This is a genomic window from Streptomyces sp. NPDC000941 (genome assembly GCF_053599555.1).
Genome location: NZ_JBSFMM010000096.1, coordinates 1 through 42,293, shown reverse-complemented (window position 1 = coordinate 42,293; position 42,293 = coordinate 1). Strand labels below are relative to the sequence as shown.

Genomic DNA, 42,293 nt, shown 5'->3' with positions numbered 1-42,293 from the left:
AACACCTCTTTTGTTCCTTGGTTTCAGGTTTTAATTCGTGTGGTAATACGTTATACTTAACTCGCCCCCGATATGGGCCGCGCGCTGCTGCTGGCCTTCAAACGAGGGTATTTGGACATCCCCTACTGCTTACATCCGGACAACAGAGGAGACACGCGCAGCTTCATCGACGGCGACGGCCGGTTGCGCTGGGAGTCCACCGGCGCCCTGCCGCTCGGCGGCTCCCCGCGGCGGGGTGGTGGCGGGCGGTTCACTTCGGCAGACCTTCTCAAGGACCTCTCTTATATGCGCCGGAAATTCGACGATCCCATGGCTGTCGATTTGGTGTGAACTCCCCGCACGGCGACAGGTTCAGCCTCGGCCGACGTTCGCTCCTTCGGCGGGAGGGGCGGTGCTCTGCCGTACGACGAGCTGGGGAGTGGGGGCCTGGACGGGGCGGGGTTGGGGTCGTTCGGCCATGACGCGGAGCAGTTCGGTGGCCGTGAGCGTGCCGAGTGCGAAGGTGTCGCGGGTGAGCGCGGTGAGGGTGGGGCGCGCCATGGTGGTGAGGACGGAGTCGTCGAAGGACACGACGGACACCTCGTCGGGCACGGGGATGCCCATCTCGGTGGCCACGCCGAGTCCGGCGACCGCCATCACGTCGTTGTCGTAGACGACCGCCGTGTAGCGCGGCCGCGCTTCGAGCAGCCGGCGGGTCGCCGACGCGCCCTGGGCGTCGGAGTAGTCGGTGGCGATGGACGTCACGTCGACGCCGGCCGAGTCGCGTACTTCGTCGATCGCCCGCAGCCGGCGCTGGGTGTGCTGGTAGGACACGGTGCCGCTGACGTGACCGATGCGCCGGTGTCCGAGGCCGACCAGATGGTCCAGGATGCTGACCGTCGCGGCGTGGTCGTCCACCCAGACGCTGGTCAGCGGCATGGGGTTGCCGTGGCTTCCCAGCACCACCGCGGGGATGCCGAGATCGGCGACGAGTTGTGGCCGTACGTCGTCGACCGCGAGGTCGAGCAGGACGAGCCCGTCGACGCGGTTCTCGGCCGCCCAGCGCCGATAGACCGCGATCTGGGTCTCGGTGTCCTCGACGATGAGCAACTGGGTGGCGATCCCTCGGTTGGACAGACAGGACTGCAGCCCGGAGAGGAACTGGGCGAAGAACGGCTCGACGCCCAACGTGCGTGCGGGACGGGCGATGACGATGCCGACCACGTCGTTGGTCGCGCCCTTGAGTGCCCGAGCGGCCAGGTGCGGGCGCCAGTTGAGTTCATCCGCGACATCGAGGATGCGCTTGCGGGTCGCATCGCTCAGCCCGGGGCGCCCGTTGACCGCGATGGACACGGCGGCGACGGAGACGCCCGCGAGCCGTGCGATGTCGGTGCTGCGCAGTCGGGGCGGCGGCTCCCCGGCGGGCGTGCGTCCGGGGGAGCCCGAGTCCGCCTCCGCTCCTGACGAGGCGTTCTTCTTCGGTGACATCGATCCTCCATCGTGGCGCACATGGACTTTACACAAACGTGACAACGCGCTGCGGTGACCGCCGAACTGAAACGTATTAATCTGCGGCCACTCGCGCTACTACTAAAACGTATTAGATGGCCTGTCGCTCCTCCTCCGCGGAGAGAACCACGCATGCACAATCACTTCAGCAGGACACTCGAGCGGCTCGACCGCGTGCGCCGGGAGCGCATCCTTCCCCAGGTCCACCGCCGTCTGGGGGGCGTTGAGGTCGAGGCATGGGCGGTCGGGGACGACGCCGAGCCGGTGAGCCCCCGTCATGCGCTCGGGCTGGCACCGGAACCCCAGCGCGACCGTCCCGACTACCGCCCCTTCGCCCTGGGCGACCCCTGGGGGCCGGCGTGGTCCACGACCTGGTTCCGTATCCGCGGCGAGGTCCAGCCCCAGACGTCCGGAGCGATCGACCTCGTGCTCGATCTAGGCTGGTTCGACCACTCCGTCGGCGGTCACTGCGAGGGCCTGGTCTTCACGCCGGACGGCACCATCGTCAAGGGGCTGCACCCGCGGCAGACGGCGATCCGGCTCAACGAAGGTCCCGGGCTGCTCGACTCCGACGGCCGCTTCGAGCTGTACGTGGAGGCCGCGGCGAACCCGCTCCTGTTGGGGCTGCCGCCCTTCGTCGTCACCGAGCACGGTGAGAAGGGCGCACAGGAGCCGTTCGAGCAGTTCCGGTTGCGGCGTGCGGAGACCGCCGTGTTCTCGCCGGAGGTGTACGCGCTCCTGTCCGACCTGGACGTGCTCGGCGGCCTGGCCGCCGAACTCACCGAGGACGAGCCGCGCCACTGGCGGCTGCTCCGCGGAATCGAGCACGCTCTGGACGTTTACGACGAGGCGGACGCAGAAGGCAGCGCCCGCCGGGCACGCGCCGTCCTCGCCCCGCTCCTGGCCGCGCCCGCACACTCCTCCGCCCACCGCATCACCGCGGTGGGACATGCGCATATGGACTCGGCATGGCTGTGGCCGCTGCGTGAGACCGTGCGGAAACTCGCCAGGACCGTCTCCAACGCCCTCGCCCTGCTGGACGCCCATCCCGATCTCGTCTACACCATGTCGGCGGCGCAGCACTTCGCCTGGCTCGAAGAGCACTACCCCGAACTCTTCGCACGGGTACGGGACCATGTCGAGCGCGGACGGCTGGTGCCGGTCGGCGGGATGTGGGTGGAGCCGGACGGCGTCATACCCACCGGCGAGTCGCTGGTGCGCCAACTGACCTACGGAAAGCGCTACTTTCTCGACCGCTTCGGCATCGAGGCGCGGGAGGTGTGGCTGCCGGACTCCTTCGGCTACTCGGGCGCACTGCCGCAGTTGGCGCGCCGGGCCGGGGCCCGCTGGTTCCTGACCCAGAAGATCTCCTGGAACGACACCACGACCTTCCCGCACCACTCCTTCTGGTGGGAGGGCATCGACGGCACCCGGATCTTCACCCACTTCCCACCCGCCGAGACCTATGCCGCCGAGGTCACCGCCCGCGAACTGCGCCACGCGGTCACCACCTTCAAGGACAAGGCGATCGCCTCCCACTCGCTGCTGCCCTACGGCTATGGCGACGGCGGGGGCGGCCCCACCCGGGAGATGGCAGAACGGCTGCGCCGCTTCGCCGACCTGGAAGGTGCGCCACGCGTGGTGTCCCGGACTCCAGCGGAGTTCTTCGAGGACGCCGAGACGGAGCTGCGCGAGGTCGAGTCGGCCGCGCCGCCGCTGGCACCCGTCCACCGCGGCGAGCTGTACCTGGAGCTGCACCGGGGCACCCTGACCTCCCAGGTGGCGATGAAACGGCACAACCGGGCCTGTGAATCGCTGCTCCGGGCGGCCGAGTATCTGAGCGCGGCGGCCACGGTGCTGCGCGGGGCGCCCTATCCGAAGGATCGCCTCGACGAGATCTGGCGCGGTGTACTCCTGCACCAGTTCCACGACATCCTGCCGGGCACCTCGATCAGCTGGGTGCACCGCGAGGCCCGCGACACCTACCGGGCGACCGAAGCCCGCCTGCACGAGCTCATCGACGAGGCGGCCAAGGCCCTGGGCACCGCGACAGACGGAAGGACGCACGGGCAGACGGCAGAGTTGCTTCCTCCGTTCGTATCGTCACGCACCGCCGACGCCGAGAGCGAGCCGGACCCCGTCCGGATCGCCGACGGGGAAGCCGGTGCGACCGTCCTGGACGACGGCCTGCTGCGGGTCGTCATCGACGCCGACGGCCACCTCACCTCGCTCGTCGACCTGCGCGGCGGCCGTGAGGTGGTGCCGCCCGGCGAGCGCGCGGGCGTACTGCAGCTGTTCCGCGACGAGCCGGTGCGGTGGGACGCATGGGATGTGGACCGGCACGCCCTGCGGCACTTCCAGGTGGTCGACGACGTCACCAGCCGTACGGTGGTCCAGGACGGGCCCGACGCCGGCGTCGAGGTCGTCCGGCGGTTCGGCGCGTCGACGGTCACGCTGACGATGTGGCTGAGGGCGGGCACCGGACGGTACGAGACGGAGTGCGAGGTCGACTGGCAGGAGCGTGAGCGTTTGCTCAAGGTCGCTCTGCCGGTCCACGTCATGGCACGTACGGCCCGGTACGAGACGCAGTACGGCTACGTCGAGCGGCCGCTCCTGGTGAACACCGGGGCTGAGGACGCGATGTTCGAGGCCGCCATGCACCGGTACATCCAGGTGGCCGACGGCGCCTTTGGGCTGGCGATCCTCAACGACACCATGTACGGCGCCGACGCCCGCGCCGACCACGACTCCACCGTCGTCCGGCTGTCGCTGCTGCGCGGCAGCCGCTTCCCCGATCCGGACGCCGATGTGGGCCGCCACCACTTCCGCTGGGCGCTGCTTCCCGGTGCGGATGTGCCCGCCGCGGTGGAGGCCGCGTCCTTGTTCAACGCGCCCGACATCGCGGCGCTCCCACCACGGGAACCCCTGGTGGCCATCGAGCCGCTGACGGGCCACGCCATCGTCGACTGGGTCAAACTCGCCGACGACGGCTCCGGCGACCTCGTCGTACGGGTCTACGAGACGCAGGGCGCCCGGGCGCGCGCCCTGCTCCGACCCTGTGCCGGGCTCGCCGCGGACGCCGTCGTATGGGAGACCGACCTGCTGGAACGCGGACTCCCGACCGAAGAAGCCGCCGGAGAAGCCGTCGCGGACGCCGCCAAGGACCACCTGTCCACGGCCCTGCCCCGGACCTCGGCCGGCGCGCGCCGTCCCGCCGACGGCGCGGCCCTGGAACTCGGCCCCTTCCAGGTGGCGACCCTGCGCATCGCCCCCTGATCCGAAGGCGCCATCACACACCCCATGTGAGGAGAAGACGAATGAAGTCAGCGGGAAGACGGGCCGCGCTCACCGCGGGACTGGCCCTCGGTTCGTTGCTGCTGTCCGCCTGTGTCACGGGCGGCGGCGGTGGCGGCGACGACACCTCGGCGAAGGCACCGGACGGAAAGGTGTCCGGCAAGATCACCTTCCAGACCTGGAATCTGAAGAACGACAAGTTCACCTCGTACTTCAACGGCCTCATCGCCGCGTTCGAGAAGGCCCACCCGGGCACCGACATCAAGTGGGTGGACCAGCCCGCCGAGGGCTACCAGGACAAGCTGTCCGCCGACGCCGCGGCCAACTCCCTCCCCGATGTGGTCGACATGGGGCCGGAGGCCGCCTACACCCTGGCGCAGGCGGGCGTCCTGCTCGACCTGGGCAAGGCCGACCCCAAGGCCAAGGGCAAGTATCTGGACAAGGCGTGGGAGGCCATGACCTTCGACGGCCTGGGCGGTGGTACGTACGGCTACCCGTGGTACCTGAACACCGGTCCGTCCTTCTTCAACAAGGCCCTGTTCAAGAAGTGCGGGCTGAACCCCGACAAGCTGCCCGCCACCTACGCCGAGCTGTTCGACCAGGCGGAGACCATGGCGAAGAAGTGCTCGGACACGATGATGATCGCCAGGATGCCGGCCATCGAGACCTTCGGCGAGTACGGCGTGCCGCTCATGGACGAGCGCGGTGAGAAGTTCACCTACAACGACGCCAAGGGCGTGGAGTACGTCGAGCGGTTCCGCAAGCTGTACGCCAAGAAGGGGATGGACGAGGAGGCGCTGAACAACCTGCAGACCAAGGAGGTCGAGGAGTTCAAGGCGGGCCGCCTGGCCTATCTGCCCGGCAGCTCGTACACGCTGGACGATCTGAAGGCCACCGCGCCCGAGGTCTACAAGAACCTGGGCATCGGGCCCCGGATCAACAACAGCGCGCCCAACATGTACATCGAGTCCCTGGTCGTCAACGCCAGCAGCAAGAACCAGTCCCTGGCGCTCGCCTTCGCCAAGTACGTGACGGACTCGACCAACCAGCTTGCCTTCGCCAAGAAGGCGTCGGTCTTCCCCTCGTCGGCCGGGACGCTGGACGACGCGTACTTCACCAAGGACGACGGGGACCCGGCCACCAAGGTGCGGCTGGAGAGCACCGCCCAGGTGAAGAAAGCCGTCGTGTGGTGGCCGCCGGCGTTCTCCGGGTCGGCCGACAGCCAGACGCTGCGCGAGCAGATAGCGCAGGCGCTGCTGGGCAAGAAGTCGGTGAAGAAGGCGCTGGACGACTCCGTCAAGTACTCCAACGAGCGCCTGGACGCCAACAAGTGACCACCGAAGCCCGGCCTGGGACCTCCCTCAAGCGAGGCGGCGGTCGCCCGTCTCGCCGAGGGGGGAACGTCCTGGCCACGCACCGCTGGTTCCTGACCCCGTGGCTGTTTCTGCTGCCCGGGCTGACCGTCATCGTGCTCATGGTCATGGTGCCGTTCGCGAACACTCTGGGGCTGGCCTTCACGGACTCGACCCTGCTGCGGCAGGGGAGTTACGTCGGCTGGGAGAACTTCCACCGGATGTTCGCCGACGAGCGCTTCACCACCGCCCTGCTGAACTCCACGCTCTACACCGTGTGCGTGGTGCCCTGCATGGTGGTCCTCCCGCTCATCCTCGCCACGCTGGTGAGCGGCGCGGGACGGCTTTCGGGTTTCTTCCGCACCACGATGTATCTGCCCGTCGTCATGTCGCCCGTGGTCGTCGGGCTGATCTGGACGAACATGCTCGACAAGCGGGGTCTGGTCAACGCGCTGTTCGACACGCTCCACCTGGTCGCCGAGCCCGTACCGTTCCTCAGCGACCGGTGGCTGCTGCTCTTCAGCGCGATGTTCGTCACTGTATGGACCGGCCTGGGCTACTACATGGTCATCTACCTCGCGGCCCTGGCCAATATCGACCAGAGCCTGTACGACGCGGCGGCGATGGACGGCGCCGGTGTGGTGCGCACCTTCCTCAACGTCACGGTCCCCGGGGTGCGTTCGACGATGACGCTCATCGCCGTGCTGTCCTCCGTGGCGGCCTTCCGGGTGTTCGGCGAGATCTACGTCCTCACCGGCGGCACCGGGGGAGTGGGCGGCGGCGATCTGACCATGACCATGCTGATCCAGCGGGAAGGCACCGGGCTGCAGGCGCGCACCGGGTACGCGGGCGCGATCAGTCTCTTCATGTTCGTCGTCCTCGGCGCGCTGCTGCTCGTACAACTCGCCGTGCAGCGCAGGCAGAGGAGTTCCTGATGGCTCAGCTCTCTTCCCGCTCGCGCACCACGGCCACCCGGCGGCGCAGGGCCCGGCCGGGCTCCGTGGCGCGCTATCTCATCCTCGTACTCATGGCCGTGCTCCTCGCCGGACCGCTGGTGTGGCAGCTCTCGCTGTCCCTCAAAGGCTCCGGTGAACCGCTGTACACCCGGCCGCCCGCGGTGATCCCCGAACACCCCACGCTCGATCACTTCGCCACGGTGCTCGACCGCGTACCCGTGCCGCGCTATCTGCTGAACTCGCTGGCGGTGGCGGCCATGGCCGTGGTTGGCAACGTTGTCGGCGCCACCTGCGCCGGCTACGCCCTGGGCAAGCTGCGGTTCCGCGGCAGGGGCCTGGCCACCGCGGTCGTCGTGGCCGCCCTGCTGGTCCCGTCCGAGACCGTGCTGATCGCCCAGTTCCTCACGATCAGGACCGCCGGGCTGGTGAACACGCTGTTCGGGGTCGCCCTGCCGACCCTGGTGGCGGCGCTGAACGTACTGCTCATGCGCAACGCGTTCCGCAACCTTCCCGCGGAGTTCGAAGAGGCCGCCATCGTCGATGGCGCCAACGCCTGGCAGCGGTTCATCCGGGTATCCGTGCCGCAGGTCAAGGGCGTGATCACGGTGGTGGCGATCTTCGCCTTCGTCGGCTCGTGGAACGACTTCCTCTGGCCCCTGATCGTCCTGTCGGACGAACAGAACTACACCCTCACCGTCGGCCTGAACCGGCTGCGCGGCACCTTCTACGACGATCCGCGCCTGATCGCGGCCGGCACCATCATCGCCCTGCTTCCCATCGTGGCGTTCTTCGCCGCCTTGCAGCGCTACTTCTTCCGCGGGCTGGAAGCCGGCGGCCTGAAAGGTTGACATGCTGAGGTTTGGAGTCAACTACACGCCTTCCCAGGACTGGTTCTACTCCTGGCTGGCCCCGGACCGGGAGGCCACCCGCCGCGATATGAAGGCCCTGGCCGGCCTGGGCATCGACCACGTACGCATCCTGCCGCTGTGGCCCGTGGTGCAGCCGAACCGGACCCTGATCCGCCGCCGCGCCCTCCAGGACATCCGCGAGGTCGTGGAGATCGCCGGCGACGCCGGACTCGATGCCAGTGTCGATGTCCTCCAAGGACATCTGTCCGGCTTCGACTTCGTGCCGAGCTGGCTGGCGAACTGGCATCAGCGCAGCATGTTCAGCGACCCCGACGCCATCGCCGCCCAGGCCCTGCTGGTCGAGGCCTTCGACGAGCAGCTGCACGATCTGCCCAACTTCCTCGGGCTGACCCTGGGCAACGAGGTCAACCAGTTCACCTCGGCGGTGCACCCCAACCGGATGCCCGCCACCACCCCCCAGGTGACGTCCTGGCTCGACGCCCTGCACGGCACCGGGCCGCGCGACCCCCGCCACTTTCGGCTCAACGCCGAATACGACGCCGTCTGGTACGCCGACGGCCACCCCTTCGTCCCGGCCCACTCCAGCCGGTACGGCCAGATGAGCGTCGTGCATTCGTGGATCTTCAACGGTACGGCGCAGGGCTACGGAGCCATGTCCCATGAGAGCGTCCATCACGCCGCCTACCTCATCGAGCTCTCCCGCGCCTTCGCCACCGACCCCGCCCGCCCGGTGTGGCTCCAGGAGGTCGGAGCCCCGCTGAACCACCTCACCGAGGACCAGGCGCCCGATTTCTGCGAACGGACGGTACGGACCGCGGCCGACAGCGAGGCGCTGTGGGGGATCACCTGGTGGTGCTCGCACGATGTGTCACGCCGACTCGGGGACTTCCCCGATCTCGAGCACAGCCTCGGTCTGATCGACGCCGATGGCGCGGTGAAGCCGATCGGACGGCGCTTCGCCGCGCTCGCCGACGAGCTCCGCGACCGACCCCGCCCCTCGCCTCGGCGTGAGGCCGTCGTGATTCCGGTCGACGACCAGGACGTCCCCGTATCCCGCGCCGAACTCGCCCCGGGCGGCGGCGTGTTCGAGACCTGGATGGACCGTGCCCGCGCCGGAACGCGCCCCGCCCTGGCCACAGCCACATCCGCCGCCGACCCGGACGCGCTGAGCGCCCGCGGCATCGAATCCCTCATCCACGCCGAACCGACCGGGCGCACCTTCTACAGCTCGGTCAGCGATGCGGAAGTCCTCAACCGAGCACACACTCAGGCCGGATCACACTAGGGAAAGCGAGGAAAGCTATATGGCACGACAAGGCAACACCAGACGACGGGCCTCGGTCCGTGCACGCACCGGTGCCCTGGCAGCGGCACTGGCCCTGACCCTGGGCGCGGGCACCGCCGTGGCCAGTGACACCCTCCCCTGGCCGGGGGAGAGCGCCGTCGGCGCCAACCAGCCCTACCAGCACGGCTACTCCTCCACCGACCTGCTGCGCTGGAACCCCGCCGACGACACCGACGCCGAGCTGCTGCGCGCCAAGGTGCCGCTGCAGACCCGGATAGCCCCCGATGCCACCACCCAGCGCAACCCGGCGCTGCCCGCCGACACCCAACAGCTCACCCTCGCGGGCGACTACGGCAACGCCTTCTTCGAGAGCCACCCGTACACCAACGAGTTCAGCCAGTACCTCTTCAACTACTGGCAGTACTCCGATGTGTACGCGTCCTGGCACGGCATGCCCACCGAGGGCGTGCCCGTGAACTACTACGACCCCAACCTCGACTGGAAGGAGAAGTGGTTCGAGTTCGGGGCGGTCAACCTGCCCAACCCCGGCTACACCAACGCCGCCCACGCGAACGGCGTGCGGTCGCTGGGCTGCATCTTCTTCTCCCCGAACGACCGCGGCGACCAGACGTACTCCGAACTGCTCGTCCGGGACGCCGCCGGCAACTTCCCCGCCGCCGCGAAGCTCGTCGAGGTCGCCAAGTACTACGGCTTCGACGGCTACTTCTTCAACCAGGAGGACGCGGTCGCCGCGGCCGACATCCCCACCTTCAAGCGCTTCCTCAAGCAGCTGCGCGCCGGCGGCCTGTATGTGCAGTGGTACGACTCCATCGACAACACCAGCGGCAGGGTCTCGTACCAGAACGAGTTCAACGCGGTCAACGCCCCGTTCGTCCGGGACAAGGCCGAGGGCGATGTGTCCGACTCGGTCTTCCTCAACTACTGGTGGGACAAGTCCAAGCTCACCCGGTCGAAGAGCTACGCGGAGAGCCTGGGCCTCAACTCCCGTAAGAGCGTCTTCGCCGGCGTAGAGGCGGGCATGTACCAGTTCGACCAGCCGTACAACCTCGACAACAACCTCGGCACCGACGGCGCGCCCATGAACGCCATCGCCACGCTCGGTGCCGACTTCGTCTCCTCCGACTACGCGAACAAGACCGACGACAAGGCCCAGTCGGCGGTCTTCGACCGGGAACGCCGCTGGTGGACCGGCTCGTCCCAGGGGTCCACCACGCCTGAGGGCAGTTGGAAGGGCATCTCGAAGTACGTCGCCGAGCGCTCGGTCATCAAGGGCAGCACCTTCGCGACCTCGTTCAACACCGGACACGGCCTGTCGACCTGGAGCGACGGCAAGCTCTCCAACGACGCCGAGTGGGGCAACATCAACCTCCAGGACATCCCGGTGACCTGGCAGTGGTGGATCGACGCCGCGAGCTCGCCGCTCAAGGCCGACTTCGACTACGGCCCGAAGTACACGCCCGCCGGCCGCTTCTCGTACCAGAAGATCGGGGCGTACAACGGGGGCAGCTCGCTGGTGCTCAGCGGCAGGCTCGACAGTGACAACACCGTACGTCTCTACAAGTCCGACCTGAGCGTCAAGGCGGGGTCGTCCCTCTCCCTGACGTACAACAAGCCCTCGGCGGACGACGACTCGCAGCTCCGGCTCGCGCTGGTGCTGGCCTCCGATCCGAGCAAGGTGGTGCAGGTGCCGCTGTCCGGCTCCGGTAAGCGCACCGAGGGCTGGACCACCGTGTCCGCCGACCTGTCGAAGTACGCCGGTGAGCACATCGCCTCGCTGGGCCTCGTCGTCGCCGCCGGGGCACAGCCGATCGAGAACTACCAGGTCAACCTGGGGGCCCTGGCCCTGCACGACGGCGTCGACCGCACCCCGGCCAAGCCCGAGAAGCTGCGCATCGACCAGTTGCTGCCGGGCAGCGACGAGCTGTTCCTGTCCTGGCAGCGAAGCGACTACGACACGGTCCGCCGCTACGACGTCTATCTCGACGACACCTACCTCGGTGGCATCTACGACGACGTCTACTACGTCAAGCGGTTCACCGCCACCTCAGGGACGATCAAGCTCGTCGCGGTCGGCCCGGACGGATCCCGGAGCAAACCCGCGACCGTGCCCTTCGATCTGTCCTCGGCCCCGGCCGACCTGACCGCCAAGGCAGGCTCCGACGGGACGCTGAAGGCGACATGGTCCCCGAGGCAGACCGGTCAGCCACTCACGCTGGAGGTCCGCAGCCTCGACACCGCCAACCCCTTCACCAAGAAGGTCACGGTGACCGGTCAGCAGACGAGCGCGACCCTGACCGGCGTACCCGTCAACGGGGACGAATATCTCCTCACCGCGAAGACCGAGAACGGCACGGCCACAGGTGTACGCGGCACCTTCGCCGACACCGAGATCAGCCCCTACCCCGCCACCGCCGTCAAGATCTCGGGCAACACCTTCACCTTCTCCCGCCCGACACTTGCCGACTGGCACACCTTGACCGTGCTGGAGGACGGGCAGGCCAAGTCGTTCGCCACGACGTACGGGTCGGGCAACAAGCCGTATATCGTCCGCGGCCGCACCACCCGCCCGGCGATGACGGTGACCATGACCGGCTCCACCAGCAAGGTCGTCGCCGTGCTGGAGGACTACGCCGGGAACAAGGTGACGACGGTGCTGCGCGGCAACTAGAGCGCGTAGCGGGAAACGCGAAAGGCGGCCTGCCCGCGCTTGGACGATCGGGACTCGCGCGGGCAGGCCGAGGACGCCGCGCCCACCGGCAACGCCTGGAGCTGATCCGGCGTGGCGGGGTCGGTTACGCCGGCTGATTGGTCGGGAGGTCGGCGATCGGCGCGCTCACGGCTGTAGGGACGGCGGCCATGAGATCCGCCGTATCGATCTCGATGCTGCTGTCGGGCCGGCCGCTGCCGCAGTGCACCCGCCCCAGCCCGCTTATGGTCTCGTCGAACACCACCGCCGCGGCGCGGTCCGCGGACACGGGGCAGACCCCGCCGGGCCGCATCCCCGCCCGCGCCAGCCGGTCGGCCCCGGCCGGGGACAGATCGGCGCGGCGGATCCCGGCCGCGCGGGCCAGCGCGCCGTACCGCAGCCGCGCGTGGCCGGGCAGCGCCGCCAGCAGGAGTTGGTCCTCGGGGGTGACGAAGGCGAGGGTCTTGACGGTCTGCTCCAGCGGAACGCCCAGCGCGGCGCACGCCTCCAGGGAGCCGAGCGCGTCGGGGTGTTCATGCAGCCGGAAGGGCGCGCCGAGCGCCGTAAGGATGTCCAAGGGGCCGATGGGGGAGGGGTCGTTCATCTCGCCGAGATTACCGTGCGTGGAAAGTCGCGGGTTCTCATTGCGGGACGTCATTGCGGGATGTCATCGCGGGAGGTTCAGCCGCTGACGACCGGCTCACCTGTACGTATACTCCCTGGACTTCCCGCCTCCTTCGCCCCGGAGCTGACAGCGTGACGAACGTGCACCACCCCTCGCCGGTCGACGGCCCATCGTCTCTCACCGGCTGCCCGGCGCACCCCGGCGCCGTACGGATGCACACCGAGGAGCTTCAGGCCGACCCGGCGGAGCTCTACCGGCGGTTGCGCCGGGACCATGGCGCGGTGGCGCCGATCCTGCTCGACGGCGACATCCCCGCCTGGCTTGTGCTCGGCTACCGGGAGTTGCACCGTGTCACCTCCGATCCCACGCTCTTCGCCCGTGACTCGCGCCGCTGGCACGCATGGGAGTACATCCCGGCCGACTGGCCGCTGATGCCGTTCGTCGGCTACCGGCCGACCATGCTGTTCGCCGAGGGCGCCGAGCACGAGCGGCGGGCCGAGGTGATGTTCGACGCGCTGGCGTCGGTGGACCAGTTCGAGTTGCGCGCCGAGTCCGAGCGCGTGGCCGACGAGCTGATCGACGCCTTCGCGGGCAGTGGCCGCGCCGAGCTGGTGGCCGACTACGCGAGCCAGGTGCCGATTCGGGTGGTGACCCGGCTGTTCGGCCTGGCCCCGGACACGGCGGTGGCCATCCAGCGCGACACGGTCGAGATGGTCAGCGCCAACGAGGGCAGCGTGGCCGCGTACCAGCGGGTGCACAACCGTATGGTGACGCTGATGGCCGAGGTGCGGAGCGACCCCGGTATGCCTGGCATCCCGGCGCAGATGGCGGCGCACCGGGCGGCGCTCACCGACGAGGAGATCGTCAACGATCTGATCGGCACGGTGTACGCCAGCCATCAGAGCACGACCGACTGGATCGGCAACGCGCTGGGGCTGATGCTGACGGACGAGCGGTTCGCGGTCACCATGGCCGGTGGGCGGCGCAGCATCGGCCAGGCGCTGAACGAGGTGCTGTGGGAGAACACCCCGGTTCCCGCCTTCATCGGGCGCTGGGCGGCCGGGGACACCACTCTCGGCGGACAGCCCATCAAGAAGGGCGACTGCCTGGTCCTGGGCCTCGCGGCGGCCAACGCGGATCCGAGCGTACGGCCGGATTTCCGGGCCGGCGCGGCGGGCAACCAGGCCCATATGTCGTTCAGCCACGGTGAGCACAGCTGCCCGGTGCCGGCCCGGGAGCTGGCCGAGGTGATCGCCATGACGGCGATCGAGGTGCTGCTCGACCGGCTGCCGGATGTGGTGCTGGCCGTGGCGCCCGAGGAGCTGGTGTGGCGGTCCTCCATCTGGTTGCGGGGCATCGCGGCCCTCCCGGTGGAGTTCACCCCCGCTCTGGGCTGACCCGGGTTCTGGGCTGACCCGGGCTCCGGGGCGGCGGGGCTTCGGGCACACCTTCTTCGAAGGTGTCCGTGAAGGCCCCGCCCCCAGGCGCTTTCGAGATTTCGAACGCTATTCGCAATACCGTAAGTTGGTGCTAGCTTCGTGTTGTCATGTACTGGTTCATCGAGGAGGTGTTCGGTGGATAGTCGCAAGATGACGCGCCGTGCGGTGCTGACCGCGACGGCGGGGATGGCAGCGTTGGGCTCCGGGGTGTTGACGGGGGTCGCCGAGGCGGCGACGGGGGCGACGGCGCGCTCGGCCGCCGCCCCGCCGTCCAAGACCGTGCGAGTGTTCTGGCTCAAGCCCACGGATGTGGCACTCGACCAGCGGTACCCCGATGGCATCACCAATGTGATGAAGGAGGCACAGCGCTACTACCGCCAGGAACTCGGCAAGACCTTCACGCTGAACAACCCGGCGGTCGAGGTGGTCAACGGCGACCACAACCGGGCCTGGTACGAGAACACGCGGAACGGCGACGACCCGTACTGGTGGGTCGTCTTCAACATGCAGCAGGAACTGATGCGCAAGCTGGCTCTCAACGCCCCGGACTCGCGCTGGCTGTGCGTCGGCGAGATCAGCGCCGAGCAGCAGGGCGTCTCCGGTGGCGGCGGTGGCGGCGGCTGGGTGATCCTCAGCGGTCACGACGCCGACGGTGCCGCCGGTACCAACGGCAATATGAACCGGTGGTACGGCGGCATGGTGCACGAGCTGGGCCACGGCTTCGGGCTGCCCGACTCCACGTCCACCGACGGAACACCGATGTCCGCGTCGTTCTACGACTACCCGAACTGTCACTTCAGCCAGTCCCAGAAGAACGGGATCCTGAACGGCCCGTACGGCAGTTTCCTGTCCTGAGCCACCGCTGACCGGGAGCCGCTCACGCCGGTCGGCGGTCAGCCGGCCGGCGTCTGCTCCCGCTCCTTCCGCGGCTGCCGCGGGTTCGCCTCCTCCCGCAGGCCGAGGCGGGAGTGCAGCCGCCGGAGCCGCGGCGGTGCCCACCAGGTGGCCCCGCCGCCCAGCCGCATCGCGGCGGGGAGCAGCACACCGCGGATGAGCGTCGCGTCCATCAGGACCGCGAGCGGCAGCCCGACACCGTACGCCTTCACCAGGGAGATGTCCGACGCCGTGAACCCGAGGAAGACGATCGAGATGGCCACCGCGGCGGCGGTCACGATCCGCCCCGTGTGCTCCAGAGCGTGGGTCACGGCCTTCGTCGGGGAGCCCGTCAGCTCGTACTCCTCCCGCATACGGGACAGCAGAAACACCTGGTAGTCCATGGCCAGACCGAAGGCGAGGCCGAAGAGGATCACCGGGATCGTCGCCGCGATATTGCCGGTCGCGGTGAAACCGCCGAACAGCCCCGCCAGATGGCCGTCCTGGAACACCCACACCAGCGCGCCGAACGTCGCCGTCAGACTGAGCAGGCTGAGCACCACGGCCAGGAAGGGCAGCAGAACGCTCCCGGTGACCAGGAACAGCAGCACCAGCATCGCGAGCAGCAGCGTGCCCAGCGCGTACGGCAGCCACTCCACCAGAGCGGACGCCGCGTCCTCGTTGGTGGCCGCCATGCCGCCCACCAGGACCTCGAACGGCGCCTCGCTGTCCCTGATCTCGCCGACGATATGCCCGGCCTCGTCCGGGCTGTCCGACGCCGGCAGCACCGAGAAGTAGACGGCGCCCTTGCCGGCGAAGCCCTGTGACTGCTGGTCAGCGGGGGTGACGAGGTCGCCTTCCGCGTAGCTTCCGGTGGAGGTGCGCACCGCGGCGACACCGGGCAGCGATGACAACCGCTTCGCGTACCCCTCGACGGCCTTCTCGTCCGATCCGCCCTCGGGTGCGATCACCACCAGCGCGTTCTGCCCGCTGCCGACGAAGTCCTCCTTGACGGCGGTGGCGACCCGGCGCGCGGACGACGACTCCGACATCACGCGCTCGTCCGGCATACCGATGTTGATGCCGAGGAACGGTGCGCCGAGCAGCAGCAGAAAGAGCGTGACCGCCGTGGCGATCGGCAGGGGACGCCGCATCACCAGCGTCGCCAGGCGGTGCCAGAACCCGTTCGCGGCGGCACTGTTGCCCTCCGCGGCCCCGACGGCGCGCTCCTTGCGGCCGATGACCCGGCCGCGCTCGATCCGGTCACCCAGCATGGCGAGCACCGAGGGGAGCACGAGCAGCGCGGCCGCACCGGACAGCACCGCGGTCAGCGCGCCCGCGTAGCCCATGGACCGTACGGCCAGCAGCGGGAACCACACCATGGAGCTGGAGGCCACCGCGACCGTGAGCGTCGAGAAGAGCACCGTCCGTCCGGCCGAGGTCATCGTCGCCCGCAGCGCCTCCTCGGTCTGCTTCCCGGAGGCCAGTTCCTCCCGGTAGCGGTTGACGAAGAGCAGGCTGTAGTCGATCGCGAGCCCCAGACCCAGCAGGGTCACGACGCTCGCGGAGAGGGATCCGACGGCCGTCACCTCCGCCAGGAGCCACATCAGCCCCATGGAGAGCATCATCGCGACGATGGCGACGATCAGCGGAAGGGCGGCGGCCATCAGACTTCCGAAGACGAAGACCAGCACGACCAGGGTGAGGGGGATGGCGATGATCTCGCCGGTCTGGGCGTCCTTCTGGCCCTGCTCCAGAAACTCGGCCTGGAACTTCGTATTGCCGCCGAACGTCACGTCGAGACCGGCTCGTTCGCCCTCGTAGGCATCGGCCAGCTCGGCCACGCGCTTCTGCGCCGTGGAGTCGTCGCCGGTCACCGTGCCGGTGATCAGGGCCGCATCGCCGTTTCTGCTCTTCATCCGGGGCGGTTTGCCCGCCGTCCAATAAGAGGTGACGTTCTCGACCCCGGGCTCCTCGCTCAGCTCCTGGGTGAGCTCGCCGGCCGCGGTCCGGGCGGCGGGATCGTCCACGCTGCCGTCGACGGTGACGAGCACGGTGAGGTTGGGCTGGCCTTGGCCGAACGTGTCGGAGAGCATCTTGACGGCGTGTCCGGACTCCGAGTGCGGGTCGTCGAACCCGCCCGCGGCCAATTTGCTGAAGAGGGTCGTACTCGCGATTCCTCCGGCCACGGCGAGTACGAGACTCACCACAAGAACCGCCACTCGGCGCCGTATGACCAGTCTGGCCAGCCTGTCAAGCATTTTCCTGTCCCTTTCGAAGTGCGGCATCTGATGCATCACCGACTTCTCGACGGACCGGGGTGCCTCGGATGTGACATCGCGGTGGGGCCCTGGGGGCCTTCGGCCGTGCCTCAAGGGCCTGCCCGGCGGGGGCCGCCGGGGTAGAGTGCCGTGCCCTCGCGCATTTTCAGCCGTAACTGACGCCGGTTTACGTTGACCCGGAAATCCATGTATGGCAGAACTATGTCAGTTTGAAGTGACGGGGACTGAAAACGGACTATGGACCACCGCTCACCGGAGGAATAAAGTGGCGCACGTCACAGTGACTGCTTTCTCCGGTGCAGGCTAAGCTGCCTCCGTCGAGGCATCCCTTTCCATGCGAGTCCACCGACTGTCGACGCGAAGAAAATCACGGAACAGCGCGATTCCTGTTTTCCTTCCCCGAGCCAGGGCCGCCATGCGCGCCGCCCGGCCATCGACGAACTGGATTTCCCCCATGCCCACAGGGATCATCAGCATCGGATCTCATATACCCGATCACGTGGTCGGAAACGACCAGATAGCCGAATGGGCCGGCGTATCGGAGGAATGGATCCACGAACGCACGGGAATTCTCGAGAGACGTTATGCGAGCACCGGCACGGCCACCTCGGATCTCGCGGTGCACGCGGTGCGGCAGATCTTCTCCGAATGCGACGGCGCCGCGGAGCTGATCGACGCTCTGATACTGGCCACCTGTACGCCCGATGTGCCCCAGCCGGCGACGGCCGCCATCGTGCAGCACAAACTCGGGCTCCGCGTCATGCCGGCCTTCGATGTCAACGCGGTATGCAGTGGCTTCCTGTACGGCATGGCCGTCGCCGACGGTCTGCGGTCGGCGTCGCCGGATACCGAACATGTGCTGGTGGTGGGCGCCGATATGTTCTCCACCATCATGGACCGCACCGACCGGAGCACCGTGAGCCTCTTCGGCGACGGCGCCGGAGCCGTGCTGCTCGGCCCCGTACCGGAGGGCTACGGACTGCTGGCCATGCGGACCATCAGCGATGGCGCCCTCCACCATCTCGTCGGCGTGCCGGCCGGCGGCACGGCTCTGCCGCTCGATCGGGCCGCGCTCCAATCCGGGCAGAATTTCCTGAAGATGGACGGGCGTGCGATCCGGCAGTATGTGCACACGACGCTGCCCAAGATCGTGGACCAGGTCCTGGACGACGCCGGTCTTGACCTGGGAGGAATTGACCGGTTCATCTTCCATCAGGCGAACCCCCGCCTGTTGGAGTCCTTCGCCGATATGACGGGAATCGACCGTAAGCGTATGCCGCTCACCGCTCCCCACCTGGGGAACACCGCGGGCGCCTCCATTCCCGTCACCCTGTGCGCGGCAGACCGGGACCGGCCCCTGGAGCGAGGGGAAAACCTCCTGCTGGCCTCCATCGGCGGCGGTATGAACGCCGCCGCGGCACTGGTGCGCTGGTACTAGTCCGCCCTCGCCACAGGTCCTTCGCGTTCTTTCGTCCGCGGTCCCTCTCATTCCTTCGCTCGACCGGTAGCCGGCCCTCAACGTCTCACCCGGAGATCGTGACAATGAATTCATCCGAGCCGCCCTTCCCTTTGACGCGATATCAGCTGGACATCTGGGTCTCCGCCGCACAGTCCGAGGAATCACCGCAGTACAATGTCTCATTTCACGAGAAGCTCACCGGGGATGTGAATCTCGGTGTCCTCCGCCAGTGTGCCGAGCGGGCCCTGCGGTGTCATGACGCTCTGCGCCTGCGATTCGACGACCAGGACGGGACACCCCGTCAGTGGGTCGAACCCCAGCCGCCCGCTGTGGAAACGACCGACCTGTCACGGGAAAGCGATCCGGCGGAGGCATGCCGCCGCTGGGTGCGCGCATTCCAGCAGTGCCCGATGCCGCTGCGCGATCAGCCCATGGTCCGGGTGGCGATCCTGGTGGAGGGCCCCCGCGTGACGCACCTCCAACTGGTCGCGCACCACCTGGTGATGGACGGCTGGTCGCTCACCAAGGTGAGCGCCCGGATTCTCGACGATTACGCGTCGAGGGTGGCGGGCGGAGCCGTCGCGGAGAGCGGCGCGCCGTCGTACCGCTCGTTCTCCGCGCGGGATGCCGCCTACCAGGGATCCGGAGAGAACACCGCGGACCTGGAGGCCCGCCGCTCCGCCCTCGTCGGCGCGGTCCCCGCGCTGTTCCCCAGGAAGCCGGCGAGCGCCCCCCGCGCGGGCGCGCGCCACTCCTTCACCCTGGACCGTTCCTGGGCGGAACGCGTCCGCAGGGCCCAACTGCCGCTGTTTCCCTATGTCGCCACCATGCTGGGCGCGTATCTGACGCGAGTGCATCGCACTGAGGAGATGATCCTGGGCGTTCCGGTCCTGAACCGGCCGGATGAATTCATGGACACCGTCGGGCATTTCGCGAACACGCTGCCCCTGCTTCTGCCCGCCCACGACGGGAAGCCGCTGCGCGACATCGTCAACCGGACGCGGAGCGCCACCCGTGCCCTGCGCCGACACGAGCGGGTCGCACTGGGGGACGTCGTACGCGCGTTACCCGGACTCCACGGCAGCAACCGGCAGTTGTTCGATGTGACGTTGTCCTATGTCCGGGCCGGACGCCCGGACCCCGGCCCGGGCATCGACCTCGAGACGTGGATGGAATCGCCCTGCCATGAGCAGGATGCCCTCTCGGTGGTGGTGCTCGACTTCGACAACGCGCAGGAGATCCGCTTCGACCTGGACTATGCCACGGATGTCTTCGACGACGACTTCCCCATCGAGGCGATGGCCGGGCACCTGAAGTGTCTGCTGGAGGAGGGCGTGGACCTGGCGGACGGGCCGGTGTCCGCGGTGCCGATGCTCCCGGCCTCGGAGCGGGAAGAGCTGATCCGGCGCGGCCGGGGTGACCGCGTCGCGTATCCGCGGGACGCCACCCTCTCGGGGCTCTTCGAGCGCCAGGTCGCCCGCGGTCCGGAGCGGATCGCCGTGCTGGGTCCCGGCCCGGACGACGCCCTGACCTACGCCGAACTCGACGCACGGGCCAACCAGGTCGCCCGGGCGCTGCGAGCGGACGGCGTGGGCCCGGGCGACCGGGTCGCCGTCTCGCTGGAGCGCGGCCCCGACCTGCTCATCGCGCTGATGGGCGTGGGCAAGGCGGGCGGCGCCTATGTCCCGGTGGACCCGGGATATCCGCGCGAGCGCATCCGCTTCCTGCTCGACGACAGCCGTCCGGCCGCCGTGCTGGTGTCGGACGAGCGCATGCCGGAGAGCGCGGTGGCGGCGGGCGTGCCCGTGCACCGCGTCGCGGATCTGCTGCACGGCGACGACTCCCCGCTCGATCGGGCGGCCGACGGCTCGGACCTCGCGTATGTGATCTACACCTCCGGCTCCACCGGCAAGCCCAAGGGCGTCCAGGTCCGGCACCACTCGGTGGTCAACCGGCTGGCCTGGATGCAGCGCGCGTACCCGATCGGCGAGGGCGACGTCCTGCTGCAGAAGACACCCGTGTCCTTCGACGTGTCCGTGTGGGAGCTGTTCTGGTGGGCGGTCGAGGGAGCGAGCGTGGCCCTGCTGCCGCCCGGCGGTGAGAAGGACCCCCGGGTGCTCGGCCGGACCATCCACGACCGGCGCGTCACCGTCGCGCACTTCGTACCGTCCATGCTCGGCGCCTTCCTCGACGCCGCGGAGCAGACCCCGGACCTGCGCGACCGGACGGAGCCGCTGCGCCGTGTCTTCTGCAGCGGAGAGGCGCTGCCGGCCGCCCGCGTCGACCGGTTCAACCGGCTCTTCCATGGCGGGAAGCGCGCCACGCCGGACCTGGTGAACCTGTACGGCCCGACCGAGGCGACCGTCGATGTGACCTTCCACGACTGCCCCGGGGACCCCGGCCGCCCCGTCGGCCGCGTGCCCATCGGACGGCCGATCGACAACACCTGTCTGTACGTGGTCGGGGAGGACGGGCAGCCGCAGCCCACAGGTGTCCCGGGCGAGCTGTGGATCGGCGGCGCCGGGGTGGCCGCGGGATATCTGAACCGGCCCGACCTGACGGCGGAGCGGTTCATCGCCGACCCGTTCACCGGTGAAGGCCGTCTGTACCGCACCGGTGACCTCGTACGGTGGCTCGCCGACGGCTCCCTCGAATACCTCGGCCGCCTCGACGACCAGGTGAAGATCCGCGGGAACCGGGTGGAGCCGGGCGAGGTCGGCAGGGCCCTGATCGCTGTGCCCGGCATCCGGGACGCGCTGGTCGTGGACCGCACCGACGATGAACGGGGTGTCCACCTGGTCGGCTACTACGTCGCCGACGACGAGATCGACGCCACCGACGTACGGCGCCAACTTGCCGATGAATTACCGGAGTTCATGATCCCGGCACTGCTGATGCGGCTCGACCGCATTCCGCTGACCCCCAACGGCAAGGCGGACCGCCGGGCGCTGCCGGAACCGGTGGCCCGCGGCGGCGCACCGGCCACACGCCCGCTCTCCCCCGCGGAACAGATCCTGGCGGACGTATGGTCCGAGGTCCTGCGGTGCGGTCCGGTGGGCGCCGAGGACGACTACTACGCGCTCGGCGGCGACTCGCTGCAGATGCTGCGGGTCCGCGCCCTGGCCGAGCAGCGTGGTCTGCGCTTCCCACTGGCCGATCTCGTACGGCACTCCACCGTCGCCCGCCTGGCCGCGCGGGCCGTCCTCGACGCAACCCCCTCCGCCCCCTTGGAGGAACCGAGCCCCTTCGACACCGTCTCCGGTATCGACCGGGCGCGGCTCGGCGCGGTCTCGGACGCCTATCCGCTCACCCGGATGCAGCTCGGCCTGATCTACCACAGCCGTCAGCGCCGGGGATCGTCCCTGTACAAGGACGTGTTCCGCTATACGCTGCGCTGCGACTGGGACGAGGGACACTTCCGCGCGGCCTTCGGCGGGCTCGTACGGCGCCATCCGGCGCTACGCACCGGCTTCGGCCTGGCCGGGTTCACCGAACCGCTGCAGCTGGTGCACCCGGCGACGGACGATGGCTTCGACGGCCTCGACATCGTCGATCTGCGGTCCCGTGACGCCGACGACGCGGAAGCGGAGGTGGCGCGGCATATCGAAGAGCGCCGCCACCACGAGTATCCCATCGATACCGCCACCGCCACCGCCCCGCTGTACGCGCTGCGCGTCCACGTCCGCCGCAGCGCGATCGACCTGGTCCTGAGCTTCCACCACGCCCTGTTCGACGGGGCGAGCGTCGCCAACCTCATGGGCGAACTGCTGCGTGACTACGGGCATGCCCTGGGCCTGCACCCGACCCCGGCGCCCGAGGTCCGCCTGCCCTCGCCCGCCGCACACCTGCTGGCCGAACGCCGGGCCCTGGCGTCGGAGGCCGACCGCCGGTACTGGCGCAAGGAGCTCGCCGGAGGCGAACCCACCGCGCTCGGCTCGTACCGCCCGCACCAGCCGCCGTCGGCCGCGGGCGTACGCGGATCGCACCGCTTCGATCTGCCGGCCCGGCTCGGCGACGACGTACGGGCCTTCGCCCGCGCTCAGGCGCTGCCGGTGAAGTCGGTGCTGTTCGCGGCCCACTGCATGACCCTGCGGCTGCTGTCCGGGCGTGACGACATCATGACCGGTCTCATCGCACACGGCCGCCCGGAACACCCGCATGCCGAGCGCATGGTCGGACTGTTCCTCAACACCCTGCCCATGAGGGTGAACACGGCCCAGGGCAGCTGGCTGGACGCGGTACGGGAGGCGTTCGGGCGCGAGCAGAGCGCGTATCCCCACCGCCACTACCCGATCAGCGCCATCCAGGAGGCGCACGGCGGCGGTCCGCTGTTCGAGACGGTGTTCAACTACGTACGGTTCCAGCAGCTCACGGACGCGCTCCGGGAGCCGGGGCTGGAGCTGACGGAGCTGCGCACCGTCGAGGAGACCAACTTCTCGCTACTGGTCAACGCCGTGACGGACCCCGTCGACCAGAGCATCTGGCTGCGTATCGACAACGACGGACAGACGGTCACCCGGGACCAGGTCGGTGTGTTCGCCGACTACTACACCCGGGTCCTGGGCCGTATGGTCCACCACCCCCTGGAGCAGCCCGGCTGGGACTTCCTCACCGCCGTGCCACGGCCACTCCCCGCCGTCGGCACGGACGCGCCACCGAGCGTGGTGGACGGGTTCGCGCACCAGGCCGTACGCACCCCGGACGCCCTCGCCCTGGCAACCAAGGACGAAGAGTGGACCTACGCACGGCTCGACCGGACGACCGAGGCCGTGGCCCGCAACCTGCTCGCCCTGGGGGTGCGCCCCGGCGATGTCGTCGGTGTCGCGGCCGACCGGTCGCCCGAGGTGATCGCGGCCATCCTGGGCATCATGCGGGCCGGAGCGGCGGTCATGCCCCTGGACACCGGATACCCCGCCACCCGGCTCTCCTACATGATCGAAGCGGCGGATCCCCGCCATATCGTCACCACCGGCCGGCACGACGCCCTCCTCGGCCGCGCCTCGCGGATCGTACGGTTCGAGGAGATCGCCGAACCGCCCACCGGGGACACCTCCGCCCCGCCGCTCCCGGCGATCGCCCTGGACGGCACCGCGTGTGTCCTGTTCACCTCGGGCTCCACCGGGCGGCCCAAGGGGGTCGACATCCCTCATCGCACCCTGGCCACCCTCGTCTCCTGGCAGAACCGCGCCCCGAGCGCCGCGAAGGGCATCACCCTGCAGTACGCGCCGCTGAGCTTCGATGTCTCCCTCCAGGAGATCTTCTCCACTCTGTGCGCGGGCGGCACCCTCCGCCTGGTGCCGGAGGAGATCCGCAGGGACATGCCGGCCCTGGTGCGCCTGTTGCACCGGGAACGGGTCGAGCGCGTCTTCGTCCCCTCCATCGCCCTCCAGCAACTGGCCCTGGCCGCCGAGGCGCTGGGTCTCACCCCGGCCGCGCTGCGCGTCATCGTCTCCAGCGGCGAACAGCTGAGGATCACCGACGAGGTCCGCCGGCTGTGCTCGGCCCTGCCCGGGATGGTGCTGGAGAACCAGTACGGCCCCACCGAGACCCATGTGGTCACCCGCCACACCCTGACCGGACCGCCGGCCGACTTCCCGGACCTCCCCCCGGTGGGGACCGCCGTCGACGGCGCCCAGGTGGTCGTGGTGGACCCGCGGCTGCGTCCCGTGCCGCCCGGGGTGACGGGCGAGCTGTATCTCGGCGGCGCCACGGTCGCACGGGGATATCTGGGCCGCGACGATCTGACCAAGGAACGCTTCGTCACGCTGCCCGGCAGGTCCGGCCGCTTCTACCGCTCCGGCGACCTCGGCTTCGCCCTGCCGGGCGGCGACATCGTATGCACCGGCCGCGCCGACACCCAGGTCAAGGTCCGCGGATTCCGGGTCGAGACGGCCGAGGTGGAGCTGGCGATCCGCGACCTCGTCCCCCGCCACCCCGGTATCGCGGAGGCCGCCGTCGTCGCCCACAACCGCCCCGGCACGGACACGGTCCTGGTGGCGTTCCTCACCGGCGATCCGGCCACGGTGGACACCGGTGCGCTCCGCGGCCGGTTGCGCGAAACGCTCCCCGACTACATGGTCCCGTCCTACGTCCAGTGGCTCCCCGCCATGCCGTCCACCCCCAGCGGGAAACGCGATGACGCCGCCCTGCGGGCCATCCCCCTCGAAGCGCCGGCCGACCACGACACCACCCCGCCGCGCACTCCGCTCGAGAAGGCCCTCGCCGAAATCCTCGCCGACCTGCTGCAGCTGCCCGAAGTCGGCATCCACGACTCCATGTTCGACCTCGGCGGCACCTCACTGACCGCGATGCGGCTGATCGCCACCCTGGAACAGCGCTTCGGCACCGTCATCCCGCTGTCGGAGTTCATCGCCGCGCCCACCGTGGCCGCCATGGCCGACCGGCTGGGATCCGGCGCGGCGACACCGGCCCGCTTCGACCCGATCGTGCCGCTCAACCCGTCGGGTGGCCGGACCCCGCTCTTCATGGTCCACCCCATGGGCGGCAATGTGCTGTGCTTCCTGCCCTTCGCCAAACACCTCGACCCCGACCAGCCGCTGTACGCCCTCCAGGCGGCCGGCGCCGACCCCGGCACCGAACCGCTGGACACCATTCCGGACATGGCACGCAGCTACGTCGGCGCGGTCAAACGGATCCAGCCCGAAGGCCCGTACAAGATCAGCGGCTACTCCTTCGGCGGGTTCGTCGCCTTCGAAATGGCCCTGCAACTCCGCGCGCAGGGCGAGCAGGCGGACGTGCTGATCCTGGACACGGTCACCCTCAACCCCCGACTGCGCGAGCTGTACACCGACGACGCGCTGCTCGGCTGGTTCTTCTGGGAACTGCTCTGGCCCGTACGCGGCGGAGCCTCGCCCCTGGAGGAGATACCCGAGCACACCACCTCGCTCGACGAGAAGTTCGCACATATCGCACGGTGCGCCGTCGACCTGGGTGTGCTGCCCGCCGACAGCTCGGGGACCGTCATCCGGCGTCTGTTCCGCCTCTACCGGGCGAACTGGCTGGCCACGCTGGACTACCGGCCGGGCACCAACGACCAGGACGTCATCCTGCTGCGGGCCGACGAACCGCTCCCCGCAATCCTCGAAGCCATGCACGGCGCCGCGGGCAGCCTGCACTACGAACCCACCAACGGCTGGCAGCGGGTGACCACCGGCCGTATCCAGGTCATCGGCATACCCGGCGATCACCTCTCCATCATGGAGGAGCCCGGCGTCGCCCATGTGGCCAAGACCATGGCCGACATCCTGCACCCCGCAACCCATCTCCGAAGGGAAAACCGAGTTCTATGACATCCCACCGGCCCAAAGCAGTGGTCATCGGGGCAGGGATCGGCGGTCTCACGCTGGCCGCCGCGCTGCGCCAGGTCGACTTCGACGTCGAGGTGTACGAGCGCGCCACCGAACTGAAAGCCGCCGGCTCCGGCCTCGGCGTGCTGAGCAACGGCGGCGCCGCGCTGGAAGCCCTCGGCCTCGACATCGGCCTCGAAAAGCGTGGGCAGGTACTCCAGCGCTTCGGCATCAACGACGCCGAGGGCAACCACATCACCTGGTTTCCCATCCCGGAGCTGAGCGAAGAACTGGGGCTGCCGCCCACCGTGGTCATCAGCCGCAGCGCCTTGCAGCAGGGCCTGTTGGAAGCGGTGGGGGACACCCCCATCACCCTCGGCGCCGCCGCCGTCGGCTACGAGACCCGGCGGGACGGGGCGACCGTGCGCTTCGCCGACGGCAGCGAGGCCCACGGTGACATCGTCATCGGGGCCGACGGGATCAACTCCGCCATCCGCCGCCAGATCACCGGCCCGGAACCGGTGCGGGAGGCCGGATATGTGTGCTGGCTCGCCATCGTCCCGTTCAGCCACCCGAACTTCGAGACCGGCTCGGTCCTCCACTACTGGGGAAGCGGGCAGCGCTTCGGCCTGCTGGACGTGGGACACGGACAGACCTACTGGTTCGGCACCAAGAACATGTCCGTCGAACGGGCCGCCGACTGGCAGGGCACGAAGGAGGAGATCGTCCAGGCGTACGAAGGCTGGGCGGACGAGGTCCAGGCGGCCATCCGGGTGACCCCCGAAAAGGACATCATCGCCATCCCCGCCCGCGACCGCGACTTCCTGGAGCAGTGGGGCGACGGCCGCGTCACCCTCCTCGGAGACGCCGCGCACCCCATGCTCACCAGCCTCGCCCAGGGGGCCGGGATGGCCATCGAGGACGCCGTCGTCCTGGCCGGGACACTGGCCCGGGCCGGCGATCTGACCGCAGGACTGCGCAGCTACGAGGACCAGCGCCGCGAGCGCAACCGGGCCATGGTCCTCGGCTCCCGCGCGCTGAGCGAACAGGAGCAACTGGAGGACCCGGGGCAGCGGCACGAACGGGACGAGCAACTGCGCGCGACGACCTACGCGGCCTTCGCCGAGCAGCAGCGGGACGTCCTCACGTTCCCCGGGATCCACGCCTGACACCGCGACTGCCGTGACGGGCCACAGCGCACACCGCTGTGGCCCCGTGGCCCTCGGCCGATACCGTGACCGGCATGGACTTCTCTCTGCAACAGCTCCGTGGTTTCGTCGCCGTCGCAGAGGAACAGCACTTCGGCCGCGCCGCGGCACGGCTCAACATGACCCAGCCGCCGCTGACCCGCCAGATCCAGGCGCTGGAGCGAAGCCTGGGCGTCGTGCTGTTCGAGCGCACCGGCCGGGGCACCCGTCTCACCGCGGCGGGCCAGGCCCTTCTCGACCACTGCCGCCGGGTCCTGGCCCTGCTGGACGCCGCCCCGGTCGCCGCCCGCCACGCCGCCGAGGGCCGTACGGGGACCCTGCGGCTGGCCTTCACCGCGATCGGGGCGTACGCGATACTCGCCGACGTCCTCGACCTGGTGAACCGCCACCTCCCCGATGTCTCCGTGGAACTGACGGAACTCGTCAGCCCGGACCAGTTCGCGGCGCTGGCCGATCTGGAGATCGACATGGGCCTCGTCCGGCCGCCGATCCCCGACCAGTACCAGTCGGTCCTGGTGCACTCCGAGGACCTGGTGCTCGCCGTCCCCGCCGACCATGCGCTGGCCCGCGCCGAGGACCCCGTCGCCCTCGCGGACGTCGCCGACGACTACATCGGCTACACCCCCGAGGGCTCCCGGTATCTGCACGACATCTGCGCCGCCATGATCGGCGTGGACCGCTACGCGGTCAGCCAGCTGACCTCACAGGTGCCGACCATGCTGGCGCTGGTGCGGGCGGGGCTCGGCTGTGCGCTGATACCGCGCTCCATCATGACGATGGGGGTGCACGGCGTCCGGTACCGGGAGCTCGCCCCGGCCGACGCCCACTCCGTGACCCTGCACGCCTGTTGGAGCCCGGACAGCCCGAACCCCGCCCTGCACCGACTGGCCGCCGCCCTCACCCGCGAGCCACGGCTCGGGGTGTCCTGAACTCACAGACCGTCAACTCGCAGCCCCGTCAGCTCACAGTCCGTCGGCCACCATGGCGACGACGATCTGGACATGGCGGTCGGCGGCCGTGTTCGAGAACTCGTTCTCGTAGTTCAGACCGTAGGGCCAGAAGTGTCCGCCACCGGTGGACAGCGTGGCACCCGAACCGTCGAATCGCTTGACGAGCGCCGTGGCCTGCGCACCGCGCCAGGTGCCACTGCCGCCGAGAGAGGACCAGCCCGAGCTGGTGCCCACGCCGATGGTGTGGGCGATCTCGTGCAGAGCGGTCCGCTCGGTCATATAGGCGCGTTGGCCGAAGCGGATGGTTCCGTTGATGTTTCCGTCGGCGGTGGGCACACCGGGGTCGTAGCGCACCGTGATGTTCTTGCCCAGGTCGCTGAGGTTGTTGTACCGGGCCACCGCGGCGTTCATGGCCGCCGTGATGAGGTTGTAGGCCGTCTGCTGGTCCGGGGTGGGGTTGCCGGCCCGTTCGAGCGTCCAGGTGATGGTGGCCGCTGCAACCTGCTCCTGGGCCGCCGCAGGGGCCGCCGGTGCGGCCTGCGCGACACCCGGCCCGGCCAGCGCGGCGGCCACCAGCGCGGCGACGGCCGTCTTGTTGCGCCACGTACTCATGAGGGGTCCTCCTGTGGGGGGTGATGTGGGGGGTTGGGGGTGGGGCGGGGTGGGGTACGTCAGTGCCTCAGGTCCGCCCCGACCGCGGCCGCGACGACGCTGTCCCGTTCGGCGCGGCTGAACAGCCCCTCGGACAGCCAGGTGTCGGCGAGAGTGCGTACCGCCTGGACAAAGCTGCCGGAGGTGGCGAAGGGGGCCTGCGCCCAGAGCACGTCCAGGAAGGTGAGACCGTTGCCGCGGGCGCGGTTCGGTACGCGCGAGTCGGTCGCGCCGAACACGATGGTGGGCTCCGAGCGCTTGAAGTAGGCGTGGTAGGGCGCCACGTCCCCGACATAGAACGGTGCGAGGGTCAGGCCGTGCGTGGTGAAGTACATCGGCCGGCCCCCGGGCTTGATCGCATCGGCCAGATCGCCCCGGAGCGTGAAGTCCTTGTAGAAGGAGAACACTCGGAACTGCGTCTCCTGGCTCTGGGCGGTCAGCAGCACCGGACCGTAGAACACCGACTGGACAGCGGGGTCGTCCAGGGCCCGTTCGATGCGCAGGCTGTAGGGGGCGGAGATCCGGACCCGGTCGCCGGGCCGCCAGTCCCTGCTCAGGGAGAGATAGCTGCCGGGCTCCGCCGCGACCCGCTGCCGGACTCCGTTGACCGTGACGGTGAAGCCCGCCGTGGCCCAGGCCGGAACGCGGAGTTTCAGGTCGAGCTGCCCACTGCCCTCGCGGAACGTCAGCGTACGGACGCCCTCGGCCGGGAAGTCGCTCGTCTGCTCGATCACGAAGCCCCGCTCCGGCCACCGCAGCGTCGAAGCGAGGTACAGGTTGACGTACAGCGCGTTGCCGTCGGCTGAGCGGAAGTACACCGAGTCCTGGTACTTGGTGTGGTTCTCCATCCCGGTGCCGCCGCAGCAGGTGCCGGTGTTGTCGAACTCGCGCCGCACCCCCGGGCCCATCCCGACGAAATAGGTGACCTGCGGGCTGTCCGTGGCGGCGGCGTCGCGGCGGGAGGCGAGGATGTGGTTGGTCAGGCCCCGCTCGTAGTAGTCCATATAGGCGGGGTCCTGCTGGTGGAAGAACAACTGCCGCGTCAGCTTGAGCATGTTGTACGTGGCACAGGTCTCGGCGTTCTTGTCGTCCAGAGTGGCCGCGATGGCGCCACGGGCGCGGAACATCTCACCCTCGCCCGTGCCGCCCAGGCTGTACATCCGGGAGCCGGTGACCATGCCCCAGAAGTTGTCGGCCGCGGCGGAGTACTCCTGCTTCGCGGTGTGGTCGAACAGCCGCAGATAGCCGGTGAACTGCGGGATGTGCTGGTTGGCGTGCCGGCCTTCGAGGATGTCGCGGTTCTCGGCGCACGCCTTCAGCAGGGCGGTGTTGTCGAAACAGCGGGCGGCCGCGAGGTGTTCCGCCCGGCCGGTGAGGGCGTACAGGTCGGCCAGCACCTCGTTCATCCCGCCGTACTCACCGGCGATATAGATGGACCACATGCGCTCCAGCTGGGCCGCCGGCAGATGGCCGAGCCGGCTGTGCACCCAGTCGCCCATCCCCGAGGCGATCTCCAGGGCCTGCTGGTTGCCGCCCAGGGTGTGCGCGTCGAGCAGACCGCGCATGATCTTGTGGCAGGTGTAGTACGGCGCCCAGATGGTCGGGTACGTCGTATAGCTCTCCAGCAGGATGAACTGGGTCTCCGGGTACGCCGCCAGAAAGCCGGGGTGGCTGGGTTTCGGCGAGCCGTGGTCGGCCAGGGCCTTCTGGCACTCGCCGAGCGCGCCGACCAGATAGTCCAGCTTGGTCTTGAGCGCGGCCTCCCTGGTGTCGGCGTACGCCTGGGCGATGAGGGTGAGGAAGTGGCCGCCGTAGTGGCCGCGCAGATTTCCGTCGGCGGTCTCCCAGCCGCCCGGCGGCCGGGCGCCGCGGGTGTCGAGTCCGGCGTTGGCCCGGAACACGGCCAGGATGCGGTCGGCCGGATAGGACCTGGCGTAGCCGAGCATCAGATCGCGCTTACGGCGGAAGACACCGTCGCCGAGGGTCACCCCGTCCAGCGGGAAGGGGCGTACCGACCAGGTGTCCGGGACGGGCAACGGCCCGGCTGTGACCCGGGACGAAGCCGCGGCGGCCTGCGCTGTTGGAACGGTGGTCGCGAGCGGGGCAGCGGCCGCGGCCCCGGCGGCGAGTCTCAGCGCGTGACGGCGGGACGGGGGGTGGGACATGCTCGTGACTCCGATCGTCGGTCGGCGGGCAGGGCAGGGGGTTACGAAGGGGCGGTGGTGTCCGATTCCGCCGTCGGCAGCCACACCCGCATCGTCGAGGGCCCGCGGTTGGCCCAGGAGCGGTACGGCACCAGGACGATCTCCGCGCGCTCGGGCGCGGGCGGGGGAGTGGTGGCGGGGCGGTCGAGCGGTGTGTACGGCCATGGTTCGGCGCTGTCTTCGGCGTGTCCGGCCAGCTCTCCGGCCACGATGACGGTGCCGTCCGCGTCGGATCCGTCTTTCGGCTCGACGGACGGATCCACGCGTACGGCGTCGGCCTCGTGCCCGTCCGGCAGGTCCACCGACTCGGCGCAGTACACCAGCGGCCCCCGCTGGACGGCCACCGTGCCGCGTACCGCGTCGACGCGCGGGTCGGCGCCGATCCAGCGCGGCGCCACGGGCAGTTCGAGCCGTACCTCGTCGCCGGGCCGGAAGTGGCGGCTGACCGCGGCGGTGCCCGTGGGGACGGAGCGGCGTGTCCCGTCCGGCTCGACCAGCCACGCGGCGGCGCCCCGCGCCCACCCGGGGACGCGCAACGACAGGGTCCACGGGCGGTCCGGGGACCGGTCGACCCGTACGGTCACGGCCCCGCCCGACGGGTAGTCGGTACGGATCCGCAGCGCGACGGCATGGCCTCCAGCGAGGGATGTGGTGATCTCCGCGTCGGCGTACTGGTGCAGCTGCACACCGTCGTCGTCCGCCGTCGCGAGGTAGGCGGGCAGTTGGGCCAGGGTCCGCGCCACGTTGGTCGGGCAGCAGGACACCGCGAACCAGGGGGCGCGCAGGCTCGACTCGGCGCGCGGGCTGTCCACTTCCGTGGCGGGTACGGTGCCGCGGCGGCGCCGGTGCAGGGTGTTGGCGTAGAAGAAGGCGCGGCCGTCCTCGGACGGGGAGGTGGCGACCACGTTGAACAGGGTCCGCTCCGCCAGATCGGCGAACCGCGGCTCGCCGGTGGCCAGCAGCAGCCGCCAGCTGAGCATCACGGAGGCGACACCGGCACAGGTCTCCGAGTAGGCGCGGTCGGGCGGCAGCACGAAGTCGTCGCCGAAGGACTCGTCCCGGTGGTGCGAGCCCATGCCGCCCGTCAGATAGGTACGCCGGGCGACCGTGGCTTCCCACTGCCGTACGACCGCGGCCAGCAGGGCGTCGTCCCCGGTCTCCACGGCCACGTCGACGGCGCCGGCCGCGAGGTAGAGCGCGCGGACGGCGTGTCCGCGCAGCACTGTGGCCTGGCGGATGGGCAGGTCGTCCTGGTAGTAGGCGCGGCCGAACTCGGTGTCGGCGAGGGTGCGGTGGCCGCGGCGGTCGATGAACAGCGCCGCCTGGTCGAGGTAGCGCTGCTCTCCCGTGAGCCTGGCCAGTTCCACCAGGGCCGGTTCGATCTCCGGATGGCCGCAGACGCCCTCGATACCGCCCGGGCCGAAGGTGGCACAGACATGGTCGGCGGCCCGCCGGGCGATCTTCGTCAGCTCGCCCTCGCCCCGGGCCCTGGCCTGGGCCACGCCGGCCTGGATCAAGTGGCCGTAGCAGTACAGCTCATGGCCCCATTCGAGATCGCTGTACCGGGGCTGCTGCCCGGGGCGGCCGAAGGCGGTGTTCAGATAGCCGTCCGGTTCCTGGGCGGGCGCGATGGACTCGGTGAGCTCGGCGATCTGTGCGTCGAGCGAACTGTCGGTGCCGTGCCCGGCGGTCTCCCAGGCCATGGCTTCGAGCAGTTTGTAGACGTCGGAGTCGGCGAATTCACGGCCGCGCCGGTCCCGTGCGATCCGGCCCTCGACGGCGGCCCGGAAGTTGCCGATCCAGCCGACGCGGGCCATCCAGTCGCGGCAGTGGCCGAGTGTGGCGGTCGCGTTGATCTCCCGGCGCCGGGCCCAGAAGCCTCCGGTGATCCTGACCTCGTCGAGCCCGAGCGGCCGCAGCCGGCCCCGGGTCGGCGCCACCGGCAGGACGAGTGACCGCGCCATGTTCTCCCTCACCAGTTCATGCCTTCGGTACGTCCCTTCGGTTGTCCGTCTCCGCAAGGTTGTCCGTTTGCTCGGTCCGGCGCCTCAGCCCTTGAGCGCGCCCGACATGAACCCCCGTACGTAGTGCCGTTGCAGCAGCAGGAAGAGCAGGAGGCAGGGCACGGCGAGGACCACCACACCCGCCTCGGTGGCGCCGTAGTCGACGGCGCCCATGCTCTGCTGCCGCAGATTCGCGACGGCGAGCGGCAGGGGCGCCTTCTCGCTGTCCGAGATGAGGATCAGTGGCGCGATGAAGTCGTTCCAGGCCGCGAGGAAGGCGAAGAGCCCCACGGTGATCAGCCCCGGTCGCACCGCCGGGAGCAGCACCCGGCGCAGCGCGCCCGCCGTGCCGCAGCCGTCGACGAGCGCCGACTCCTCCAGTTCGCGGGGCACCGCCTCGAAGGAGATGCGCATCATGAAGGTGGCGAAGGGCAGTTGGAACATGGCAAGCACCAGGCTCAGCCCGAGCAGCGAGTTCTGCAGTTCGAGCCTGCCGAGCAGTACGTAGAGCGGGATGAGGAGCGTGGCGTACGGGACCATGAGAATGGCCAGCGTCAGCAGGAACAGCAGGTTCTTGCCCGGGAAGTCGAAGCGGGCGAAGGCGTAGCCGCCGAGCAGCGACACCGCGAGGGTCAGGGCGACGGTGAGCGCCGAGACGATCGTGCTGTTGAGGAGGTACCGCCACAGGCCCGCGTCGTAGTCGAGCAGCGTCCGGTAGTTGCCGAGGCCGTAGCCGGACTCCTGCGCGGTGCCCGGCTGTCCGCTGACCGACGCCCAGGCGTTCCACAGCAGGGGGAAGAGGAAGATGACGGCCAGTCCTCCGGCGAGGACGTAATGGGGCGTCCGGCCGAGGGCGCGGGTGAGCACCGTGGTGTCCCTTCTCATGAGGTGGGTGTCATGACTCGTCGGCGCGGCGCAGACCGCGGAACTGGGCGGCGTTGAACAGGAGCAGTGCGGCCAGCACGATGATCGAGAGGGCCGCCGCGGTGCCGAGGTTCATCCGCTGGAAGGCCTCGCGGTAGATCAGCTGCACCACGGTGACCGTGCTGTTGTCCGGTCCGCCCTTGGTGAGGATGAAGAACTGGTCGAACGCGAGCAGCGAACCGGTGACGCAGAGCAGCAGGGACAGCGCGAGGGACGGCCGCAGCAGCGGCAGGGTGATACCGCGGAAGATCTGGCCCCGGCTCGCACCGTCCATCCGCGCCGCCTCGTACACCTCGTGGGGGATGCGCTGGAGGCCGACGAGGAGGATCAGCATGTAGAAACCGGCGAACTTCCAGACGATGAGGAAGACCGTCGACAGCAGGGCGGAGGTCGGCGAGCCGAGGAAGGACACCGGTCCGTCGGCGATGCCGAAGGTTTCCAGGATGTCGCTCAGCGGTCCGGTGGTGGGGCTGTACAGGCCCCAGAACAGCAGGGACGCGGAGGCCAGGCCCAGGGCGCTGGGCAGGAAGTAGACGGTACGGAAGAAGCCCGCCCCGGGGCGGGACTCCTGCACCAGCAGGGCGAGGAGGAGGGCAAGGCCGAGGAGGACGACCGTGACGATCACGGTGTAGAGGAGGGTGAAGCGGACCGCGGGCCAGAACAGGGTGGAGTCGGTGACGTCGGTGTAGTTCTCGGGGGCGTTGCCGCCCCGGTCTCCCGCGAGCAGCGGCCAGTCGTGGAGCGACATCTGCCCGACGAGCAGCAGGGGCAGTACGAAGAAGACCGCGACGAACACGGCCGTGGGTGCCGCGTAACCGAGCCCCTGGACCTTCCGGGACCGCCACCACCGGGGTGCGGACGGTCGGGGGCGGCGGGCCGGGCGCGCCGGGCGCGCCGACCGGGCTCGGTGCTCCGCGGCCGTGCGGTCGGGCGCCTTCACCTGCATGGCTCTCCTCTGCCGGGTGATGGGAGGGGTGATGCCGCGAACGTGGGGTGCGAGGTGTCGGGCCTTGCGAGGGCCCGAGTGCGGCTCAGTCGGTCAGCGAGGCGTTGACCGCCTTGTTGTCCTTCTCCACGGACCCTCCGTCGCCGAAGACGGCATGGCGCATCAGGGTGAGCCACGGCCCGTTGGGGTCGTTGAAGGTCTGGCCGAACTTGAGCGCGTACGGGGTGCGGCCGTCCGCCACCAGCCGGTTGATGGTCACCAGCCGGGGGTCCGCGTCGGAGTACTTGTTGGAGGCGAGGTCGGTCCGCGCCACCACGTCCTTGTGCGCGGCGACCACGTCGACCTGAGCCTTGTCGCCGAGCGACCAGGCGAGGAAGTTCCATGCCTGGTCCGCCGACTTGCTGGTGGCGGAGATGCCGATGGCGTCACCGCCGACGAAGGTGGACTTGCCGCCATCGGGTCCGGGGATGGGCGCCACCCCGAGGTCGAGCCCCTTGGGCATCAGCCCCAGGGTGGTCGACGGCATGGGCATCACGCCGACCTTGCCCTTGGGGAAGACACCGGTCCAGGTCGTGCCCGTCTCCTCGCGCGCACCGGGGGCCACGATGTCGTCCTTCACCCAGCCGCGGTAGGTCTGGTAGACCTTCTTCGCGGTGTCGGAGGACAGCTGTGCCTCGGTCCCGTCCTTGTTCAGCACGTCTTCCCCCGCGGCCCAGATGGACGGCCACCAGGTGAACACGCCGCAGCCACCGCAGTTGCCGCCGAAGAAGGTGCCGTTGACGTCTCCGCCGAGCGCGTCCACGGCCCGCGCCTGCCGGTCCCATTCGCGCAGGCTGGTGGGCGGCTTCTCGGGGTCCAGCTTGGCCCGCCGGTAGAGCTCCTTGTTGTAGAAGAGCACCGACAGGTCGAGCGTGTGCGGTACGACGTACTTCTTGCCCTCGTACGTACCGGCCTTGATATGCGACTGGGCCAGGTTCTTGGCGTAGGGCAGGGCGTCGATGCGCCCGGTGAGGTCGGCGAAGAGCCCGCTGGAGGTGTAGTTGGGTACGAACACCACGTCCGAGGCGAACAGATCGGGCAGATCGCGGGAGCCGGCGGCCGCCCCGACCTTGGCCTGGTAGTCGTCGGTGGGGATGACGGTGAGCTCGATCTTGTTCTTGTGGCTCGCGTTGTACGCCTTGACCAGCGCCTCGCTCTGCGGCCGGGTCGCCGCGCGCGTCCACATCGTCAGCTTGGTGCCGTCGTCGAGACCCTTGACGCCCCCCGCTCCGCTCCCTCCGCCGCCCGAACCGCTGTCCGATCCGCAGGCCGTGACCATGCTCGCGGCGGCGAGCAGTGCGAGCGCAATGGTGGCGAGTCGGCGTATGCGTCCACGTGGTCCGGCCGTGCTCCCCATGACGATCTCCCTTGTGTGACGGCGGGCCGTGGGCAGGCCGAACCGGAGGGGACGATGGCTGTGGTGGCACTGAACTCTGCGACGGAAAAGAACCGAAAAGGCTTTCCGAGAAAGTAGGACCGAGCTCATGACTCGTCAATCCCCTTGTAGAGAATGGCCGTGGGAGAGTCATCGAAACCTCGGAAACGCCACGAGTACGCCCCGACCTGAAACAAGTCACGTACGGTTTTTACCCGTGATGTGCCACGCTCGACGGCCCGGCACGCGACGCGAGACAGGAGTACCACCCATGACCCAGGCCACCGGCCCCTCTCGTTCGCATCCCGTCACCCTCAGCGACGTCGCCCGGCTGGCCGGGGTGTCCATCGCCACCGCGTCCAAGGCCCTCAACGGCCGCAGCCAGGTGCGCGCGGAGACCAGGCAGCGGGTGATCGAAGCGGCCGAGCGGCTGTCGTTCCGGCCCAATCAGCTGGCCCGCGGCCTGCTCGCCGGGCGTACGGGCACCGTCGGTCTGCTCACCAGCGACCTGGAGGGCCGCTTCTCCATCCCGATACTGATGGGCGCCGAGGACGCCTTCGGAGCCGGCGAGGTCGCGGTGTTCCTCTGCGACGCCCGCGGTGACGCGATCCGCGAGCAGCACCATGTCCGCGCGCTGCTCGGCCGCCGCGTCGACGGACTCATCGTGGTGGGCAGCCGCACCGACCCCCGGCCGTCCCTGGGCCGTGAACTGCCGGTCCCCGTCGTCTACGCGTACGCCCCGTCGGAGGATCCGGAGGATCTGTCCATCGTGCCCGACAGCGTCGGCGCCGGCCGGATCGCCGTCGACCATCTGCTGGCCTGCGGGCGTACCCGGATCGCGCATATCACCGGCGATCCCGGCTACCTCGCGGCACAGGAGCGGGCCGAGGGCGCCCGAGCGGCGCTCGCCGACGCCGGTCTCGCCCTCGTCGGCGAGGTGCGGTTCGGGGCGTGGTCGGAGGGGTGGGGGCGGGCAGCCACCGCGATGCTGCTCGACCGGCACCCGGATGTGGACGCCGTGCTGTGCGGCAGCGATCAGATCGCCCGCGGCGTCATGGACGTACTGCGCGAGCGCGGCCACCGGGTGCCCGAGGACGTGGCGGTCATGGGCTTCGACAATTGGCAGGTCCTGACCTCCGCTTCGCGCCCGCCGCTGACCAGTGTCGACCTGAATCTGGAGCAGGTCGGGCGCGCGGCGGCGCGCGCGCTGTTCAGCGCGATCGCCGGGGGACGGCGGTCGGGGGTCGAGACGCTGCCCTGCCGCTTGGTGATCAGGGGGTCCACGGCACCGCTGTCCTGAGGCGTGACGCTACTTCTGTTGACAGTGGCGTGGCACGCGCTTACCTTGCGACTTTGCGAAAACCTTTTAGGTCTGTTTCACGCACGACCCCGGTACGCCTGATCGAACCCCGTCCGCCGGGGCTCCCGGGAGTCCTCGTCGGAGAACGTCAGCACCATCGCGAGCAAACGCCTGCTGTCAACGGACAGGGAGCCCCCGATGAGAAGACGCACGATGACGGCTCCGCACGGGGCCGCCGCCATGGACCACACGCACCACCACCACACCGCACTGGCCCTGCCATGAAGCGCCTCCTCGTCGCCCTGGCGCTGATCATCGCCAGTGTCTGTTCCGCGACCACCCCGGCCGCCGCGGACCAGACCATCGGGTTTCCGACCTTCAGCGGACCCGCCGTCCCGGCCCCGCCCGTCGCCTACACAACAGGCGACATGATGCGGTCCATCTACGACGCGGAGAGCTCGGGAACCGACTTCTGGATGGACCGCCTGCTGGCCCGCAGCGGCAACGACCCGGCCGGATCCTGGCTGATGAGCCGTGGCCGCGCGGTCTTCATGAAGACCCACGACCCCGCGGTGCTCGGTTTCGGTGGCCATGTCGCCTACTGGGAGAGCATCAGCGACAAGAACGCCTACAGCATCGCGATCTCTCCGGGCACCTTCACCGAACAGGTCTCCCAGCGCAAGCAGATGCCCAGCCACTGGAAGAGCGTGCACACCAGCGGCTCGATCACGGTCGACCAGACGAAGTTCATCACCGACAACAACGTCGCCGTGACCAATCTGTCGATCAAGAACAACGGCTCCAGCTCCACCACGCTGCAACTGCGGGCGACCTCCCCGTACGCCACCTCGGGCACCGGCAGCGAGCTGACCGGCCAGGTCAACGCCTACAACAACCTCACCACCATCCGCCCGCGGCTGACCGGCGACGGCTTCACCGCCAACAGTGGCGGGCTGAACCGGTCCGTGACGATCGCGGCCGGGGCCACCGTGACCGCCAAGGTCGTGATGGGCTTCATCACCGACGAGATCCCCGACTCCCTCACGGAGTACAACACGTACGCCGGCTACTCCAACGCCACCGCCTTCGCCACCCACGTCAAGGCGTACAACCTGTGGTGGGCGCAGAACGTGCCGTACATCGACGTACCCGAACCCGCGATCAAGAAGAACATCTACTACCGCTGGTGGCTGATGCGCTTCAACAGCCTCGACGCCAACATCCCCGGGCAGACCTTCCAGTTCCCGAGCTCGACCGAAGGCGTCCTCGGCTACAACAACGCGATCGCGCTCACCCAGCCCATGCACATCGACGACCTCAAGTATCTGCGCAACCCGATGTACGCCTACGGGGACTGGCTCAACGTCGGCCAGGTGTCCAAGGGCGGCCGCTTCCTCGACAACCCTGGCGACCCGGAGAACTGGTCCAACAGCTACACCCAGTACATCGCCGAGGCGGCGTGGAAGAGCTACCAGATCCACGGCGGCCAGCCGGCCATCGCCGGCAACCTCGCGCACTACGCGGAAGGCGACGTCAAGGGCCAGCTCGCCTACTACGACCACGACAACAACAAGCTCATCGAATACGACTGGGGCGCCCTGACCGGCAACGACGCGGACGCGGTCTCCTTCCACTGGAAGCCCGGCAACATGGACCGCGCCGAATCCGCGTACCAGTACAGCGGTGCGATGGCCGCGGCACAGGCCTACGACGCGATCGGCAACACGGCCAAGGCCACCGAGATGCGTACGCTGGCGAACCAGATCAAGGACGCCATCGTCAACGTGTTGTGGAACCCGAGCCGGCAGCTGTTCGAGCACCGGCTCAAGTCGACCAACGAATGGGTGCCCTGGAAGGAAATCAACAACTACTACCCGTTCTCGGTCGGAGCCGTCCCCAACACCTCGACGTACAAGCAGGCACTGCGGCTGTTCAACGACCCGGCCCAGTACCCCGTCTTCCCCTTCTACACGGCCAACCAGGTCGACAAGAAGGCGGCCGCCGACGCCGGGAACCCGGGCTCCAACAACTTCTCCACCATCAACTCCACCGTGCAGTTCCGGCTCTACTCCTCGGTACTGCGCAACTACTCCAACTCCTGGATGACCGCCACCGACTACAAGAAGCTCCTCTACTGGAACACCTGGGCGCAGTACGTCGGCGGCAACACCCAGTGGCCCGACGCCAACGAGTTCTGGGCCGACTGGAACGGCAGCGGGATCGACTACCGCTCCTGGATCCACCACAACATCCTGGGCAGCAGCAACTGGACGGTGATCGAGGACGTCGCCGGTCTGCGGCCGCGTAACGACGCCAAGGTCGAGGTGTCCCCGATCAACATCGGCTGGGACCACTTCGCCGTCAACAACCTCCGCTACCGCAACGCCGACCTGTCCATCGTCTGGGACGACCCGGCCGACGGAGTGGCGCGCTACCCGGGTGTCCCCGAGGGCTACTCGATCTTCATCAACGGCAACCGGGTCGCCACCGTCAGCACCCTTGTGCCCTTCACCTGGGACCCGGCCACCGGCGAGGTGACGACGAGTGGCACGGTCACGTACCACACCGCCGTCCCCGGACTGCAGGCCCCCAACCAGGTCGTGCAGAACAGCTCCCGGCTCGTCGACATGTTCGCCAAGGCCGGTGTCGACCTGACCGCCGACTCCACCAACCTGGCCTCCGGGGCGACCGTGTCCGCCTCCTACACCGGGTCCGGCAGCAATGTCTCCGGCGCGGTCGACGGCTACCCCACCAATGAGCCGTTCTGGGGCGCCGGTGGCTCGCCCAACAGCCAGGACTGGTACGAGCTGAACTTCGGCACCAGCCGAACACTCAACGAGGTGCGGCTGCACTTCAAGGACAGCCGCCCGGCCGGCGCCACCTACCGGGCCCCGTCCGCGTACACCATCCAGTACTACAACGGCAGTTCCTGGGTGGACGCGCCCGGCCAGACCAAGACACCGGCCGCGCCGCAGGCCAACTACAACGTGGTGCGGTTCCCCTCGCTCAACGCCCAGCGCATCCGGGTCCTGGCCACCAACGCCTCCGGCGCCAAGACCGGCCTCACCGAGGTCAAGGTCTACAACCGGAGTGGTTCCGGCGTCCGCCCACCGATGAAGGATGTGCACCAGTGACTCGAGCCAGATGTCTGTCCGCGCTCACCGGCGTGTTCACCATGGCGGTCGCCCTCCTGGTGGCGCCGTCCGCGTCCGGCGCCGGTACCGCCGCGGCCGCCGCCTCCTTCACCTCGACGGGGGTGAACCAGAACGGCGGCAACTGCCTGGACGTCCCGGGCTCCTCGACGACCAGCGGGACCCAGCTGCGGGCCAACACGTGCAACGCCGGCGGGAGCCAGTCCTTCGGCTTCACCCCGGTCGCGGGGACGACCGACACCTACACCATCAGCACACCCGCCTCCGGGCAGTGTGTCGATGTCTACGGCGGGTCCGCGGAGGACAACGCCACGATCATCCAGTGGTCCTGCCACGGTGAGACCAACCAGCAGTGGCGGCTGGTCCCGGTGTCGGTCGGCGGAGCAGACAAGACCTTCAACCTCGTCTCCGTCGCCTCCGGCAAGTGCGTCGCGCCGAGCGGCGGCTCGACGGCCTCCGACACCGGCCTGGTGCAGCTGGCGTGCTCCACCACGAACGGCAGGGTGTGGCGGCTGCCGGGCTTCACCGGCGGCGGCACGAGCGCGGGCACCTTCACCAACCCGCTCTCCCAGCACGGCCCCGACCCGTGGCTCACCTACCACGACGGGTACTACTACCTCGCCACCACCACCTGGAACTCCACGATCACCATGCGCAAGGCCAAGACCCTGGGGGGCCTTGCCACCGCCAACGACCAGGTGATCTTCAACCTCACCCGGCCCAACGGGGCCGGCACCATGTGGGCCCCGGAGTTCCATTTGCTGGACGGCCCGAACGGAAAGCGCTGGTACTTCTACTACACGGCCGGACGGGAGCCGTACGACCTGGGCACCCAGCGGATCCATGTGCTCGAAAGCGCCGGTACGGACCCGATGGGGCCGTACACCTTCAAGGCCGATCTGCTCGACCCGACCCAGGACAACACCTGGGAGCTGGACCCGAGCATCCTGCAGCTGAACGGCAAGCTCTACCTCCTCGGCACGTACTACAACGGCTCGCAGCCGATGTTCATCCGGCCGCTGTCGAACCCGTGGACCGCCAGTGGCACCCGCCATCTGCTGTCCACCCCCACCTACAGCTGGGAGACGGTGGGCGGCGCGGTCAACGAGGGTGGCGAGGTCCTGCAGCGCAACGGCAAGACCTTCATCATCTACTCCGCCAGCCACTGCTCCACGCCCGACTACAAGCTGGGGATGCTCACCTACAACGGTGGCGACCCGCTCAACTCCTCCTCCTGGGTCAAGTCGCCGAACCCGGTCTTCCAACGGTCCAACGCCAACGGCGTATACGGCCCCGGCCACAACGGCTTCTTCAAGTCGCCCGACGGGACCGAGGACTGGATGGTCTACCACGCCAACAGCTCCGCCGGCGGTGGCTGTGACATGAACCGCAGCACCCGAGCACAGAAGTTCACCTGGAACGCGGACGGCACACCGAACTTCGGCACCCCGGTGGCCACCGGCGTTCCGCTGACCGCACCGTCAGGGGAGTAGCCGGACGAGACGCACCCTCAGCGTCAGCGGGCCATCGCCGCGATGGCCCCCAGAACCCCGCGGTCAGGGCGCTAAAGAGGTGGAAGGTCGGGGAAGAGGGAACGGCCCCGCG

At 69.2% G+C, this 42,293-nt stretch carries 25 protein-coding genes; 16 read left to right on the top strand and 9 right to left on the bottom strand.

The features are described from left to right. Window positions 1–72: 72 nt before the first annotated feature. Window positions 73–330, top strand: coding sequence for a hypothetical protein (locus tag ACWDSL_RS28205; RefSeq protein WP_450490030.1), 258 nt, complete (start codon window positions 73–75; stop codon window positions 328–330). A gap of 21 nt (window positions 331–351) precedes the next feature. On the opposite strand, the gene ACWDSL_RS28200 is transcribed toward ACWDSL_RS28205, so the two are convergent. Then, window positions 352–1,467, bottom strand: a complete 1,116-nt coding sequence (locus ACWDSL_RS28200; RefSeq protein ID WP_450490028.1) for a LacI family DNA-binding transcriptional regulator — start codon at window positions 1,465–1,467, stop codon at window positions 352–354. Window positions 1,468–1,620: 153 nt separating this feature from the next. Here ACWDSL_RS28200 and ACWDSL_RS28195 point away from each other — a divergent pair, with 153 nt between their 5' ends. Genes ACWDSL_RS28195 through ACWDSL_RS28170 form a run of 6 tightly spaced genes read left to right on the top strand, consistent with a single transcriptional unit; the run spans window position 1,621 to window position 11,933 of the window. After that, a complete protein-coding gene (locus ACWDSL_RS28195; protein ID WP_450490026.1) occupies window positions 1,621–4,764 on the top strand; it encodes an alpha-mannosidase in 3,144 nt (1,047 codons plus the stop codon). Window positions 4,765–4,805: 41 nt separating this feature from the next. Then, the gene (locus ACWDSL_RS28190) at window positions 4,806–6,116 is read left to right on the top strand and encodes an extracellular solute-binding protein (protein ID WP_450490024.1); all 1,311 of its coding nucleotides are present in this window, start codon (window positions 4,806–4,808) and stop codon (window positions 6,114–6,116) included. Further along, window positions 6,113–7,069: a carbohydrate ABC transporter permease gene (locus ACWDSL_RS28185; protein ID WP_450490022.1), complete on the top strand. Its 957-nt coding sequence runs from the start codon at window positions 6,113–6,115 to the stop codon at window positions 7,067–7,069. The genes ACWDSL_RS28190 and ACWDSL_RS28185 overlap by 4 nt, the downstream gene beginning before the upstream one ends. Then, the gene (locus ACWDSL_RS28180; protein WP_450490020.1) at window positions 7,069–7,938 is read left to right on the top strand and encodes a carbohydrate ABC transporter permease; all 870 of its coding nucleotides are present in this window, start codon (window positions 7,069–7,071) and stop codon (window positions 7,936–7,938) included. The genes ACWDSL_RS28185 and ACWDSL_RS28180 overlap by 1 nt, the downstream gene beginning before the upstream one ends. Before the next feature lies 1 nt (window position 7,939). Next, window positions 7,940–9,244, top strand: a complete 1,305-nt coding sequence (locus ACWDSL_RS28175) for a glycoside hydrolase 5 family protein (RefSeq protein WP_450490018.1) — start codon at window positions 7,940–7,942, stop codon at window positions 9,242–9,244. Between the two features lie 19 nt (window positions 9,245–9,263). Continuing rightward, a complete protein-coding gene (locus tag ACWDSL_RS28170; RefSeq protein ID WP_450490016.1) occupies window positions 9,264–11,933 on the top strand; it encodes an endo-beta-N-acetylglucosaminidase in 2,670 nt (889 codons plus the stop codon). Window positions 11,934–12,057: 124 nt separating this feature from the next. Here the strand turns inward: ACWDSL_RS28170 and ACWDSL_RS28165 are convergent, their stop codons facing one another. Next, window positions 12,058–12,555 carry an aminoacyl-tRNA deacylase gene (locus ACWDSL_RS28165; protein ID WP_179285531.1) on the bottom strand — a complete coding sequence of 166 codons (498 nt, stop codon included), beginning with the start codon at window positions 12,553–12,555 and terminating at the stop codon, window positions 12,058–12,060. A 152-nt stretch (window positions 12,556–12,707) separates the two neighbouring features. Here ACWDSL_RS28165 and ACWDSL_RS28160 point away from each other — a divergent pair, with 152 nt between their 5' ends. Together ACWDSL_RS28160 and ACWDSL_RS28155 are read left to right on the top strand one after the other, a co-directional pair. After that, window positions 12,708–13,973, top strand: a complete 1,266-nt coding sequence (locus ACWDSL_RS28160; protein WP_450490014.1) for a cytochrome P450 — start codon at window positions 12,708–12,710, stop codon at window positions 13,971–13,973. A 177-nt stretch (window positions 13,974–14,150) separates the two neighbouring features. After that, on the top strand, window positions 14,151–14,870 hold the full coding sequence (locus ACWDSL_RS28155) for a hypothetical protein (protein ID WP_450490012.1): 720 nt from the start codon (window positions 14,151–14,153) through the stop codon (window positions 14,868–14,870). Between the two features lie 38 nt (window positions 14,871–14,908). Here ACWDSL_RS28155 and ACWDSL_RS28150 read toward each other — a convergent pair whose 3' ends face one another. Beyond that, on the bottom strand, window positions 14,909–17,149 hold the full coding sequence (locus ACWDSL_RS28150) for an MMPL family transporter (protein WP_450490010.1): 2,241 nt from the start codon (window positions 17,147–17,149) through the stop codon (window positions 14,909–14,911). Between the two features lie 436 nt (window positions 17,150–17,585). On the opposite strand from ACWDSL_RS28150, the gene ACWDSL_RS28145 reads away from it, so the two are divergent. The 4 genes from ACWDSL_RS28145 to ACWDSL_RS28130 all read left to right on the top strand — a co-directional run bounded on the left by ACWDSL_RS28145 (window position 17,586) and on the right by ACWDSL_RS28130 (window position 28,073). Then, complete coding sequence (locus ACWDSL_RS28145) at window positions 17,586–18,608, top strand: 3-oxoacyl-ACP synthase III family protein (RefSeq protein WP_450490008.1); 1,023 nt, start codon at window positions 17,586–17,588, stop codon at window positions 18,606–18,608. 104 nt (window positions 18,609–18,712) lie between these two features. Then, window positions 18,713–25,939 (top strand): amino acid adenylation domain-containing protein, encoded by a 7,227-nt coding sequence (locus ACWDSL_RS28140; RefSeq protein ID WP_450490006.1) that lies wholly within the window; start codon window positions 18,713–18,715, stop codon window positions 25,937–25,939. Next, entirely contained in the window at window positions 25,936–27,105 is a 1,170-nt protein-coding gene (locus ACWDSL_RS28135; RefSeq protein ID WP_450490004.1) for an FAD-dependent monooxygenase, read from the top strand. Before ACWDSL_RS28140 ends, ACWDSL_RS28135 begins: the two co-directional genes overlap by 4 nt. Window positions 27,106–27,179: 74 nt before the next feature. Beyond that, window positions 27,180–28,073 carry a LysR family transcriptional regulator gene (locus ACWDSL_RS28130; protein WP_398533926.1) on the top strand — a complete coding sequence of 298 codons (894 nt, stop codon included), beginning with the start codon at window positions 27,180–27,182 and terminating at the stop codon, window positions 28,071–28,073. Window positions 28,074–28,106: 33 nt separating this feature from the next. On the opposite strand, the gene ACWDSL_RS28125 is transcribed toward ACWDSL_RS28130, so the two are convergent. The 6 genes from ACWDSL_RS28125 to ACWDSL_RS28100 all read right to left on the bottom strand — a co-directional run bounded on the left by ACWDSL_RS28125 (window position 28,107) and on the right by ACWDSL_RS28100 (window position 36,218). After that, window positions 28,107–28,706 carry a hypothetical protein gene (locus ACWDSL_RS28125; RefSeq protein WP_450490001.1) on the bottom strand — a complete coding sequence of 200 codons (600 nt, stop codon included), beginning with the start codon at window positions 28,704–28,706 and terminating at the stop codon, window positions 28,107–28,109. A 59-nt stretch (window positions 28,707–28,765) separates the two neighbouring features. Then, the gene (locus tag ACWDSL_RS28120) at window positions 28,766–30,910 is read right to left on the bottom strand and encodes a glycoside hydrolase family 127 protein (protein ID WP_450489999.1); all 2,145 of its coding nucleotides are present in this window, start codon (window positions 30,908–30,910) and stop codon (window positions 28,766–28,768) included. A 41-nt stretch (window positions 30,911–30,951) separates the two neighbouring features. After that, window positions 30,952–32,913: a glycoside hydrolase family 127 protein gene (locus ACWDSL_RS28115; RefSeq protein ID WP_450489997.1), complete on the bottom strand. Its 1,962-nt coding sequence runs from the start codon at window positions 32,911–32,913 to the stop codon at window positions 30,952–30,954. Window positions 32,914–32,997: 84 nt separating this feature from the next. Next, window positions 32,998–33,819, bottom strand: a complete 822-nt coding sequence (locus ACWDSL_RS28110) for a carbohydrate ABC transporter permease (RefSeq protein WP_089511951.1) — start codon at window positions 33,817–33,819, stop codon at window positions 32,998–33,000. A gap of 28 nt (window positions 33,820–33,847) precedes the next feature. Beyond that, window positions 33,848–34,822 (bottom strand): carbohydrate ABC transporter permease, encoded by a 975-nt coding sequence (locus ACWDSL_RS28105; RefSeq protein WP_450489995.1) that lies wholly within the window; start codon window positions 34,820–34,822, stop codon window positions 33,848–33,850. Between the two features lie 85 nt (window positions 34,823–34,907). Next, the gene (locus ACWDSL_RS28100; protein WP_450489993.1) at window positions 34,908–36,218 is read right to left on the bottom strand and encodes an ABC transporter substrate-binding protein; all 1,311 of its coding nucleotides are present in this window, start codon (window positions 36,216–36,218) and stop codon (window positions 34,908–34,910) included. Window positions 36,219–36,507: 289 nt separating this feature from the next. On the opposite strand from ACWDSL_RS28100, the gene ACWDSL_RS28095 reads away from it, so the two are divergent. The 3 genes from ACWDSL_RS28095 to ACWDSL_RS28085 all read left to right on the top strand — a co-directional run bounded on the left by ACWDSL_RS28095 (window position 36,508) and on the right by ACWDSL_RS28085 (window position 42,181). Then, the gene (locus ACWDSL_RS28095) at window positions 36,508–37,536 is read left to right on the top strand and encodes a LacI family DNA-binding transcriptional regulator (protein WP_089511906.1); all 1,029 of its coding nucleotides are present in this window, start codon (window positions 36,508–36,510) and stop codon (window positions 37,534–37,536) included. Between the two features lie 281 nt (window positions 37,537–37,817). Next, window positions 37,818–40,670 (top strand): discoidin domain-containing protein, encoded by a 2,853-nt coding sequence (locus tag ACWDSL_RS28090; protein ID WP_450489990.1) that lies wholly within the window; start codon window positions 37,818–37,820, stop codon window positions 40,668–40,670. Continuing rightward, window positions 40,667–42,181 carry a family 43 glycosylhydrolase gene (locus ACWDSL_RS28085; RefSeq protein ID WP_450489988.1) on the top strand — a complete coding sequence of 505 codons (1,515 nt, stop codon included), beginning with the start codon at window positions 40,667–40,669 and terminating at the stop codon, window positions 42,179–42,181. Before ACWDSL_RS28090 ends, ACWDSL_RS28085 begins: the two co-directional genes overlap by 4 nt. The last annotated feature ends 112 nt before the right edge of the window (window positions 42,182–42,293 follow it).

Coding starts and splice junctions, on each gene's coding strand:
- ACWDSL_RS28135 (WP_450490004.1), top strand. CDS start 25,936: ATGACATCCCACCGGCCCAAAGCAGTGGTCATCGGGGCAGGGATCGGC.
- ACWDSL_RS28105 (WP_450489995.1), bottom strand. CDS start 34,822: ATGCAGGTGAAGGCGCCCGACCGCACGGCCGCGGAGCACCGAGCCCGG.
- ACWDSL_RS28090 (WP_450489990.1), top strand. CDS start 37,818: ATGAAGCGCCTCCTCGTCGCCCTGGCGCTGATCATCGCCAGTGTCTGT.
- ACWDSL_RS28175 (WP_450490018.1), top strand. CDS start 7,940: ATGCTGAGGTTTGGAGTCAACTACACGCCTTCCCAGGACTGGTTCTAC.
- ACWDSL_RS28180 (WP_450490020.1), top strand. CDS start 7,069: ATGGCTCAGCTCTCTTCCCGCTCGCGCACCACGGCCACCCGGCGGCGC.
- ACWDSL_RS28120 (WP_450489999.1), bottom strand. CDS start 30,910: ATGTCCCACCCCCCGTCCCGCCGTCACGCGCTGAGACTCGCCGCCGGG.
- ACWDSL_RS28165 (WP_179285531.1), bottom strand. CDS start 12,555: ATGAACGACCCCTCCCCCATCGGCCCCTTGGACATCCTTACGGCGCTC.
- ACWDSL_RS28190 (WP_450490024.1), top strand. CDS start 4,806: ATGAAGTCAGCGGGAAGACGGGCCGCGCTCACCGCGGGACTGGCCCTC.
- ACWDSL_RS28140 (WP_450490006.1), top strand. CDS start 18,713: ATGAATTCATCCGAGCCGCCCTTCCCTTTGACGCGATATCAGCTGGAC.
- ACWDSL_RS28100 (WP_450489993.1), bottom strand. CDS start 36,218: ATGGGGAGCACGGCCGGACCACGTGGACGCATACGCCGACTCGCCACC.
- ACWDSL_RS28200 (WP_450490028.1), bottom strand. CDS start 1,467: ATGTCACCGAAGAAGAACGCCTCGTCAGGAGCGGAGGCGGACTCGGGC.
- ACWDSL_RS28115 (WP_450489997.1), bottom strand. CDS start 32,913: ATGGCGCGGTCACTCGTCCTGCCGGTGGCGCCGACCCGGGGCCGGCTG.
- ACWDSL_RS28145 (WP_450490008.1), top strand. CDS start 17,586: ATGCGCGCCGCCCGGCCATCGACGAACTGGATTTCCCCCATGCCCACA.
- ACWDSL_RS28195 (WP_450490026.1), top strand. CDS start 1,621: ATGCACAATCACTTCAGCAGGACACTCGAGCGGCTCGACCGCGTGCGC.
- ACWDSL_RS28130 (WP_398533926.1), top strand. CDS start 27,180: ATGGACTTCTCTCTGCAACAGCTCCGTGGTTTCGTCGCCGTCGCAGAG.
- ACWDSL_RS28125 (WP_450490001.1), bottom strand. CDS start 28,706: ATGAGTACGTGGCGCAACAAGACGGCCGTCGCCGCGCTGGTGGCCGCC.
- ACWDSL_RS28205 (WP_450490030.1), top strand. CDS start 73: ATGGGCCGCGCGCTGCTGCTGGCCTTCAAACGAGGGTATTTGGACATC.
- ACWDSL_RS28095 (WP_089511906.1), top strand. CDS start 36,508: ATGACCCAGGCCACCGGCCCCTCTCGTTCGCATCCCGTCACCCTCAGC.
- ACWDSL_RS28150 (WP_450490010.1), bottom strand. CDS start 17,149: ATGCTTGACAGGCTGGCCAGACTGGTCATACGGCGCCGAGTGGCGGTT.
- ACWDSL_RS28170 (WP_450490016.1), top strand. CDS start 9,264: ATGGCACGACAAGGCAACACCAGACGACGGGCCTCGGTCCGTGCACGC.